The sequence below is a fragment of the Cupriavidus sp. 01L415 genome, assembly GCF_056400065.1.
In genome coordinates this window covers 55459-111727 of record NZ_JBFTSP010000010.1, presented here as the reverse complement: position 1 = coordinate 111727, position 56269 = coordinate 55459, and the positions used below count along the sequence as shown (strand labels likewise).

General features: G+C 63.3%; 55 protein-coding genes and 5 tRNA genes (1 of these 60 cut by a window edge). 42 read left to right on the top strand and 18 right to left on the bottom strand.

Translation table 11 applies throughout. The features are described from left to right. A protein-coding gene (locus AC1DOX_RS17005) for a LysE family translocator (protein WP_441620015.1) crosses the window boundary here: on the top strand, positions 1–370 show its 3' portion. 248 nt of this gene lie to the left of the window's left edge; 370 of the gene's 618 nt are visible here — the last part of the coding sequence; its start codon lies beyond the left edge, outside the window; the stop codon is at positions 368–370. An 82-nt stretch (positions 371–452) separates the two neighbouring features. Here AC1DOX_RS17005 and rpsU read toward each other — a convergent pair whose 3' ends face one another. From rpsU to fdxA, 6 genes are all read right to left on the bottom strand, one after another. Continuing rightward, positions 453–665: a 30S ribosomal protein S21 gene (gene rpsU, locus AC1DOX_RS17000; protein ID WP_029044331.1), complete on the bottom strand. Its 213-nt coding sequence runs from the start codon at positions 663–665 to the stop codon at positions 453–455. A gap of 363 nt (positions 666–1028) precedes the next feature. Next, on the bottom strand, positions 1029–1637 hold the full coding sequence (locus AC1DOX_RS16995; RefSeq protein WP_441620013.1) for a LysE family translocator: 609 nt from the start codon (positions 1635–1637) through the stop codon (positions 1029–1031). Between the two features lie 25 nt (positions 1638–1662). After that, positions 1663–2502 (bottom strand): AraC family ligand binding domain-containing protein, encoded by an 840-nt coding sequence (locus AC1DOX_RS16990; RefSeq protein WP_441620011.1) that lies wholly within the window; start codon positions 2500–2502, stop codon positions 1663–1665. Between the two features lie 180 nt (positions 2503–2682). Then, positions 2683–2758: transfer RNA gene (locus AC1DOX_RS16985), tRNA-Asn, on the bottom strand. A 240-nt stretch (positions 2759–2998) separates the two neighbouring features. Further along, positions 2999–4102, bottom strand: coding sequence for an NAD(P)/FAD-dependent oxidoreductase (locus AC1DOX_RS16980; RefSeq protein WP_441620009.1), 1104 nt, complete (start codon positions 4100–4102; stop codon positions 2999–3001). Positions 4103–4176: 74 nt separating this feature from the next. Further along, positions 4177–4500: a ferredoxin FdxA gene (gene fdxA, locus AC1DOX_RS16975; RefSeq protein ID WP_092134551.1), complete on the bottom strand. Its 324-nt coding sequence runs from the start codon at positions 4498–4500 to the stop codon at positions 4177–4179. 402 nt (positions 4501–4902) lie between these two features. Here fdxA and AC1DOX_RS16970 point away from each other — a divergent pair, with 402 nt between their 5' ends. From AC1DOX_RS16970 to AC1DOX_RS16945, 6 genes are all read left to right on the top strand, one after another. Continuing rightward, a complete protein-coding gene (locus AC1DOX_RS16970; protein WP_441620007.1) occupies positions 4903–5430 on the top strand; it encodes a hypothetical protein in 528 nt (175 codons plus the stop codon). 69 nt (positions 5431–5499) lie between these two features. Continuing rightward, complete coding sequence (pncB, locus tag AC1DOX_RS16965; RefSeq protein WP_441620005.1) at positions 5500–6678, top strand: nicotinate phosphoribosyltransferase; 1179 nt, start codon at positions 5500–5502, stop codon at positions 6676–6678. A gap of 99 nt (positions 6679–6777) precedes the next feature. Continuing rightward, positions 6778–7464 carry a LutC/YkgG family protein gene (locus AC1DOX_RS16960; protein WP_441620003.1) on the top strand — a complete coding sequence of 229 codons (687 nt, stop codon included), beginning with the start codon at positions 6778–6780 and terminating at the stop codon, positions 7462–7464. A gap of 222 nt (positions 7465–7686) precedes the next feature. Then, complete coding sequence (locus tag AC1DOX_RS16955; RefSeq protein WP_441620001.1) at positions 7687–9117, top strand: sodium:proton antiporter; 1431 nt, start codon at positions 7687–7689, stop codon at positions 9115–9117. A 5-nt stretch (positions 9118–9122) separates the two neighbouring features. Next, a complete protein-coding gene (locus AC1DOX_RS16950) occupies positions 9123–10118 on the top strand; it encodes a 2-hydroxyacid dehydrogenase (RefSeq protein WP_441619999.1) in 996 nt (331 codons plus the stop codon). A 70-nt stretch (positions 10119–10188) separates the two neighbouring features. Next, entirely contained in the window at positions 10189–11715 is a 1527-nt protein-coding gene (locus tag AC1DOX_RS16945) for a DNA recombination protein RmuC (RefSeq protein WP_441619997.1), read from the top strand. A 129-nt stretch (positions 11716–11844) separates the two neighbouring features. Here AC1DOX_RS16945 and AC1DOX_RS16940 read toward each other — a convergent pair whose 3' ends face one another. The 5 genes from AC1DOX_RS16940 to AC1DOX_RS16920 form a co-directional block, all read right to left on the bottom strand. Next, on the bottom strand, positions 11845–12126 hold the full coding sequence (locus AC1DOX_RS16940) for a hypothetical protein (protein ID WP_092134541.1): 282 nt from the start codon (positions 12124–12126) through the stop codon (positions 11845–11847). Between the two features lie 274 nt (positions 12127–12400). Further along, positions 12401–13687, bottom strand: a complete 1287-nt coding sequence (gene moeA, locus AC1DOX_RS16935) for a molybdopterin molybdotransferase MoeA (protein ID WP_441619995.1) — start codon at positions 13685–13687, stop codon at positions 12401–12403. A gap of 88 nt (positions 13688–13775) precedes the next feature. Beyond that, positions 13776–14375 carry a molybdenum cofactor guanylyltransferase MobA gene (gene mobA / locus AC1DOX_RS16930; RefSeq protein ID WP_441619993.1) on the bottom strand — a complete coding sequence of 200 codons (600 nt, stop codon included), beginning with the start codon at positions 14373–14375 and terminating at the stop codon, positions 13776–13778. 68 nt (positions 14376–14443) lie between these two features. Further along, positions 14444–15568, bottom strand: coding sequence for a GTP 3',8-cyclase MoaA (moaA, locus tag AC1DOX_RS16925; RefSeq protein ID WP_441619991.1), 1125 nt, complete (start codon positions 15566–15568; stop codon positions 14444–14446). A 270-nt stretch (positions 15569–15838) separates the two neighbouring features. After that, the gene (locus tag AC1DOX_RS16920) at positions 15839–19021 is read right to left on the bottom strand and encodes an Rne/Rng family ribonuclease (RefSeq protein WP_477114044.1); all 3183 of its coding nucleotides are present in this window, start codon (positions 19019–19021) and stop codon (positions 15839–15841) included. Positions 19022–19915: 894 nt separating this feature from the next. Between AC1DOX_RS16920 and AC1DOX_RS16915 the strand changes: the two genes are divergently transcribed. Genes AC1DOX_RS16915 through AC1DOX_RS16900 form a run of 4 tightly spaced genes read left to right on the top strand, consistent with a single transcriptional unit; the run spans position 19916 to position 23235 of the window. After that, positions 19916–20923 carry an RluA family pseudouridine synthase gene (locus AC1DOX_RS16915; RefSeq protein ID WP_441620054.1) on the top strand — a complete coding sequence of 336 codons (1008 nt, stop codon included), beginning with the start codon at positions 19916–19918 and terminating at the stop codon, positions 20921–20923. Between the two features lie 52 nt (positions 20924–20975). Next, positions 20976–21635: an HAD-IA family hydrolase gene (locus tag AC1DOX_RS16910; protein WP_441619987.1), complete on the top strand. Its 660-nt coding sequence runs from the start codon at positions 20976–20978 to the stop codon at positions 21633–21635. Continuing rightward, the gene (locus AC1DOX_RS16905) at positions 21628–22011 is read left to right on the top strand and encodes a Rieske (2Fe-2S) protein (protein ID WP_441619985.1); all 384 of its coding nucleotides are present in this window, start codon (positions 21628–21630) and stop codon (positions 22009–22011) included. The genes AC1DOX_RS16910 and AC1DOX_RS16905 overlap by 8 nt, the downstream gene beginning before the upstream one ends. A gap of 57 nt (positions 22012–22068) precedes the next feature. Continuing rightward, complete coding sequence (locus AC1DOX_RS16900; RefSeq protein WP_441619983.1) at positions 22069–23235, top strand: S49 family peptidase; 1167 nt, start codon at positions 22069–22071, stop codon at positions 23233–23235. A gap of 90 nt (positions 23236–23325) precedes the next feature. On the opposite strand, the gene AC1DOX_RS16895 is transcribed toward AC1DOX_RS16900, so the two are convergent. Then, positions 23326–24057, bottom strand: coding sequence for an SAM-dependent methyltransferase (locus AC1DOX_RS16895; RefSeq protein ID WP_441619981.1), 732 nt, complete (start codon positions 24055–24057; stop codon positions 23326–23328). Between the two features lie 3 nt (positions 24058–24060). Continuing rightward, positions 24061–24663, bottom strand: coding sequence for a Maf-like protein (locus AC1DOX_RS16890; RefSeq protein WP_441620052.1), 603 nt, complete (start codon positions 24661–24663; stop codon positions 24061–24063). 268 nt (positions 24664–24931) lie between these two features. Here AC1DOX_RS16890 and AC1DOX_RS16885 point away from each other — a divergent pair, with 268 nt between their 5' ends. The 21 genes from AC1DOX_RS16885 to nagZ all read left to right on the top strand — a co-directional run bounded on the left by AC1DOX_RS16885 (position 24932) and on the right by nagZ (position 44539). Continuing rightward, the gene (locus tag AC1DOX_RS16885) at positions 24932–25549 is read left to right on the top strand and encodes a DUF177 domain-containing protein (RefSeq protein ID WP_441619979.1); all 618 of its coding nucleotides are present in this window, start codon (positions 24932–24934) and stop codon (positions 25547–25549) included. Between the two features lie 121 nt (positions 25550–25670). Beyond that, on the top strand, positions 25671–25850 hold the full coding sequence (rpmF, locus tag AC1DOX_RS16880; RefSeq protein ID WP_092134523.1) for a 50S ribosomal protein L32: 180 nt from the start codon (positions 25671–25673) through the stop codon (positions 25848–25850). A gap of 192 nt (positions 25851–26042) precedes the next feature. After that, positions 26043–27122 (top strand): phosphate acyltransferase PlsX, encoded by a 1080-nt coding sequence (plsX, locus tag AC1DOX_RS16875; RefSeq protein WP_441619977.1) that lies wholly within the window; start codon positions 26043–26045, stop codon positions 27120–27122. An 84-nt stretch (positions 27123–27206) separates the two neighbouring features. After that, positions 27207–28187 (top strand): beta-ketoacyl-ACP synthase III, encoded by a 981-nt coding sequence (locus AC1DOX_RS16870; RefSeq protein WP_441619975.1) that lies wholly within the window; start codon positions 27207–27209, stop codon positions 28185–28187. A 72-nt stretch (positions 28188–28259) separates the two neighbouring features. Then, on the top strand, positions 28260–29189 hold the full coding sequence (fabD, locus tag AC1DOX_RS16865) for an ACP S-malonyltransferase (protein WP_092134518.1): 930 nt from the start codon (positions 28260–28262) through the stop codon (positions 29187–29189). Positions 29190–29207: 18 nt separating this feature from the next. After that, complete coding sequence (fabG, locus tag AC1DOX_RS16860; protein ID WP_441619972.1) at positions 29208–29957, top strand: 3-oxoacyl-ACP reductase FabG; 750 nt, start codon at positions 29208–29210, stop codon at positions 29955–29957. A gap of 169 nt (positions 29958–30126) precedes the next feature. After that, on the top strand, positions 30127–30366 hold the full coding sequence (gene acpP, locus AC1DOX_RS16855; RefSeq protein ID WP_008644813.1) for an acyl carrier protein: 240 nt from the start codon (positions 30127–30129) through the stop codon (positions 30364–30366). Positions 30367–30563: 197 nt separating this feature from the next. Then, positions 30564–31796 carry a beta-ketoacyl-ACP synthase II gene (fabF, locus tag AC1DOX_RS16850; protein ID WP_092134515.1) on the top strand — a complete coding sequence of 411 codons (1233 nt, stop codon included), beginning with the start codon at positions 30564–30566 and terminating at the stop codon, positions 31794–31796. A 317-nt stretch (positions 31797–32113) separates the two neighbouring features. Continuing rightward, positions 32114–32713: an RNA polymerase sigma factor RpoE gene (gene rpoE, locus AC1DOX_RS16845; RefSeq protein WP_017229336.1), complete on the top strand. Its 600-nt coding sequence runs from the start codon at positions 32114–32116 to the stop codon at positions 32711–32713. A gap of 105 nt (positions 32714–32818) precedes the next feature. Continuing rightward, positions 32819–33448: a sigma-E factor negative regulatory protein gene (locus AC1DOX_RS16840; RefSeq protein WP_441620050.1), complete on the top strand. Its 630-nt coding sequence runs from the start codon at positions 32819–32821 to the stop codon at positions 33446–33448. A gap of 8 nt (positions 33449–33456) precedes the next feature. Continuing rightward, positions 33457–34539, top strand: coding sequence for a MucB/RseB C-terminal domain-containing protein (locus tag AC1DOX_RS16835; RefSeq protein WP_092135407.1), 1083 nt, complete (start codon positions 33457–33459; stop codon positions 34537–34539). Positions 34540–34663: 124 nt separating this feature from the next. After that, the gene (locus AC1DOX_RS16830; protein ID WP_477101466.1) at positions 34664–36145 is read left to right on the top strand and encodes a DegQ family serine endoprotease; all 1482 of its coding nucleotides are present in this window, start codon (positions 34664–34666) and stop codon (positions 36143–36145) included. A gap of 259 nt (positions 36146–36404) precedes the next feature. Further along, positions 36405–38198, top strand: a complete 1794-nt coding sequence (lepA, locus tag AC1DOX_RS16825) for a translation elongation factor 4 (protein ID WP_092134511.1) — start codon at positions 36405–36407, stop codon at positions 38196–38198. 46 nt (positions 38199–38244) lie between these two features. After that, complete coding sequence (lepB, locus tag AC1DOX_RS16820; RefSeq protein ID WP_441619967.1) at positions 38245–39144, top strand: signal peptidase I; 900 nt, start codon at positions 38245–38247, stop codon at positions 39142–39144. A gap of 56 nt (positions 39145–39200) precedes the next feature. Next, positions 39201–39593: a DUF4845 domain-containing protein gene (locus AC1DOX_RS16815; protein WP_441619965.1), complete on the top strand. Its 393-nt coding sequence runs from the start codon at positions 39201–39203 to the stop codon at positions 39591–39593. Positions 39594–39597: 4 nt separating this feature from the next. Then, positions 39598–40368 (top strand): ribonuclease III, encoded by a 771-nt coding sequence (gene rnc / locus AC1DOX_RS16810; protein ID WP_441619963.1) that lies wholly within the window; start codon positions 39598–39600, stop codon positions 40366–40368. Then, positions 40365–41303, top strand: coding sequence for a GTPase Era (gene era, locus AC1DOX_RS16805; RefSeq protein WP_092134505.1), 939 nt, complete (start codon positions 40365–40367; stop codon positions 41301–41303). Before rnc ends, era begins: the two co-directional genes overlap by 4 nt. Further along, positions 41300–42247, top strand: a complete 948-nt coding sequence (gene recO, locus AC1DOX_RS16800) for a DNA repair protein RecO (protein ID WP_441619960.1) — start codon at positions 41300–41302, stop codon at positions 42245–42247. The genes era and recO overlap by 4 nt, the downstream gene beginning before the upstream one ends. 26 nt (positions 42248–42273) lie before the next feature. Further along, positions 42274–43047, top strand: a complete 774-nt coding sequence (gene pdxJ, locus AC1DOX_RS16795) for a pyridoxine 5'-phosphate synthase (RefSeq protein ID WP_441619958.1) — start codon at positions 42274–42276, stop codon at positions 43045–43047. Between the two features lie 5 nt (positions 43048–43052). Next, positions 43053–43484 (top strand): holo-ACP synthase, encoded by a 432-nt coding sequence (acpS, locus tag AC1DOX_RS16790; protein ID WP_092134502.1) that lies wholly within the window; start codon positions 43053–43055, stop codon positions 43482–43484. A 5-nt stretch (positions 43485–43489) separates the two neighbouring features. Beyond that, a complete protein-coding gene (nagZ, locus tag AC1DOX_RS16785) occupies positions 43490–44539 on the top strand; it encodes a beta-N-acetylhexosaminidase (protein WP_441619956.1) in 1050 nt (349 codons plus the stop codon). A gap of 84 nt (positions 44540–44623) precedes the next feature. On the opposite strand, the gene efp is transcribed toward nagZ, so the two are convergent. Then, positions 44624–45184, bottom strand: coding sequence for an elongation factor P (gene efp, locus AC1DOX_RS16780; RefSeq protein ID WP_092134499.1), 561 nt, complete (start codon positions 45182–45184; stop codon positions 44624–44626). 114 nt (positions 45185–45298) lie between these two features. Further along, positions 45299–46456, bottom strand: a complete 1158-nt coding sequence (gene earP, locus AC1DOX_RS16775; RefSeq protein ID WP_441619952.1) for an elongation factor P maturation arginine rhamnosyltransferase EarP — start codon at positions 46454–46456, stop codon at positions 45299–45301. Positions 46457–46643: 187 nt separating this feature from the next. On the opposite strand from earP, the gene uvrC reads away from it, so the two are divergent. From uvrC to AC1DOX_RS16745, 6 genes are all read left to right on the top strand, one after another. Next, positions 46644–48653: an excinuclease ABC subunit UvrC gene (gene uvrC, locus AC1DOX_RS16770; protein WP_441620048.1), complete on the top strand. Its 2010-nt coding sequence runs from the start codon at positions 46644–46646 to the stop codon at positions 48651–48653. Between the two features lie 130 nt (positions 48654–48783). Beyond that, positions 48784–49383, top strand: a complete 600-nt coding sequence (gene pgsA, locus AC1DOX_RS16765; RefSeq protein ID WP_092135404.1) for a CDP-diacylglycerol--glycerol-3-phosphate 3-phosphatidyltransferase — start codon at positions 48784–48786, stop codon at positions 49381–49383. 180 nt (positions 49384–49563) lie between these two features. After that, positions 49564–49639, top strand: a tRNA-Gly gene (locus AC1DOX_RS16760). A gap of 64 nt (positions 49640–49703) precedes the next feature. Beyond that, positions 49704–49779: transfer RNA gene (locus AC1DOX_RS16755), tRNA-Gly, on the top strand. Positions 49780–49893: 114 nt separating this feature from the next. Continuing rightward, positions 49894–49967: transfer RNA gene (locus AC1DOX_RS16750), tRNA-Cys, on the top strand. Between the two features lie 423 nt (positions 49968–50390). Next, positions 50391–51620 (top strand): cation:proton antiporter domain-containing protein, encoded by a 1230-nt coding sequence (locus tag AC1DOX_RS16745; RefSeq protein WP_441619950.1) that lies wholly within the window; start codon positions 50391–50393, stop codon positions 51618–51620. Between the two features lie 15 nt (positions 51621–51635). On the opposite strand, the gene AC1DOX_RS16740 is transcribed toward AC1DOX_RS16745, so the two are convergent. Then, complete coding sequence (locus AC1DOX_RS16740) at positions 51636–52553, bottom strand: LysR family transcriptional regulator (RefSeq protein ID WP_441619948.1); 918 nt, start codon at positions 52551–52553, stop codon at positions 51636–51638. A gap of 106 nt (positions 52554–52659) precedes the next feature. Between AC1DOX_RS16740 and AC1DOX_RS16735 the strand changes: the two genes are divergently transcribed. Then, positions 52660–53760, top strand: a complete 1101-nt coding sequence (locus AC1DOX_RS16735) for a YeiH family protein (protein WP_441619946.1) — start codon at positions 52660–52662, stop codon at positions 53758–53760. A 30-nt stretch (positions 53761–53790) separates the two neighbouring features. Here AC1DOX_RS16735 and AC1DOX_RS16730 read toward each other — a convergent pair. Further along, positions 53791–53877 (bottom strand) — tRNA-Leu (locus AC1DOX_RS16730). A gap of 175 nt (positions 53878–54052) precedes the next feature. Here AC1DOX_RS16730 and AC1DOX_RS16725 point away from each other — a divergent pair. The 3 genes from AC1DOX_RS16725 to AC1DOX_RS16715 all read left to right on the top strand — a co-directional run bounded on the left by AC1DOX_RS16725 (position 54053) and on the right by AC1DOX_RS16715 (position 55557). Next, entirely contained in the window at positions 54053–54403 is a 351-nt protein-coding gene (locus AC1DOX_RS16725; protein WP_441619944.1) for a hypothetical protein, read from the top strand. Between the two features lie 316 nt (positions 54404–54719). After that, complete coding sequence (locus tag AC1DOX_RS16720; protein ID WP_441619942.1) at positions 54720–54986, top strand: hypothetical protein; 267 nt, start codon at positions 54720–54722, stop codon at positions 54984–54986. A 163-nt stretch (positions 54987–55149) separates the two neighbouring features. Beyond that, on the top strand, positions 55150–55557 hold the full coding sequence (locus AC1DOX_RS16715; RefSeq protein WP_092134486.1) for a heme-binding protein: 408 nt from the start codon (positions 55150–55152) through the stop codon (positions 55555–55557). A 239-nt stretch (positions 55558–55796) separates the two neighbouring features. Here the strand turns inward: AC1DOX_RS16715 and AC1DOX_RS16710 are convergent, their stop codons facing one another. Further along, positions 55797–56123, bottom strand: a complete 327-nt coding sequence (locus AC1DOX_RS16710) for a hemin uptake protein HemP (RefSeq protein ID WP_441619940.1) — start codon at positions 56121–56123, stop codon at positions 55797–55799. Between the last annotated feature and the right edge of the window lie 146 nt (positions 56124–56269).

Here is a 56269-nt window from a genome sequence, read left to right as displayed (position 1 = left end):
GGTCTATCTGGGTATCCAGGCCCTGCGGTCGGCCAGTCGTGCCAACGCGCTCGATGTGTCGTCGCAATCCGGTAGCGCGCGTCAGCGCTTTATCAAGGCGTGGCTGGTGACGGCGCTGAACCCCAAGAGCATCGTATTCTTTGTAGCCTTCGTGCCGCAGTTCCTGGACGCCAAACTGGCATTCTGGCCGCAGGCGGTGGTGCTGATCCCGACCTTTGTCGTCCTGGCGAGTGCGAATGCAATGGTTTATGCGCTGCTGGCGCGATCGTTGGCGACGCGCCTGACCACGCGTCGCGCGCAGGCCAATGTTCAGCGAGCCGGTGGCATTACCCTGATCGGCGCGGGCGCGCTGATTGCCGCGCGGAGTTGATTGCGCCGCAGTGAACTGGGTCCGCGAGGACGAAAAAAAACCGCCAGCATGCTGGCGGTTTTTTTGTTGCAGTGCGCGCGAATCAGTAGAGCTTCTTCGGCAGCATTTGCATACGCAGACGCTTACGCAGACGCGACTCGGCAGCCTTCTTCTTGCGCTTGCGCTCGGTCGTCGGCTTTTCGTAGGCGGTGCGGCTCTTCAGTTCCACGATCAGGCCAGTCTGCAGAATGGCGCGACGGAAACGACGCATTGCAACTTCAACGGGTTCACCCGGTTTCAGAACGATCTTAGTCAACTCAGTCCTTTTGGGAATGCCGCGAGCGCGGCGGGTTCATACGGGGGGAAACGTCGTCGCGTTGGGGCTCCGGAGCCTTCTGCGACGGTGGTATTGCACGCTGCGGCGAATGCCGCGGTGCGCCCCCGCGAACCTGAAGCGTAGACCGAGGTCCGTACTGCCAGTGTCAGGGGTGATGGGCCAAATTTTCCTACGTAGTAAAAACTTGGCGACTACCTGTTTCCTTGGATATTGCGCAAGTGATACGCCGGTAAGCTTTTACAGGTATACGAATCGGGAGTCAAGCAAAAGGCGCGAAAGCTGCCTCTGTTGCCGCAAAAAGCGTCGTATCGTGCGCCAATGCATCGTGTTCCTGGCATTGGCTCAACCTAGCAGGCTCAGCCATGCCGAGGTCAGCAGAACCAGCGCCATGAGGCGGTCGAAACACTTCATGAGCCTCGGCGATCGGATAAACCGCGCGGCTCCCGCACCGAGGAAGGCCCACGCACCCATGCATGGCATCGCCACCACAAAGAATATCAGCGACAGCAGCACCACATTCCGCGTCTGAGCGGCGCCATGGCCCGCAAACACGCTGACAACCGCGAGCGCCATCATCCATGTCTTGGGATTGACGAGCTGCAGGCCGGCCGCGCCAAGGAAGCCTAGTGGTCGCTTGCTTTCCGCGCCGATCTCGACGCCGGCAGCCGGACTGCTGAAGATCTGCCACGCGAGCCACGTTAGCCATAGCACGCCGGCCCATGACATGGCGCGCTGCACATCGGGATGGCGCGCCAGCGTATCGCCAATGCCGATCCCGACGGTCAGCACGAGCAATGCGGCACCTCCGCACGCGCCGACGATGATCGGCAATGTGGCGGCCACCCCATGCCGGGCGCTGTTGCTGAGCACTAGCACGTTGGTCGGGCCGGGTGTGATCGATGCCACGATCGCAAACAGCAGAAAGGGGAGGAACGGCAGGGTCTGGTGCATGCGGCCATTGTTGCCGCCGCGTCCTTCACGCGTCTGGAAGATTTGAGCACCGCTTGCGGTAGAGCGCCGGTGTCAGGCCATAGGCCCGGAGGAACCAGCGGCCCAGATGGCTCTGATCGGCAAAGCCAAGCGCGACGGCCACGTCGGCAGGGGTCGCGCCCCGCGCAAGCAGGTGGCGCGCCCGCGCGAGCCGCAACTGCACGAGGTACGCATGCGGGGCGATACCGAACGCGGCCTTGAACGCGCGCGTCAGGCGGAAACGATCGACGCCACTGACCGCGGCGAGGTCGTCGAGTCCGACGTCCTGATCCAGGTGGTCGTGGAGATAATCGCGCGCACGTTGGGCAACCAGAGGCAGGCGGGGATCGAGCCCCTGCCGGGCGCGCCAATGCAGTTGCGTCGTGAGTTGGCCGAGCAGGGTGTCGAGGGCCGTCTGCCTGACGATGCGCAGTTCCGGCTGCTGAAGTACGGCAAACGCGCGCTGGATCGCGACGATCAGGGGTGGGTTCTCGGTTAGCGTCTGCGTGAAGCCTGGCTGGCAATGCGCGGGGGCTTCCTCGAACAATGCGCGCAGTTCGCGCTCGACCCACTGCGCATCGAGATAGAGCATCGAATAGGTGAAGCCATCCGGTGCGACCGCATAGCCATCGTGAATCTCGCCGGGTTCGAGCGTGAACGCCTTGCCCGGCGTGCTGCTGTGGATGGTGCGACGACAATGGAATTTCTGGATGCCTTGTTCGGTGTAGCCGACAAGGTAGCTGTCGTGCCAGTGCGGATCGTAGGCGTGGCCTACGAAATGGGCGCGAATCGTCTCGATGCCGGTTTCGGCATCCTGCTTCAGATCGATCCAGCTTTGGGGGCTCACTGCGTTTCCGGGGGGAGTGGTGGCGGGCGTGGCGCCTAGTTTCCCTATCCTAGCGATGGATACGAGAATTTTCTGGAACGTTTGTGCAGGGAGGGGCGAAGCGAGGGAAGGGAGGCGGAAGGGGAGAGCGGAAAAAGAAAAAGGCCGATGCTTTCGCATCGGCCTTCCTCTTCTATCGGTTGGCTCCCCGACCTGGGCTCGAACCAGGGACCTACGGATTAACAGTCCGGCGCTCTACCGACTGAGCTATCGGGGAACAGCTGAGAAAGAAATTATAACCAGCTTCTCTTCGTTTCGTCAACAACTTTTCAACGTTTTATTTTCGTTGGAAGTCGTTTCCAAAACTCTGGGTCGCCCTGGAACCGGCTTGCAGCGGGCGTTTCCGCCGTTTGCTTCGCGCCGTGTTCAGCAGCGAGGCCGCATTATAGCCAGCTTTTTGATTTGTGCAAACAAAAAAACCGCCCGGAGGCGGTCTTTTTGTATTCGCGTCGACAGATCAGTCGAACACCGGCGAATCCACGCCGAGGATCTTGTGCAGTTTCGGCGACGTCGTCGTGTACTGCATGTGGATCTTCTTCTCCGGGAAGATGTACGGCGCAGCGCCAAAAGCGGCCAGCGCACACTCGTGGAAGCCCGAGAGGATCAGCTTCTTCTTGCCAGGGTAGGTGTTGATGTCGCCCACGGCGAAGATGCCCGGGATGTTCGTTTCGAACTTCTCCGTATCCACCTTGATCTGCTTGCGCTCGAGCTCGAGGCCCCACTCGGCGATCGGGCCGAGCTTGGGCGACAGGCCAAAGAACACCAGCAGGTCGTCCAGCGGCAGTCGGCGCGTCACGCCGTCACCGCCGGTGACCTTGATCTCGGTGAGCAGGCCGTCGCGTTCCTCGTAGCCGCTGATCTGGCCCACCATGAACTGCATCTCCATCTGTTCGCACAGTTCCTTCATCTTGGCGACAGAGGCGGGCGCGGCACGGAAGCCGTCGCGTCGGTGGATCATCACCACGGACTCGGCCTTGCCGACCAGGTCCAGCGTCCAGTCCAGCGCCGAGTCACCGCCACCGACGATGACCAGGTTGCGGCCGTGGAAGCGGTTCGGATCCTTCACGCGGTAGAACAACTGCTTGCCGTCGAACTTGTCGATGCCTTCGACCTTCACCGTGCGCGGCTGGAACGAGCCCACGCCAGCGGCGATGAAGATGGTCTTCGTGATGAAGCGCGTTCCGAGGGACGTCTCGACGAAGAAGCGGCCGTCTTCGCGGCGTTCCACGACGGCGACTTCCTGGCCCAGGTGGAACGTGGGCTCGAACGGCTCGATCTGCTTGAGCAGGTTGTCGGTCAGTTCCTGGCCCGTGCAGATGGGCACCGCCGGGATGTCGTAGATAGGCTTGTCCGGGTAGAGCTCGACGCACTGGCCGCCCACTACCTTGAGCGAGTCGATCACGTGCGCCTTGATTTCGAGCAGCCCCAGTTCAAAGACCTGGAACAGGCCGACGGGGCCTGCGCCCACGATCAGCGCATCGATTTCCAGCGGCTGCCCGCCGGGGTTCCCGCCGGCCTGTTGGGTCGCGTCGGCCACGGGATTTGGAATGCTCAAGTCCATATTCGTCCTGATACGTTGTGGGCACGCGATGTGCCCGGCATTGCGGGAAAGCGCGGGGACGGCTTTCTTTTGTTTTACCGCTGCAGGTATTGCAGCTTGTCAGTGGCGTCCTTCCATTCCTCGGCCTCGGCCAGCGGCGCCTTGGTCTTGGTAATGGACGGCCACGTCCGGGCCAGCTCGGCGTTCAGGTCGATGAACTGCTGCTGGTCGCCCGGAACGTCTTCCTCGGCGTAGATCGCGTTCACCGGGCATTCGGCGACGCACACAGCGCAATCGATGCATTCGTCGGGGTCGATGGCCAGGAAGTTCGGGCCTTCGCGGAAACAATCGACCGGACACACATCAACGCAGTCGGTGTAGCGGCAACGGATGCAGGATTCGGTGACAACGTGAGTCATTTCGGTTCCAGAAAAACGGATCGGTCTTTGATGGGAAACTGTTCAGGCCGCTTCTTGCCTGCCGCTCACCCGGCTGGCCGACAGACACGCGCGCAACGCGCATGTCAATCGGGGTAAGTCGGGGCGAACGGGGGCCGTGGCCTTTCAAAGACCGATATTGTATCCGAGCCTTCCCGCAAGGATAGCCAGTCTATATAGCCGGGTCAGATAGTTTTCTTATTTCTTTATGTACTTTTGTGCCGACACCCCGCTGGAATGGGCCTGCAGGGCAGTTTGGGGTGGGTGCCGAGCGGGATTCGGGTGTCGGATGGGGCACGGAGGGACTACTATTCCCCTGTGTCACCCGGGGCTTTTCCAATGGTTTTCGTGGGAAAAAACCCTTGCCGAACAAGGATATTCACCATGCCGGTATTCGCCCGCCAGCGCCACCTCGCCTGCCTGCTCGCCGCCGCGGCCATGCTCTGTGCGGCGTTGACGCCTGCCGACGCGCAGGGACTGGCCAACGCGCCGACCCAGGGGGAGATGGCCGGCAGCGTGGTCTCCCGGCTGGTGGCATGGCGTGCGCGGACGGACCAGCCGGTGACGCTCTCTGCGCTGACGGCGTTCGACTGGGACAGCTTCAGCGTCGTCCGTGCCCCGGCCGGCGAGGCGCTCGCCAACTGTAATCGTGAGGGCTTCCTGCCGTGCGACCCGGCATTGCAGCCACCGCCCAACACGCTGATCCAGGTGCTGCGCTTCGACCGCGCAGGACGGCCGGTCTACCAGGAGCGCATCATCGTGGCATCAGGCTATTTTGCCGATCCGCTTCCGGCTGCCGTGCCGCGCGACCGGGCCACGCTGGTTTCCTGCCAGGACGCGCAGGGCGAGCCGCTATGGTGCGTGCAGGGGCGGCATGTGAAGCCAGCGCAGCGATATCTCGACGGTGGCTGATGCGCGGCGCCGCCACATCACTTTCGGTTAGCATGTCGGCCTGACCCCGGCATGCCGTCTGGCCTCGTTATGATCATCCGCTCCCTGCTCGACACCGACCTGTACAAGTTCACGATGATGCAGGTGGTGCTGCACCACTTTCCGCAAGCCCAGGTCGAGTATCGCTTCAAGTGCCGCAACGCCGGTGTTGATCTCACGCCGTATGTCGACGAGATCCGTGCCGAGGTGGCTCGCCTGTGCCAGTTGCGCTTCGCCGGGGAAGAGCTCGACTACCTGCGAGGAATGCGCTTTATCAAGAGCGATTTCGTCGACTTCCTCGCGCTGTTCCACCTGAACGAGAAGTACGTTTCGATCTCGCCGTCTGCCGGGGGCAGCGGCGAGATCGACATCACGATCCGCGGGCCGTGGCTGCACACGATCCTGTTCGAGGTGCCGCTGCTGGCCATCGTCAACGAAGTCTATTTCCGTCGGACGCAGCCGGAGCCAGACCTGGCCGAGGGCCGCAAGCGCCTGGAAGCCAAGCTCGCGCTGCTGAAGGCCGCGCCGTATGCGGATTGCGTGATCGCGGACTACGGCACGCGCCGTCGCTTCTCGCGCGACTGGCAGGAGGAGGTCCTGCTGACCGCGCGCCGGGTCCTCGGGCAGCAACTGGCCGGCAGCAGCAACGTACACTTCGCGCGGCTGCACGGCATGACGCCGCTCGGCACGATGGCGCACGAGTACTTGCAGGCCTGCCAGGCGTTAGGGCCGCGCCTGCGCGATTCGCAGGTGTACGCGCTAGAGAACTGGGCACGTGAATATCGCGGGGACCTGGGTATCGCGCTGTCCGATACCTACGGCTTCGATGCCTTCCTGCGCGATTTCGATCTCTACTTTTGCAAGCTGTTCGATGGCGTGCGGCACGACTCCGGCGACCCGCTGGAATGGGGCGAACGCATGCTGGCGCATTACACCGCCAACCGCGTCGATCCGCGCGGCAAGACGCTGATTTTCAGCGACGCGCTGAGCATTCCGAAGGTCATCGAACTGTACGAGCGGTTCCGTGGCCGCTGCAAGCTGGCATTCGGCGTCGGGACCAACCTGACCAACGACCTCGGCTACACGCCGTTGCAGATCGTCATCAAGATGGTGCGCTGCAATGGCCAGCCCGTGGCCAAGCTGTCGGATACCCCGGAGAAAACCATGTGCGACGATCCGGGCTACCTGGCCTACCTGCGCCAGGTGTTCACGGTTCAGCCATCGGCTTAGGAAGATTCACGCCCGGCGCCGTCCGCGCTCCTATAATCGGGCAGTCCCGGATCCTGACTGACCCTGACTGATCCCACCCGAACCCCGATACCGATTGCCATGGAAACCAACGCTGCCCGTGACCGCATCTTTGCCCGCATCCGTGCCGCCCAGGGTCGGGGCCCCAAGGTGACCAGTGGCGAGCGCGAGGCCGTGGCGGACTACCTGACGCGCCATCCGCAAGGGCCGCAGCCGCCCGTGGCCGGGGACCGTGCCGAAGCCTTCAGCCTGCAGGCGCGGAAGTTGGCGTCGACGGTGGATCGCGTGGCCACGCTGGCCGATGTCCCGGCCGCCGTGGCCCGGTATCTCGATGGGCTGAAGCTCGTGCGCCGCGCCGTGGCGTGGGACAGCTTCGGTAGCCTGCCGTGGGACGCGCAGGGGCTGACGGTGGAATGCCGTCCCCCGGTGCGCGAACCGCAGGCCGATCACGATCATGGCGACCTCGTCGGCATCACCGGCTGTTTCGTGGCGATCGCGGAGACCGGGTCGCTGATGCTGTTGTCCGGGCCGGAGACCTTTGCCTCGGCTGCGCTGCTGCCCGAGACGCACATCGCAGTGGTGCCGGTGTCCCGCATCGTGGTCAATCTCGAAGAGGCGTTTGCCCGTATGCGCGCGGAGCATGGTCAGTTGCCGCGCGCCACGAACGTCATCAGCGGGCCCTCCCGCACGGGCGATATCGAGCAGACCATCGTGCTGGGCGCGCATGGTCCGTACCGCGTGCACGTGATCCTCGTCGACCAGGGCTGAAGCCCCGATTCCCCAATGCCCTGACGTCCGGGGCGAGGTCCCCTGTCGCGCATTTTGAGACCTTTCGCAAAGGGGTTTGCTTTACACTGAGCCCTTCGTTGCGTGCTGACGTCCGAGGCCCTGCAACGCCTCGGACGCGTGCGCCTTTTCGCCATTTCATGCGCAAGCCGTAGCCTGACCGCGCGGGCGGCTTTCGTTTCGCGACAAGGAGAATCCTGCTCGATGCGACGTGCCTTCGCGATCCTGCCGCCGGCTTTGCTTGCGGCCATCGCACTCTTTCCCACGCTCGTCCATGCGGCCGATCTCGACGGCGCGGCGCTGTCTCCCATCTGGGGGATGCCGTTCGCCGGCATCCTGCTGTCGATCGCCCTGTTTCCGCTGTTCGCACCTCACTTCTGGCATCACCACTACGGCAAGATTTCCGCGGTGTGGGGCCTGCTGTTCCTGGTGCCGTTCGCCATGCAGTACGGCACCCATGCGGCGGTGGTCAGCACGGTCCATGCCCTGCTTGCCGAATACGTGCCGTTCATCGTCCTGCTGACTTCGCTGTACGTCGTGGCCGGTGGCATCTGCGTGCACGGCAACCTGCATGGGACGCCGCGGCTCAACACCGGCATCCTTGCACTTGGCACCGTGCTGGCCAGCTTCATGGGGACCACGGGCGCGGCCATGTTGCTGATCCGTCCGTTGCTGCGCGCCAATGACAATCGCCGCCATGTGGCGCACGTCGTCGTGTTCTTCATCTTTCTTGTGGCGAATGCGGGCGGGGCCCTGACGCCGCTGGGCGACCCGCCGCTGTTCCTGGGGTTCCTGAAGGGTGTGGATTTCTTCTGGACGATGCGCAATATCCTGCCGGAGACGATCTTCGTCTGGGTGATCCTGCTGGCGCTGTTCTATGTGGTGGACCGCCATTACTTCCTGAACAGGGAGGAGGAATTGCCCGTCGCACGTGATCCGACGCCGGATTCGGCCGGCATTCGCATCGAGGGCAAGGTCAATTTTGTCCTGCTGCTGGCCGTGATTGGCCTGGTGCTGATGAGTGGCCTGTGGAAGCCGGGCATCGCGTTCGACGTGATGGGTACCGAGGTGCCGCTGCCGGCCCTGATGCGCGACGCGCTGCTGATCGTCGTCACCGTGGTGTCGCTGCTGGCCACGCCCCGCACGGCGCGCAGCAGGAACGAGTTCAACTGGGAACCGATCCTGGAAGTCGGCAAGCTGTTCGCCGGCATCTTTCTCACGATCATCCCGGTCATCGCGATGCTGAAGGCCGGGACCGATGGCGCGTTTGCCGGCGTGATCCACGCTGTCAGCGACAGCAAGGGCCAGCCGATCGACAGCATGTACTTCTGGGCAACCGGTATCCTCTCCTCATTCCTCGACAACGCGCCAACATACCTCGTGTTCTTCAACACGGCCGGAGGCGACCCGGCCACGCTGATGACGCGCGAAGCCTCCACGCTGGCGGCCATCTCCGCCGGCGCCGTGTTCATGGGCGCCAATACGTATATCGGCAATGCGCCCAACCTGATGGTCAAGGCAATTGCCGAAAGCCGCGGCGTTCGCATGCCCAGCTTCTTTGGCTACATGGCATGGTCGTGTGCCGTGCTGTTGCCGATTTTCCTGGTGATGACGTTCCTTTTCTTCCACGTATGACTGCCATGAAGCCTTCCGTCCTTGTTACCCGCGCGATCTTTCCCGACGTGATCGACCGGCTCGCGCAGTATTTCGAAGTCGACAGCAACCAGGATGACGTCGTGCTGGATGCCGCCGCGCTGAAAGGCCGCCTGGCCGGCAAGGCCGGTGTGCTGGCCAATGCCGCCGACAAGATCGACGCCGGTGTGGTGGCCGGACTGCCGGCCTTGCGGGCCGTGTGTAACATGGCAGTGGGCTACAACAACCTCGACATACCGGCGCTGACCGCCGCGGGAATCGTTGCGACCAACACGCCCGACGTGCTCACCGAAACCACCGCGGATTTCGGCTGGGCATTGCTGATGGCCACCGCACGGCGCGTGACCGAGTCCGAGCACTACCTGCGTGCCGGCAAGTGGGAGCGCTGGAGTTACGACATGCTGGTCGGCATGGACGTGTACGGCAGCTCGCTGGGCATCCTTGGCATGGGGCGGATCGGCCAGGCGCTGGCGCGACGCGCGGCCGGCTTCGGCATGCAGGTCCTCTATCACAACCGCAGTCGGTTGCCCGCCGATACCGAGCGGGCGCTGAACGCGCGCTACGTCAGTAAGGCCGAGCTGCTGCAACAATCCGATCACCTGGTCCTGGTGTTGCCGTACAGCCCGGAGAGCCATCACGCCATTGGTGCGGCGGAGCTCGCGCTGATGAAGCCCACGGCCACGCTGATCAACCTGGCGCGCGGCGGCATCGTTGACGACGGCGCATTGGCCGCGGCACTGCGCGACCGCCGGATCTTCGCGGCGGGCCTCGACGTGTTCGAGGGCGAACCCCGCGTGCATCCGGACCTGTTGACCGTGCCGAACGTGGTGCTGACGCCGCACATCGCCAGCGCATCGGAAAAGACGCGCCGCGCCATGGCCAACCTGGCTGCGGACAATCTGATCGCGGCCCTCGATGCGGGCCCGCAATCCGGCAAGCCGTCTTCGGTCATCAACCCCGAGGTGATGGCGCGTCGTCGCTGATCGCTGATTGCTGAACGCCGCCGCGATCTGGCATGGATGGCGGCACTCCGATTGTCTAGTTTTCGCTTCCATGACCCTGATTGCCGTACTGACCCTCGCCGCCGTGCTCGTGGCGGTTTTGCTGCTGGTAATGCTCGTCTGGCGTGGGCGGGACGCGTTGTCGCCGTCTGCTGACCTGCTGCGCGTGCTGGCGGAGATGCGCGGCAACGTGCGCGACGACACCACGCGTGGGCTGGAACGACTGGAGCGCGAACTGCGTACCGAAGTCGGCGAGGCCGCGCGCGCCAACCGTGGTGAGGCGGGACAGCAGATGCTGCGCTTCCAGCAGACGTTGTCGTCGCAACTGACCAGCATTGCCACGCTGCAGAACAACCAGATCGACACGTTCGCGCAGCAACTGGCCAAGCTGACGGAGTCGAACACTCAACAACAGGAACACTTCCGCCAGCATCTGGTGCAGCAGGGGCAGCAGGGGCGCGAGGAACAGGCGCTGTCGCTGCGGCGGTTCGGCGATGGCCTTCAGCAGCAACTGGCGCAGATGTCCGAAGCGAACGAGCGGCAACTGGCTCAGGTTCGTGCCACGCTCGAACAGAAGCTTCGCGACATCGAGGCCAACAACGCGGCCAAGCTCGAGGAAATGCGTCGGACCGTGGATGAGAAGCTGCATGCAACGCTGGAGCAGCGACTGGGCGAATCGTTCAAGCTGGTTTCGGACCGGCTCGAGCAAGTACACCGCGGGCTGGGCGAAATGCAGGTGCTGGCGCAGGGCGTAGGCGATCTCAAGCGCGTACTGACGAATGTGAAATCACGCGGTACGTGGGGCGAAGTGCAACTGGAAATGCTGCTCGAGCAGATGTTGACAGCGGAGCAGTACGCCAAGAACGTGGAGACGGTCCGCAACTCCGGCGCGCGCGTGGAGTTTGCCATTCGCCTGCCGGGGCGCGATAGCAATGGTGGGCCGGTGTGGCTGCCGATCGACGCCAAGTTTCCGAAGGAACAATACGAGCGCCTGGTCGATGCGCAGGAGCATGGTGACGTAGAGGGCGTGGCCAGCGCAGGTCGCGAGCTGGAAGTGGCACTGCGCCGCGAAGCGCAGACCATTGCCGAGAAATATCTGTCGCCACCGGCTACGACCGATTTCGCCATTCTCTTCCTGCCAACCGAAGGCCTCTACGCGGAAGTGCTGCGCCGACCCGGCCTGACCGATCTGCTGCAGCGCGATTTCCGCGTGACCGTGGCAGGGCCGACGACACTGACGGCGCTGCTCAACAGCCTGCAGATGGGCTTCCGCACGCTGGCGCTGGAGAAACGTTCCAGCGAAGTCTGGGAGGTGCTCGGCGCGGTGAAGACCGAGTTCGGCAAGTTCGGCGAAATATTAGCCAAGACACGCGATACGCTCGTGCGCGCCGCGCGAAACATCGAGCAAGCCGAGGTACGCACACGCCAGATGGAGCGCAAGCTGAGGACCGTGGAGGCACTGCCCGGAGAGCTGGCGGAGCAGCTATTGGGAACTGCGGGAGCGGTGGGGATGGTGGGGAGTGGGGTGCCCGAACAACCGCTGCAGCCACAGGAAGGTGGCGGCACGGCCCAGCAGTAGGCTGCAGAGATAAAACGAGAGGGATCGGCAATGCGATCCTCGGGGGATGCTCAAGCGGCCGCGCAGGCCGCCTGGTGCTGATCGCTCAGTAGCGACTCAGTAGCGACTCAGTAGCGACGCAGTGACGGCTCAGTGACGATCGTCAGGCGTAAGTTCGCGAACGTGTACCTCGATGCCGCCGAAGCGCGCAGCCACCCAGTTATACGCCTTGCATCCCAGCCACAGCAGCCCGAAACCAATCAGTGCGTTCAGGATCAGTGCAGTGAACACTGTGATCCCGGGCAGGTCGCCGTATCGGACAAAGGCTACGAACAGACCCATGGCCACAATCGGCACCGAAAAGCACAGGTAGACGAGCACAAGTGCGCGTGCGGTCTTGACGGGGTGGAGGTACGCGATCTCCTGATTCATGACGACAGACAAGATATTGGGGGGATTCAGATTTTTCGTGCTGCAAGTGTAGCGACTGGGGCTTGCGACGCATAGTCCACCATTCGCCGAGCCTCGCAATTTGGAAGGTTGGACGTGGCGGCAGGTACAGAATGCGGCGCAAAAACGACACCTGTCACGACACCGTGGCTGCTTGTCATACGACAACTAGCCGTCACCTTATCGGTAATCGATTCGGCTCATCAATGGACCGCATCTATGCCCGCTTGGCGAAACGTACACACATCCACCGGGCTTAGATCAACCCGTCGAACAGCATGACGTCAACGGTGTCACCGGCAGCGACTGTGTCTTGCTCATGTGCCAGCACGATGAAGCAATTTGCCTCGCTCATCGATCGCAGCACGCCGGAGCCTTGTTGACCCGTGACGCGCACCTCCCAGCCACCTGCGGCGGCCGGCGCCAGGATGCCGCGCTGGTATTCGGTGCGGCCCGGCTTCTTGCGGATGGCTGCAACGCTGCGCACGCGCATCATCGGCAGCGGCGGCACATTGGCGCCCATCTGACGATGCAGCGCCGCGCGCACGAAATGGTAGAAGGTCACCATCACGGCTACCGGGTTGCCCGGCAGGCCGAACAGCATGGCCTCGCGGCCATTGGAGGTAATGCGGCCAAAGGCCATGGGCCGGCCGGGACGCATCGCGATCTTCCAGAAGGTCACGTCGCCAAGCTTCGCCATGATCTGCTTGGTGTAGTCGGCTTCGCCCACCGAGACCCCGCCGGAGGTGATGATCGCGTCGGCGTTTTCGCATGCGCTGCGGAATGCCGCTTCCAGCGCGGCCGGATCGTCGCGGACCACGCCCATGTCGATCAGTTCGACATTGAGACGGCGCAGCATGCCATGCAGCGTGTAGCGGTTGGAGTCGTAGACGCAACCCGGGTCGAGCGGATCGCCGATCGAGCGTAGTTCGTCGCCGGTGGAGAAGAACGCCACGCGCAGGCGACGGCGTACCTTGATCTCGGCAACGCCGAGCGAGGCCAGCAGGCCCAGGTCGGCAGGTTGCAGGATGCGGCCCGCGGAGAGTGCGGCCTGGCCGCGCGCCAGGTCTTCGCCACGCAGGCGGCGGTTGTCGCCGGCGCGCACGGCGTTGGCGGCAAAGCGGATCTGGTTACCGCCGGCCTGCACTTCGACGAATTCCTGTGGCACCACCGTATCGCAACTGGCCGGCATGACCGCTCCCGTCATGATGCGCACCGCCTGGCCGGCAGCGGGGGCCACGTCATAGGTATTGCCGGCATAGGCCGTGCCGATGACCTCCAGCACGACATCCGTGGCCTGGCTGGTCAGTGCCGCACTGGCAAACGCATAGCCATCCATCGCCGAGTTGTCGTGCGCCGGCACGTCGATTGGCGAGATCACGTCTTCGGCCAGCACGCGGTCGAGCGCGGCGCGAATGGCCAGTTGCTCCGTGCCGCGCACGGGCTCGACCACGTTTCCAATGATGGCGTTGGCCTGAGCGACGGGCAGCGCGGAGGGATCGTAGTCGGACAGGCAGGAGATGACGGATTGCAGGGAAGGCATGGGGCGGTCTGGTGGAGCGCGGAGGTGGCGCTAATGACGATGCGAATACCGGAGCGAAATACGAAGAAGTCTAACCCGGGCGCGGGGCTCAGCGACTGTCGTGCGTGCGTAGTTCGTCCAGCGTATTGATGTTGGCAAACGCGTCGGCATCGTCGAACAGCACTTCAGCCAGGCGGTGGCTGGCCACCCAGGTTTCGATCTTGCGGCCGCCACCGTTCAGGTAGGCGGTCAGGCTGTCGGCGGCCGTGGTCGGCATCAGGCAGAACACGGGCTGGGTTTGCCGGCGGCCATCGGCATCCACCGTCACGGGGATGGCCATCTCGGCGCCTTGCGCTTCGATGGCGCTCGCCAGGCGCTGGACCAAGTCGGTGGGCAGGAACGGCGTGTCGCATGGCGCGGTGATCATCCAGCCAGTCTGGCATTGCTCGAGTCCGGCCAGCATGCCCGCCAGCGGGCCGGCGAAGTCCGGCACCGAATCCGTGTACACCGGCACGCCGAACGATTCGTACGCGGCCAGGTTCCGGTTGGCGTTGATCATCATTGCGCCGGTTTGCGGGGAGAGGCGTATCAGCGTGTGCATGGCCATCGGCACGCCGCGCAATGGTTGCAGGCCCTTGTCGGTGCCGCCCATGCGGCTGCCCCGGCCGCCAGCCAGGATCAGGCCCGTGATGTCGTCGCGTGCAATCATATTTTCGGAAAGAGGCGATGCATGGAAGGGGGCGGAAAAGGATCCGACCGGCGAACCGTTTGGCGGCATCAGCCGCCGATATAGGACATCTCGATCTTGCGCTCGGCACGCGCCCGGCGCACGGCGGGGTCACTGCGCTGTTCAGAATAGTTGTCGGTGCGGCCCTGCCAAACCTGGGCGATGGCATTGGCAATTTCCAGGTCACTGTGGCTGCCGCGCAGCAGCGCGCGCAGGTCGTAACCCTCGGTGGCGAACAGGCACAGGTACAGCCGGCCCTCCGTGGAGAGGCGGATGCGGCTGCAATCGCCGCAGAAGGCATGCGTGACGCTGGAGATCACGCCAATCTCGCCGCCGCCGTCGCGATAGCGCCAGCGCTCGGCAGTTTCGCCGGAGTAGTTGGCGGATATCGCTTCCAGGGGGAAAACCTCATCGATACGCCGCACGACATCGGCGGACGGAAGCACTTCGTCCATCTGCCAGTGATTGCTGGCGCCCACGTCCATGAATTCGATGTAGCGCACGATGATGCCGCTGCCACGGAAATGGCGCGCCATCGGCACGATCTCGGCGTCGTTGGTGCCATGCTTGACCACCATGTTGACCTTGATCGGCGCCAGCCCCACGGCCTGGGCGACTTCGATGCCGTCGAGCACGTCGCGTACGGCAAAGTCCACATCATTCATCTTGCGGAACGTGACGTCGTCGATCGCGTCCAGGCTCACGGTCACGCGCGACAGGCCGGCATCGCGCAGCGATTGCGCCTTGCGGGCCAGCAGGGAGGCATTGGTCGTCAGCGTCAGGTCCAGCGGCTTGCCGGAGACCGTCTCGATACGCGCGAGCATCTCCACGAGCTTTTCGATGTTCTTGCGCAGCAGCGGCTCACCGCCGGTCAGCCGGATCTTTTCCACGCCCTGCGAGACGAAGATGCGTGCGGTGCGCTCGATCTCCTCGAAGCTCAGCAACTCGGAGTGGGGCAGGAAGGTGTAGTCCTTGTCGAACACTTCCTTTGGCATGCAGTACACGCAGCGGAAGTTGCAGCGGTCGGTGACCGAGATGCGCAGATCATGCAGAGGACGGCCGCGCGTATCCGCCACGAGCCCGGTCGGCGTGACGAGGCTGGACGGAATGCTGGGCACCATCGAGCGATAGAGATGGTCGCGCAGATCAAGGATGGGAATGACGGTATCGGTCATGGCCTGGGGGTGGCGAGACGGTCTGCCAGTGCGCAAGGGCGCGTGGCCGCCGTTCTGCTGCCATTCTAGCCGAGGCGGCCTCGGCACCGTCGACTACCGGGTTCGGCGCAGGGGCACAGTTTCCCGCTGCGCCGGGCAATACAGTCCAAGGCAAGGGGTAAGTCGGGTTGCCGCCACATGAAAAAAGGGACGGCATGGCCGTCCCTTCGTCTTGCGGAATCGCCACGGGACGGCGGCCGTGGAAGCCGCCGTCCCGTGTGTCCGGGCAACTTACTGCTGTTGTTGCTGTGCCGCTTCGCGTTGCTGGCCACCGGTTTCCACCAGGACCATCGGACCCTGGGGCAGCGGCGGCAGCGGCTTGCGCTCGCGCAGCACGCGCGGAGCCGGTGCGATGCGGGCGGCGGCTTCCTGGGCGGCACGGTGCTTGTCGATGTCCGTCTGGACCCACTGGAGGCCTGCGGAGGACAGCATCGGTTCCAGTGCCGCGTCGCTCAGCGCAGCGGCGGCGGGTGCAGCAACCGGGGTGGGGACCGGGGTCACCACCGGGGCCGGCGCGCTGGCCACGGGAGCCGGCGCGACGTCAGGCGTGACAATCACTGGTTCCGGAATCGCCGGTGCAGCGGCCACGGGCGCCGGAGCTTCCACCGCCGGCGCAGCCGGTGCGGTGTAGGCCGGAGCAGGCGGTACCACCGGCGCTGCCGGCGGCTGGCTGACGGCGGCAAAGACCGGCTCGGCTGCCGGGGCCGGTGCGACTGGCTCGGCGTACGACGCCGGCTCCACGCGGGCGACAACCGTTTCGACACGTTCCGCGACCTCGGCAACGGCAACCGTTACCGGCTGTGCGGCTGCGGGCTGCGGAGCCTGAGTCACCGGCGTGGCGGCAGCTTGTGCCACTTCGGATTCGTACTCGGACTCGGTCACGCCGGCGCTGACTTCCGCCAGGTTGGCATCGTTCGCTTCGGGCGTTTCGCCTTCCGTGCCCTGCACGCCATCCTCGCGTTCGCGGCGATAGCGGTTGCGGCCACGGCGATTGCGGCGGCGGCGCTCCTCGCCTTCGCCTGCTTCGCCGGCCATGGCTTCCACGCCTTCCGGCAGTTCACCGGTAGCCGTCACCGCCACTTGCGCGGCCGGAGCGGCCTGTGCAGCCTCGAACGCGGTTTGCGGGGCAACGTCGGCGTTCAGCGTTTCTTCAGTCTCGCGGGATTCGCTACGCTCACGCTGGCGTTCGCGCTGACGCTCGCGACGTTCCTGGTTGCGTTCGCGACGGTTCTCCTGGCGGCCTTCGGTGCGCTCGCCTTGGGCGGCGTCTGCCTGGCGGGCGATGGCCGGGGTGGCCTGAGCGTCGCGCGGGGCACGAGCCGGGCGCTCGCCACGTTCGCCACGCTCACCACGTTGCTCACCGCGCTGATCACCACGCTGCTCGGCGCGTTCGCCGCGTTGCTCGCGCTCACCACGCTCGCCGCGCTGGCCACGTCCCTGGCGTTCGCCGCGCTCTGCACGCTCGCCGCGTTGCTCGCGGTCACCACGCTCGCCGCGTTCACCGCGTTCACCGCGTTCACCGCGTTCACCGCGTTCACCGCGCTCGGCACGATCACCACGGCCCTGGCCGCGGCCATCACCGCGCTGGCCACGCTCGCGGCGGCCTTCGCCGCGGGCTTGCGCCTCGGCGACCGGCTTGGCAGGTTCCGCCACCGGGGCGGCCGGCTTGGCGCCGAACAGGCCCTTCAGCCAGGCGATGAAACCGCCGCTGGCCACAGGTTGCGTGGCCGGGACCGGACGCGGTGCGGATTCCGGACGCGGGGCGCGCTCGGGACGCGGCACCGACACGGGCGCCGGCTGTTCCGGAGTGATGCCCTTGACGGCAGCTTCCTGGCGCGGACGTGCGTCTTCCTTCTTGCGGCTGCTGTAGCTGGTGTCGGCCTCCAGTTCCTTGGCGGCGGCCTCGGCCATGCGGTAGCTCGCGGTGGATTCCTCCAGGCGCGGGTCGTCGTGGCGCAGGCGCTCCAGCTTGTAATGCGGGGTCTCGAGGTGCTTGTTCGGGATCAGCAGTACGTTGACCTTGAAGCGCAGCTCGATCAGGTTGATTTCCTGGCGCTTCTCGTTCAGCAGGAAAGCAGCCACTTCCACCGGCACCTGGCAGTGGATGGCGGCCGTGTTTTCCTTCATCGCCTCTTCCTGGATGATGCGCAGCACCTGCAGGGCGGACGATTCGGTATCGCGGATGTGACCCGTGCCATTGCAGCGCGGGCAGGTGATGTGCGAGCCCTCGGACAGCGACGGACGCAGGCGCTGGCGCGACAGCTCCATCAGGCCGAAGCGGCTGATCTTGCCCATCTGCACGCGGGCGCGGTCGTGGCGCAGGGCGTCTTTCAGACGCGTTTCCACGTCCTTCTGGGCCTTGCCGGACTCCATGTCGATGAAGTCGATCACGATCAGGCCGCCGAGGTCGCGCAGGCGCAGCTGGCGAGCGATTTCGTCTGCCGCTTCCAGGTTCGTGCGCAGCGCCGTTTCCTCGATGTCCGCACCCTTGGTGGCGCGGGCCGAGTTCACGTCGACGGAAACCAGGGCTTCCGTGTGGTCGATCACGATCGCGCCACCGGACGGCAGCATCACCATGCGGGAATAGGCCGATTCGATCTGGTGCTCGATCTGGAACCGCGAGAACAGGGGCACGTCGTCCCGGTACTTCTTCACGCGGCTCATGTTGTCGGGCATGACCACGCTCATGAAGGCGCGGGCCTGCTCGTAGATCTCATCGGTATCGATCAGAATTTCGCCGATATCCGGCTGGAAGTAGTCGCGAATGGCGCGGATGACCAGGCTCGATTCCAGGTAGATCAGCAGCGGGGCTTTGTTGTCGCCGGCGGCGCCGTCGATGGCCTTCCACAGTTGCAGCAGGTAGTTCAGGTCCCACTGCAGTTCCTCGGCCGCGCGGCCGATGCCGGCGGTGCGGGCGATGATGCTCATGCCCTCGGGCACGCTCAGCTGCGCCATGGTTTCGCGCAGTTCCTGGCGGTCTTCACCCTCGATGCGGCGCGACACGCCACCGCCACGCGGGTTGTTGGGCATCAGCACCAGGTAACGGCCGGCCAGCGAGATGAACGTGGTCAGGGCGGCGCCCTTGTTGCCGCGTTCTTCCTTTTCCACCTGGACGATCAGTTCCTGGCCTTCGTGCAGGGCGTCCTGGATGCGTGCATTGCGCACGTCCACGCCGTCCTTGAAGAAGGCGCGGGCAACTTCCTTGAACGGCAGGAAGCCGTGGCGCTCTTCGCCGTAATTGACGAAGCAGGCTTCCAGGGAGGGCTCGATCCGGGTGATGACGCCCTTGTAGATGTTGCCTTTGCGCTGTTCGCGCCCGGCAGTTTCGATATCGATGTCGATCAGTTTCTGACCATCGACGATCGCGACGCGCAATTCCTCCTGTTGCGTCGCGTTGAACAGCATGCGTTTCATCGCAATACCTCACTCCTGTGTCGCGGATGGCACCTATGGGCGGTGCCCGCGACGATCCATGGAGCACGCGAGGAAATAGAGCGAGGGCGGGAGAATTGCCGGAGTCGCCGGCGCGCAAAACGTCGCAGCCGGCAGGGCGCGGGTGAAAGAGAGAGGCTGTCGGCGTCGTGGCGTCCGCTGGGTCGGAGAGAGCGCCGTGGCACTGCTCCTGATACAGCGACTTGCGGCGGATGCCCGGCAGCCGGAGGCGATGCGCCATGAAGTCCAATGCCTGCGGCACTGGCTTTCCGCGCATCGCGGCCGGCCGGGATGGCCAAGACGCGTCAAAGAGCAAGTTTTCGGACGCGGCACACGTGGCCTTTTGCCATCCTGATCTGTCTCCTGGCGGCGCACCGCTGCTTCTTGGAGTTCTGCGACCGGGCGCCGGTAAATACGACAAGCCGATAATGCAGATCAGGTGGCAGGCTCGCCTGCCGGCCGGCACCGATTCCCGGTGCGGGCGGTCTTCTCTCACCGATGCGGATGCCGGTAGGGCATCCACATTGAATTCTGTTCTACCTGAACACTCAGTTTCCACGTGCCCGCCGTCTTTCGCCGAAGCCGCCTATGGGCGACTTCCTGCGCGCCGGCGCGGCGCGTGCGTGCTGCTGATTACCGCTATTTGCCCGTCTGGCGCCTGCGGGGTACGCAAAATGCGGGAGACGGGCCGGGTTGGCGGCAACCCGAAGTGTAAAATGCGAGATCTCGCGCGGATACTGGTGGGAATACCCAAGGGTGCCCGACTGGAAACCTTCCGATTGTCATGCATGTCGGACAGGGCCCGCGCCAAAAAACGCTTACACAGGTCTTGCGCTGCCGGTCTTTGGCCGGAACAGCCGGGAAATTATATTGAAAATGAATGAGTTACGCCATCAAATTGAAAAGGAGCCGCATTCCACCCCGGGCGCGCTCCAGGTGGCGTATGTGACCATCGATGAAAGCGCGGAAGGTCAGCGCATCGACAATTTCCTGCTCAAGGTCGCCAAGGGGGTGCCCAAGAGTCATATTTATCGCGTATTGCGGTCGGGTGAAGTCCGGGTCAACAAGGGCCGGATCGACGCCACCTACCGCCTTCAGTGTGGCGATGTGGTGCGCATTCCACCCATGAGAGTGGCGGAAAAGGCATCTCCGGATGCTGGCGGCGCTTATGTGCCGTCCGCGGAATTTCCGATCCTGTTCGAGGACGCGCATCTCCTGGTGATCGACAAGCCTGCGGGCGTGGCTGTCCACGGCGGTTCGGGCGTGGCATTCGGGGTGATCGAACAGTTACGGCGCGCACGTCCCGATGCAAAGTTCCTGGAACTGGTCCACCGGCTGGACCGGGAAACATCCGGCATCCTGGTGCTCGCCAAGAAGCGATCCGCGCTGGTGCATCTGCATGAGCAGATTCGGGGCAGCGACATGGACAAGCGGTATTTCGCCTGCGTGGCAGGTGAATTCCCCAATGCCCGCCAGCACGTAAAACTCTCGCTATATAAATACAGCACGCCGGACGGCGAGCGCCGGGTCCGGGTGCAGGCGGATGGACTGCCTTCGCACACCGTGTTCAACCGGGTCGAGGCATTCGAGGGCTATACGTTGCTGGAAGCCGAGCTCAAGACCGGTCGTACCCATCAGATCCGCGTGCATTTGCAGGCATCGGGCTTTCCGATTGTCGGTGACGAGAAATATGGCGATTTCGCGCTCAACAAGTCGCTATCGCGCAGCAACGCGCGGCCGGGCATCAAGCGGATGTTCCTGCACGCGCACCGTCTGACGTTCATCCATCCCGCCACGGGCGAGCCGATCACGGTCTCGGCGCCGCTCCCCGCCGATTGTGTTGAATTTCTGCAACAATTGCGGCAGGCCCGTGCCGCGCCCTGAAGCGCGCGCATCGGGCAACCCGCCACACTTTCCGCATCGACCAAGGACCTCAATGGGCAGGCAGCGCTTCGACCTGATCGTCTTCGACTGGGATGGAACCCTCATGGATTCCACCCCGACCATCGCCAAATGCATCCAGCTGGCCAGCCGCGACCTGGGGCTGCCGGTGCCGGACGACAGCGCCGCCAGCCATGTGATCGGACTGGGCTTGAAGGATGCGTTGTCCTATGCCGTGCCGACGCTCGACCCGGCCGACTACCCGCGTCTGGCCGAGCGCTATCGCTTCCACTTCCTGACCCGCGACGCCGATCTGGTGTTGTTCCCCGGCGTGCCGGAGATGCTTGAATCCCTGCACGCGGAGCACTATTTCCTGGGGGTGGCCACCGGCAAGACCCGGGTGGGGCTCGAGCGTGCGTTGGCGGCCACCGGGCTCGGCAAGCTGTTCGATGCCACGCGCTGCGCCGACGAGACGTTTTCCAAACCGCATCCGGCGATGCTGCACGAACTGACGCGCGAACTCGGGCAGGACATTGCCCGAACGGTGATGGTCGGCGATACCACGCACGACCTGCAGATGGCCGTCAACGCGGGCGCCCAGGGCCTCGGCGTGTGCTATGGCGCGCATCCGGCCGATGCGCTGCGCGCGATGGCACCGGTGCATTGCGCGACGTCGATTGCCGATCTGCAGGAGTGGTTACTCACGCATGCCTGAATCCAGCCTGGAGCCGCGGCGCTTGTGCGGCGCTGACGAACTTGCCGATGGTGGCGCGGGAGTGCGATTCACCGTCAAGGTCGAAGCGCGCAAGATCGGTGCCTTTGTGGTGCGTTACGATGGCGCCGCCCATGCCTATCTGAACCAGTGCGCGCATGTGCCGATGGAGCTCGACTGGCAGGAGGGGCATTTTTTCGATAGCACGGGCCTATACTTGATGTGCGCGACACATGGCGCGACGTATGCGCCTGACACCGGCCTTTGCGTGGGCGGCCCTTGCCGGGGCGCCGCGCTGGTCAAGCTCCGGACCGAAGAACGTGAGGGCGCCGTCTATTGGCTCCCCGAACCGCCTTTTTACCCGCCCGAGGCCACCTGAGCCTCGCCGGGCTTCCGTCTGACTTTACCGAGTCCGATTTTCACCGAGTCCAATTGCATGACAGAACAGCAAAAACCGCCGGTCGAACCGGGTTTTCCTAACGATGCGGACGCACCGGGCGCCGGCCCCGGCGACGCCCATCGGCTGGAGACCGCGCGCCAGGCGGACTACCCGCTCGAGCATGAACTCAAGGCGGGCGATGATGCTGCCCGGCGTGAGGGTGACGAACGCCGGGCGCGCATGGCGGGCAAAGGTGGCAAGGCCCCGGTAGGCGGCAGCGCCATTGGCGGCTGGGAGCGCGACGTTCTGGAAAAGGTGCTGATGGCCACGCTGCGCGAGCAGCGTGCCGCGCGGCGCTGGAAGATCTTCTTCCGCTTCCTTGGCCTGGGCATCCTCGCGCTGATCCTGTTGGCGGTGTTCGACTTCAAGGGCGACGGCCTGACCAGCACGTCGGGCCGGCATACCGCCATGGTGTCGCTCGAGGGCGAGATCGCGGCGGGAACGCCGGCGAGTGCGGAATCGATCAATGCCTCGCTGCAGGCGGCATTCGCCGATACCAATGCAGCTGGTGTCATCCTCAAGATCAACTCGCCGGGTGGCTCTCCGGTGCAGGCGGGCATCATCAACGATGAGATCCATCGTCTGCGCACGCTCTATCCGAACAAGCCGTTTTATGTCGTGGTGGAGGAGATCTGTGCATCCGGCGGTTACTACGTGGCGGCCGCGGCGGACAAGATCTACGTCGACAAGGCCAGCATCGTGGGTTCGATCGGTGTACTGATGGATGGATTCGGCTTTACCGGCCTGATGGACAAGATCGGCGTGGAGCGGCGTCTGTACACGTCGGGCGCCAACAAGGGCATGCTCGATCCGTTTTCGCCGCAGGTTCCGCGCCAGAAGGTCTACGCCGAGACCATGCTCAAGGAAATCCATCAGCAGTTCATCAACGTGGTCAAGGAAGGTCGCGGCGACCGCCTGAAGAGCGATCCGGAATTGTTCTCCGGCCTGTTCTGGTCTGGCGAGCGCGCCGTGCAACTTGGACTGGCCGACGGTGTTGGCAGCGCGGACTACGTGGCACGGGACCTGTTCAAGGCCGAGGACATCGTCGACTACACGGTCAAGGAAAACATCGCCGAACGCGTGGCCAAGCGCTTTGGTGCGGCAATGGGCTCGGCGGCGATGAAGACGATGCTGATGGGCACGAGTATCCAGCCAATGCGGTAGAGATCGCCGATGTGACGTGAAAAAGGGGATGCACAGTGCGTCCCCTTTGCATTTCTCTTCCCTTGATGCGGAGCCTGCGGGTGGCGCAGGTCAGCTGGCCAGCAGCGAGAAGATGGCCGGTCGCTTGTGCAGGTCCAGGCGGTCCGGCCGCCACGCCGAGAGCGGCAGCGTGACGATCGTCTCGGTGGGCAGCGTCAGATCGACGGCGATCGACAGCAGGGTCGAACCGGCGCAATGCTGTCGCAGTGCTTCCAGCAGTGCGCCATTGCGGTAGGGGGTTTCGATCCAGACCTGTGTCTGGTGCGCCTTGCGCGAGCGGGATTCCAGTTCGCGTAGCTTTTGCGCGCGTGCGTCGGCATCGACGGGCAGGTAGCCATTGAACGCAAAGCTCTGGCCGTTCAGGCCTGAGCCCATGACCGCCAGCAGGATTGAGCTTGGACCGACCAGCGGGCGCACGGTAACGCCGCGCGCGTGGGCCAGTCGCACGAGGTCCGCGCCCGGGTCTGCCACGGCCGGCACGCCGGCTTCCGACAGCAGGCCGCCATCGCGCCCCTCTGCAATCGGATCGAGCAGGGCGGCCAGCGCTTCGGCTCGCGTATTCACATTCAGTTCGCGGATTTCGATCTGCTGGATCGGGTGCGCCAGCGCGCTGGTTTCATTCAGCTTCTTCAGAAAGGCGCGCGCCGTCTTGGCGTTCTCGGCTACTAGGTAGTCGAGCTGCGCGGCGATCTGCTGGACGCCGGCGGGAATGACATCAGGCAGCGGGTCGAATGCATCGCGCTTGCCCAGCGTGTTCGGGATCAGGAAAAGGGTGCCGGTCATGGCTCAGGCTCCAAATAGCGGATAGCCGGCCGCGCGCAGCATGCCGGTCAGCGCAATCAGCGGCAGGCCGATCAACGCCGTCGGATCGTCGGATTCCACCCGGGCCAGCAGCGCGATGCCCAGGCCCTCGGCCTTGGCGCTCCCGGCACAGTCGTAAGGCGTTTCCAGCCGCAGATAGGTGTCGAGATCCGTATCGGACACGTCGCGGAAAGTGGCGTGGGTTTGCACGTCCGCCACCTGGGCCTGCCCCGTGCGGCCGTCCAGGAGGCACAGGGCGGAATGAAATGTGACGGTACGGCCGCGCATCTGACGCAGTTGCGCCATCGCTTTCTCGTGGTTGCCAGGCTTGCCAATCTGCGTGCCATCGAGTGTGCAGACCTGGTCTGAGCCGATCACCAGTGCGCCCGGGTGTCGCGCGGCGATCGCTTCCGCTTTCAGACGGGACAGTCGGAGAGCGGTCGCCTCGGGGGCTTCGCCGGGAAGTGGTGTTTCGTCAATGTTCGGGGTGGCGACCTCAAAAGGCAGGCGCAGGCGCGCCAGCAGTTCGCGCCGGTAGGGGGAACTTGAGCCCAGGATCAGGGGAGGGCGGGCATCGGGGGAAGACATATCAGTCACTGGGTAAAAAGAACAAAAGATGCGGCGGGCGCTGCATATCTGTGTGGGAATTCGCTGTGCAAGGTCGATGCAGGGTCGGTATACTTTGACCGCTTCAAAGATTTCGTCGTAAAATCGCGCGTTTAGCCGCTCGGGCACGTTCGTGTCTCGCGCCGGGCCGGGTTCCCTCAAGGGGCTGGCCGGCAGGCGAATCCAGCCTCGTCAGCGTGGATCGTCTTCAGATGCGGCAAACAAGGCATATTTCCAGCGTCAGCCCTACATGAGTCAGCCGACCCAGTCTGCGGCGTCCGCCGTGGCATTCGATCTGCGCGAAACGGATCTCTTCGCCTTCTGCCGCAAAGGCGGCAACGTGACGGGAGAGGTCGTGACGCGCGATTTGCCGCGCATCTTAGCCGAGACGGCGGAAGATGCGCCAGCGTCGGCGCCGGAGGAAACCTTCCGCTACATGCTCGCGGGCTTTGTGCGCGAGGAGGCAGTGGAGCCCGGCGAGCCGGTGTCCAAACGGATGTTCCTGGACGTGACGGTCAATGGACGGGTCTGGCTGGATTGCCAGCGGTGCCTCCAGGTGTATCCGGAGCCGATCGCCACGAAGATGCGCTTCGAGGTCATGGCGAGCGAGGAAGCGGCTGACGAGGCGCCGATGGATGATGATGAACTCGACGTGATCGTGGGTTCGAAGAAGTTTTCGGCGCTGGATCTGATTGAAGACGAGGTGCTGTTGGCGTTGCCGTCGGCGCCGAAGCATGCAGTCTGCCCGGCAGTGCACGAGTCGCTCGTGACCGGCACGGACGGCGAGGTGGAGCCCGAGGCGCCACCTGAAGAAGAAAAGCGGCCATCGCCCTTCGCGGCGCTGGCCAGCCTGAAGACGAAGCATTGACGCCACTTATGCGTACGGTGCCAGCGTCTTACTGGTAGCAGGTCAAGTACCCGGCCGGGCCCCGGCTACGCCTTGTGCAGGGTGCGTGTGTTAATATCGCAAAATTCTCGAAGGAGTCATCATGGCAGTTCAACAGAACAAGAAGTCGCCGTCCAAGCGCGGCATGCATCGTTCGCACGACCACCTGACGGTCGCACCCCTGGCCGTCGAGCCGACCACGGGCGAAGCCCACCTGCGTCACCACGTGAGCCCGAACGGCTACTATCGTGGTCGCAAGGTCATCAAGACCAAGAACGACTGACCAGGTCGTCTGGCGTGACCCTGTGTCTCGCTCGCGCACGTTGTCAGGTGTAAAACAGGAAAGCGGCAAGCTCGTTGCCGCTTTTTTGTTGGGCGCTCGGCGCCCGCACGGCAGCGTATCCGCGTGTCCGGCTGGTTGCGTCCCCGCGAACCGATGCGGTGGGTGCCGGCGCGCTTTCCGTATCTGGAAACAATGACGATCAAGCTCGCTATCGACTGCATGGGCGGCGATCACGGTGTATCCGTGACCGTGCCGGCGGCGATCAGTTTTCTTTCCCGTCACGACGATGCCGAGATGATTCTGGTCGGCTTGCCCGACGCCATCGGCGCGCAGCTCAAGAAGCTGCATGCGATGGATCATCCGCGCGTCACCGTTGTGGCGGCGACCGAGGTCATCACCATGGATGACCCGGTGGAAGTGGCGCTGCGCAAGAAGAAGGATTCCTCGATGCGCGTGGCCGTCACGCAAATCAAGGAAGGCAAGGCCGACGCATGTATCTCCGCCGGCAATACCGGTGCGCTGATGGCGGTGTCGCGCTACGTGCTGAAGACGCTCGAGGGCATCGAGCGGCCGGCCATTGCCACCACCATTCCCAATGAGCAAGGCTGGGGCACCACGGTGCTTGACCTGGGCGCCAATGCCGACTGCGAACCCGGGCACCTGTTGCAGTTTGCCCGCATGGCAGAGGCCATGGTGTCAGTTGTGGACCACAAGGACCATCCTTCGGTAGGCCTGCTCAACATCGGCGAGGAAGTCATCAAGGGCAACGAGGTGGTCAAGGCCGCCGGCGAGCTGCTGCGCGCTTCCGAACTCAACTTCTACGGCAACGTGGAAGGCAACGACATCTTCAAGGGCACGACGGATATCGTCGTCTGCGACGGCTTCGTCGGCAATGTGGCGCTCAAGAGCACCGAGGGCCTGGCCAAGATGATCGGCAGCATGATCAAGGAAGAGTTCACGCGTTCCTGGTTCACCAAGCTATTGGCCGGCGTGGCCATGCCCGTGCTGTCGCGCCTGGCGCGCCGGCTGGACCCCGCACGGTACAACGGCGCATCCCTCCTGGGCCTGCGCGGGCTGGTGATCAAGAGCCATGGTTCGGCCGATGCCCACTCTTTTGAATGGGCGATCAAACGCGGGTATGATGCGGCCAGTAATGGCGTCATTGAACGCATAGCAAGGGCCTTTGCCAACAAGTCCGGTGCCGCAGGCGCCGCGACCGGCGGCCCGGAGACAGACGCACCGGACCCACATCCCGACACACGTGCCGCCTGAGGCCCAGATGCCACGCCCGCGTGGCGGGGCCTGCCGATGCGCCCGCGCCCGGGCGACCTGGTGAGCATCTAGATCCGACACTACATGACCAAGTACGCAAAAATCATCGGTACGGGGAGCTTCCTGCCCCCGCGGCGCGTCACCAACCACGAGCTGGCTGCGCAGCTCGCGGAAAAGGGAATCGAAACCAGCGACGAGTGGATCGTGTCGCGTAGCGGCATCTCGGCGCGTCACTGGGCAGAGCCCGATGTCACCGCCAGCGACCTGGCCGTCAAGGCTGCCGAGCAGGCAATTTCCGCGGCCGGCATCAACCGCCAGGATATCGACCTGATCATCGTCGCCACCTCCACGCCGGACTTCGTGTTCCCGAGCACGGCGTGCCTGGTGCAGACCAAGCTTGGTATCACCAACAACTGCGCGGCATTCGACTTGCAGGCTGTGTGTTCCGGCTTTGTCTACGCGCTCGCCACGGCGGACAAGTTCATCCGCAGCGGCTCGCACAAGAACGTGCTGGTGATCGGCACGGAAGTCTTCTCCCGCATTCTCGATTTCAACGACCGCACGACGTGCGTGCTGTTTGGCGATGGCGCCGGAGCCGTGGTCCTGTCGGCGTCAGACGAGCCGGGCATCCTGTCGTCGGCCATGCATTCGGATGGCAGCCACGTCGGCATCCTTTGCGTACCGGGCAACGTGTCCGGTGGCGCCATCACGGGCAATGCGTTCCTGCACATGGATGGCCAGGCGGTGTTCAAGCTCGCCGTGACCGTGCTGGACAAGGTTGCCCGCGAAGCGATGGCGGCTGCGGAGGTGCAGTCGGACGAGATCGATTGGCTGATTCCCCATCAGGCCAACATCCGCATCATGCAGGGCACGGCCAAGAAGCTCGGCCTGCCCAGCGACCGCATGGTGGCCACGGTGCACGAGCACGGCAATACGTCGGCTGCGTCCATCCCGCTGGCGCTGGACGTGGCGGTTCGCGACGGCCGCATCAAGCCGGGTCAGACGGTGCTGATGGAAGGTGTCGGCGGCGGCTTTACCTGGGGCGCGGTGCTGCTGCGCATGTAATATGCGGCCGGCGCGGCGCGCTTCGGTGCGCAGCGCGAGTCGACAGTATGGTTCTCTAGGATTGGATTTCCGATGAAATTCGCATTCGTATTCCCCGGCCAGGGGTCTCAATCGGTCGGCATGCTTAACGCGTTTGCCGACAATCCCGTCGTGCGTGCCACGCTGGAGGAAGCCTCCACCGCGCTCGGCCAGGATATCGGCCGCCTGATCGCGGAAGGCCCGGCGGAAGAACTCAACCTAACCACCAACACCCAGCCCGTGATGCTGACGGCCGCGGTGGCCGTGTACCGCGCCTGGCTTGACGCCGGCGGCCCAGCCCCGGCACTGGTGGCGGGCCACAGCCTGGGCGAATATTCGGCGCTGGTGGCCGCGGGCGTCATCCCGTTTGCCGACGCGGTACCGCTAGTGCGCTTTCGTGCTCAGGCCATGCAGGAAGCCGTGCCGGTAGGTGAGGGTGGCATGGCCGCTATCCTTGGTCTGTCTGACGACGATGTGCGTGCCGCGTGCGCCGAGGCCTCGGCCGCTGGCGTGGTGGAAGCTGTCAACTTCAACGCACCGTCGCAGGTCGTGATTGCCGGCCACAAGGCTGCAGTGGAGCGTGCTTGCGAGATCGCCAAGGCCAAGGGGGCCAAGCGCGCGCTGCCGCTGCCGGTTTCGGCGCCTTTCCACTCGTCTCTTCTCAAGCCTGCATCGGATCGTTTGAAGGAGCGCATGGCTGGTCTGGTGTTCTCGGCGCCGGCCATTCCGCTGGTCAACAACGTTGACGTCGCCATCGCCAACGATCCCGCGCAGATCAAGGATGCGCTGGTCCGCCAGGCCGCCGCGCCGGTGCGCTGGGTGGAAGGCGTGCAGAAGATGGCTGCGGAAGGTGTGACGCACGTCATCGAATGCGGCCCGGGCAAAGTGCTGGCCGGCATGACCAAGCGCATCGACGGCAATCTCGTCGGTGGCGCGATTTTTGATCCCGCATCGCTGCAAGACACGCTGGCGCTGCTGAAGTAAGCGAAGGAATATCGCAACATGAGCAAGACTCTGGAAAATCAGGTTGCGCTGGTGACTGGCGCCTCGCGCGGCATCGGCCGCGCCATCGCGCTGGAACTGGCCCGTCAGGGCGCTACGGTGATCGGTACGGCTACCAGCGAATCGGGTGCGGCCGCCATTGGCGAATACCTGTCGGCGGAAGGCCTGAAGGGTAACGGCGTGGTGCTGAACGTGAACGACGCCGCGCGCTGCGAGGCCGTGGTCGACGAGATCGTGAAGACCCACGGCGGATTGGGCGTGCTGGTGAACAATGCCGGCATCACGCAAGACCAGTTGGCCATGCGCATGAAGGATGATGACTGGATGTCGGTCATCGACACGAACCTGACGGCCGTCTTCCGACTGTCGCGCGCCGTGCTGCGCCCGATGATGAAGGCGCGCGGTGGTCGTATCATCAACATCACCTCGGTGGTCGGCTCGACCGGCAACCCTGGCCAGATGAACTATGCGGCCGCCAAGGCGGGTGTGGAAGGCATGGCCCGTGCGCTGGCGCGCGAGATCGGCAGCCGCAACGTCACTGTGAACAGTGTGGCACCGGGCTTCATCGACACCGACATGACCAAGGTGCTGTCTGAAGAGCAGCATGCGGCACTCAAAACCCAGATTCCGCTGGGTCGCCTGGGCCAGCCGGAAGACATCGCGAATGCGGTGGCGTTTCTGGCGAGTCCGCAGGCCGCCTACATCACGGGCACCACGCTGCATGTGAACGGCGGCATGTACATGAACTGATTGCCTTTCCCGGTTTCGGTTTCGAGGGAGAAGCCGAAAGAAGCCGGGCGAAGTAGTTGTTTTTGAAACCAAACGGGCGCGATTCTTGCAATGGACTGCAGGCGGATGTTTTGTGGTCCAAACCTGCTAAAATGCGCCCACTTTTTGTCGAACTTCCCTGGAGGGTTACATGGACAATATCGAACAACGCGTCAAGAAAATCGTGGCTGAACAGCTTGGCGTGGCCGAGGCAGACATCAAGAACGAATCGTCGTTCGTGAACGATCTCGGCGCAGACTCGCTGGACACGGTTGAACTCGTGATGGCGTTGGAAGATGAATTCGGCATGGAAATTCCCGATGAGGAAGCCGAAAAGATCACGACCGTGCAGCAGGCAATCGACTACGCCACCGCGCACGTCAAGGCCTAAGCCGTCGTCTTCGTATTCCGAGCCACAGAAGGCGCATGGGCGGGGCCGTCACGGTCCTGTCATGCTGTTTTCTGTGGCTTTCGTCTGTTCGAAGAAGCAGAATCGGAATGATCTCAACCCATACCGTTGCCTTACGGCACGATCGGCGAGATCCTGAATCAATCCAATTCCGCTTCACGCACTCGTAGGGAAAAATAGTGAGCCGTCGTCGCGTCGTCGTCACCGGGCTTGGCCTCGTGTCCCCGGTCGGAAACACGGTTACCGAAGGCTGGGCCAACCTGGTCGCCGGGAAGTCCGGTATTGCCACCATCACCAAATTCGATCACTCCGCGCTGGCCGTGCATTTTGCCGGCGAAGTGAAGGGCTTTAACGCCGAGGATTACATTCCGGCGAAGGAAGCCCGCCATATGGATACGTTTATCCATTTCGGCATCGCCGCAGGTTCGCAGGCCCTGAAGGATAGCGGGCTGGAAATCAACGAAACCAACGCCGATCGCATCGGCGTGCTGGTCGGCTCCGGCATCGGCGGCCTGCCGATGATCGAAGATACGCAGATGGAACTGGCCAACCGCGGCCCGCGCCGGATCTCGCCGTTCTTCGTGCCGGGATCGATCATCAATATGATTTCCGGGCACCTGTCGATTATTCACGGCTTGAAGGGCCCGAATCTGGCCGCCGTGACGGCCTGCACGACCGGCCTGCACAGTATTGGCCTGGCTGCTCGCCTGATTCAGGCCGGCGATGCCGACGCCATGCTGGCCGGCGGGGCGGAGTCCACGGTGTCGCCGCTGGGTATTGGCGGGTTTGCCGCCGCCCGTGCGCTGTCCACCCGCAACGACGACCCCGCTGCCGCGTCGCGTCCGTGGGACAAGGATCGCGATGGCTTCGTGCTGGGCGAAGGTGCTGGCGTGATGATGCTGGAAGAGTATGAGTCGGCGAAGGCCCGCGGTGCACGCATCTACGCCGAACTGATTGGCTTCGGCATGAGCGGGGACGCGTTCCACATGACCGCCCCGAGCACGGACGGTCCGCGCCGCTGCATGGTCGCCGCGCTGAAGGACGCAGCCGTCAATCCTGACGAAGTGAGCTACCTGAACGCGCACGGTACGTCTACGCCCCTGGGCGACAAGAACGAATCCGATGCCATCAAGCTCGCGTTTGGCGATAGCGCCTACAAGATGGTGGTCAATTCGACGAAGTCGATGACGGGCCACCTTTTGGGCGGTGCCGGCGGCCTGGAGTCAGTGTTCACGGTGCTGGCGATCCACAACCAAGTGTCGCCACCGACTATCAACATTTTCAACCAGGACCCCGAATGCGACCTGGATTACGTGGCCAATACGGCGCGTGAAATGAAGATTGATGTCGCTGTGAAAAACAACTTCGGTTTTGGCGGCACGAACGGCACGCTTGTCTTCCGTCGCATCTGATTTCGCGCAAGCTGTCGCGCATGGGTGCAGCCTTTTCGGCTCACGCCACCCCGGGGCCCGTCCGATGCGATGGGCCCTGGTTCTGTTTTGCCTCCCCGATTTTCATGCGCCGGTCTCGTATGCGGCATCCGTCCTGCGGACACAAGGCTGGATGGGGTTGCACGCAGGTGCAACCAATATCAATAACCCTGGAACCAAAGGGAGCTCCTGCGGTCACAGAATGCGCTTCGCGATACTCGGTTGCGCCGGAATCGTAGGTAAAATACAACGTTTGTCGTGACGACGAAACCAAGAGATACACTGCAGGTGAACCATTCGTGAGCGAGCGCGAAGCCGATCAGCTTCTAGTTGAACGCGTCCAGCAGGGCGACAAGCGAGCCTTTGAATTGCTGGTGGCCAAGTACCACCGCAAGATCATCCGGCTCATTTCGCGCCTTGTCCGGGACTCCGCCGAAGTGGAGGATGTGGCGCAGGATGCCTTTATCAAGGCATACCGGGCCCTGCCCCAGTTCCGGGGGGAATCCGCGTTCTATACGTGGCTGTACCGGATCGCCGTCAACACCGCAAAGAACTACCTGGCGACCCAGGGCCGCCGGCCGGAAGCGTCCAGCGATATCGATGCCGAAGAGGCTGAAACTTTTGCAGACGGCGAGCAACTAAGGGATATCAATACGCCGGAGTCCATGCTCCACACGCGCCAGGTGGCCGAGACGGTCAACCGTGCGATGGAAGCGCTTCCGGAGGAATTACGCACTGCCATCACGCTGCGCGAGATTGAAGGCCTCAGCTATGAGGAGATCGCGGAGGCGATGGGGTGTCCGATCGGAACAGTGCGCTCGAGAATCTTTCGGGCACGTGAGGCGATCGCGGAAAAATTGCGACCTCTGCTGGGAACGGCAGAGGGTAAGCGGTGGTAGTTCAGAATGTCGTGCGGCCAGCGTTGCAGCCTATTCCTGCATCGATAAACGACAGCGGTAGTGACGGGATTTATCGGTGTTCAATGGAATTTCTTGGGGTTGGAAATGGGTCAGGCTCATAAGCAGTCGGTTCATGTAGTGGAAGCATCGGAGCAAATCTCCGTATTGATGGACGGCGAGCTGGCGCCGAATGAAGTGGACGCGGTGCTGGGTCTCGCCAAGAGCGACACGGGCATGTCCGACTGGACCGTGTATCAACTGATCGGTGACACGCTGCGTTCGGAAGAACTGACGCACGCTGGTTCGACCGACGTTTTCCTTTCCCGTTTTTCCGCTCGCCTCGAGGTTGAACCTCATGTACTGGTGCCCGCCGTCGCTGCGGCCGGCCGTCAGCGCATGCTGGTCCGCCCGTCATGGGTGCGACGCGTGATGCCGGGCACGGCGATCGCTGCTGCTGTCGCTGCGGTGAGCTGGGTCGTGGTGCCGCAAATGCGCGGCCCGAACGATATCGGCGCCCCTGACGCCGTGGTAGCTCGCGTGGAACAACCCGCAGCGCCGGTCAAATCCGGTGCCATCATGGCTGTCGCCGCGGACAGCGCCCAGATGATTCGCGATCCCCGTCTCGACGAATACCTGCGCGCGCACCGCACGTCGGTTGCAACGGACGCCTTTGTGCCGACCATGCGCACGGTGGCCAACGGTGCAAACTTCACTCAGGACAATTCGCAGGAATAATGCCGGACATGCATAAAGGACGGTCGTCCGCCAACGTAGCGGGCGTACACAGAAAGAAGGGCCTGCGCAGGTCCTTTTTTCTGGCCTTATGTCTGACCGCTGCTGCCGCCACTGCGCAGCCGTCTGACAATACGCTGAACCGACGGGACGCCACGGCGTGGCTCAACAAGATCCACCGTGCGGCCCAGCGCGAGAACTATGTCGGCACGCTGATTTACCAGCGCGGCAGTGTCATGCATGCGTCGCGCATCCAGCATTACAGCGATCTCGTACAGAACGAGTACGAGCGCCTGGAAACGCTGGACGGCAAGCCGCGCGAAGTCCTGCGCCAGAACGACGTCGTTCACAGCCTGATCCCCGAAGCCAAGCTGGTGGTGGTGGAAAAGCAGGAGGCCAAGGATCGTTTCCCGGCGCTGCTGGCCACCAACAAGAGCGATGTGCTCGATCTCTACGACATGCGCAAGCTGCCCGCCGAGCGCGTGGCTGGCGTGGAATGCGAAGTCTTTGGCCTGGAGCCGCACGACAATGCCCGCTATGCGGTGCGCCTGTGGGCCGACAAGAATTCCGGGCTACTGATGCGCGCGCAGACGATCGGCGAGGGTGGCAAGGTGCTGGAGCAGGTTGCGTTCTCGCAGGTCGATATCGGCGTGCCATCCGACAAGCAGCGCATCCTTAGCGCTATCAAGGGTGCCAGCTCGTGGAATCACTACGAGGTTACCTATCAGCCGGCCAACATCGCCGACGAGGGATGGACCATTAATTCATCGCTCAAGGGCTTCCAGAAGATCCGCGAAGTTCGCCGGCCACTTGGGGAACTGCGCGCGCCGGCACAAGGTAACAACAAGGGTGGCCAGGTCTTCGAAGTGCTCCAGGTCGTCTATAGCGATGGCCTGACCGGGTTGTCGATCTTCATCGAGCCCGTATCCGAACAACGCGCCCGCCGTGAAGGCGTAGCTTCGCTCGGCGCCACGCAGGTGGTGGTGCGACGCGTGGCCGACTACTGGATCACGGTGGTCGGCGAAGTGCCGGCCGCCACGGTCAGGCAGTTCGCCGCGGGCGTGGAGTATCGCCCTCCCAAGGCGGTACACTGAGGAAACCGCGTGTGGCGGCACGGGGCAGAGCGCGCCGTGCCGAAGCCACCTGGCAGTTCCGCTTCCCAGGCGCCCTGATGCGCCGCGAAGCTTACGTTTCTCGCTGATCTCCCGGGAGTTGTCGATGATTTCCAAATCCCCAGCCCTGGTGCGAGCCGTGGTCATGACCGCCATGCTCGTACTGGGTCCGGCTATGTCCGAACTGGGCCATGCCCAGGCGGCAGCCTCGAACTACAACCTTCCAGACTTCACCGACCTGGTCGAGAAGGCGAGCCCGGCCGTGGTGAACATCCGCACGACCGAGCGGGTGCGCGCACGCGGCAACGGCACGCCGGACGACGATGAGATGGCTGAGTTCTTCCGCCGTTTCTTCGGGGTTCCTATGCCTGGCGCGCCGACACCGCCCCGCCGTGGCCAGCCGCCACAAGGTGAGGAGCAAAGTCGCGGTGTGGGCTCCGGCTTCATCATCAGCCAGGACGGCTATGTGATGACCAACGCTCACGTGGTGGCCGACGCGGAAACCATCTACGTGACCCTGCCGGACAAGCGCGAATTCAAGGCGAAGCTGATTGGCTCGGACAAGCGCACCGATGTGGCGCTGATCAAAATCGAGGCTACCAACCTGCCGCGCCTGCCGCTGGGCGATTCGGACAAGATCCGTCCGGGGGAATGGGTGCTGGCCATCGGCTCGCCGTTCGGGCTCGACAACAGCGTGACCGCGGGGATTGTCTCGGCAAAGGGCCGCGATACCGGCGACTACCTGCCGTTCATCCAGACTGACGTGGCGGTCAACCCCGGCAACTCGGGCGGCCCGCTCATCAATTTGCGCGGCGAAGTCATCGGCATCAACTCGCAGATTTACAGCCGTAGCGGCGGCTATATGGGCATCTCGTTCGCAATACCGATCGACGAGGCCATGCGCGTGTCCGAGCAGTTGAAGACTGCCGGCAAGGTTACACGCGGTCGCATCGCCGTGGCGATTGGCGATGTCACCAAGGAAGTGGCCGATTCGCTCGGCCTGGGCCGTGCGCGCGGCGCCCTGGTGGGCAGCGTGGAGCCGGGCGGGCCGGCGGAGAAGGCCGGGATCGAGGCGGGCGACATCATCCTGAAGTTCAACGGCCGCGATATCGAGAAGGCGTCGGATCTGCCGCGCATGGTGGGCGACACCAAGCCTGGTACGCGAGTGCCGCTGCAGTTGTGGCGCAAGGGCCAGGCGCGCGACGTGTCGATTACGGTCGCCGAGCTGGAGCCGGACGCCAAGGCCGTGGCGCGTCGCGGCGACAAGCGTGGCGGCAGCGCGGATGAGGCAGCACCGGCGGCCAAGCCAAACTCGCTCGGCCTGATCGTCAACGATCTTTCCGAAACACGCCTGAAGGAGCTGAAGGTCAAGTCGGGCGTGGAGGTGGAATCGGCGGATGGCTCGGCGGCACGCGCCGGCATTCGTCCCGGCGACATCATCCTGCGCCTGGGCGATACTGATGTGACGGGTGCCCGGCAGTTCAACGACCTGGTCAAGGGACTGGACAAGAACAAGATGGCTGCGGTTTTTGTCCGTCGTGGCGACGCCACCCAGGTGTTGACGCTGCGCCCGAGTCAGGCTCGCTAAGACAAGGCGCAGGGGCCTTTCGGGAAAATCATCGCGCCGGAGCCATCCGGCGCGATTTGTCTTTCGGGACGGGTGATCCAGGCGGCATCTTCCCCACCATCTGGTCGCCGCCCTCACGCAACGACCGACACCATTTCCCGCGCCGGAAGTCATTGAAAATCCGGTAAAATCGCGGATTGGCACGAGCTTCGCGCCCCACCATTTTTTAGCTCCCGCGCCCCCTGACTCACCCGGCGCGCCGGGCTTCCTTGAGCACTAGATGGACCATATCCGTAATTTCTCGATCATTGCCCACATTGACCATGGGAAATCGACCCTGGCCGACCGAATCATCCAGCGTTGTGGTGGGCTATCCGATCGCGAGATGGAAGCACAGGTGCTCGACTCGATGGACATCGAGAAGGAGCGTGGCATCACCATCAAGGCCCAGACGGCCGCGCTGAGCTACAAGGCCCGCGATGGCCAGGTCTACAACCTGAACCTGATCGACACCCCGGGACACGTGGACTTCAGCTACGAAGTCAGCCGGTCGCTGTCTGCGTGCGAGGGTGCGCTGCTGGTGGTGGATGCATCCCAGGGCGTGGAAGCCCAGACCGTGGCCAACTGCTACACCGCCATCGAGCTTGGCGTGGAAGTGGTGCCCGTGCTGAACAAGATCGACCTGCCGCAGGCGGACCCCGCCAACGCGATCCAGGAGATCGAGGATGTGATTGGCATCGATGCACAGGATGCCACGCCGTGCTCGGCCAAGACCGGGCAAGGCGTGGAAGACGTCATCGAGGCGCTGATCGCGAAGGTGCCGCCGCCCAAGGGCACTCCGGACGCGCCGCTGCAGGCCCTGATCATCGACTCGTGGTTCGACAACTACGTGGGCGTGGTGATGCTCGTACGTGTGGTCAACGGTACCCTGCGCCCGAAGGACAAGATCCTGCTGATGGCCACCGGCGCCCAGCACCTGGTGGAGCAGGTCGGCGTGTTCTCGCCCAAGTCGATCCAGCGCGAGTCGTTGGCGGCAGGAGAGGTGGGCTTCGTCATCGCCGGTATCAAGGAACTGAAGGCCGCCAAGGTGGGCGATACGATCACCACCACCACGCGCAAGGCCGAGGCGCCGCTGCCGGGCTTCAAGGAAGTCAAGCCGCAGGTGTTCGCGGGGCTGTATCCCGTGGAGGCCAACCAGTATGAAGCGCTGCGGGAATCGCTGGAAAAGCTGCGGCTGAACGATGCCGCGCTGCAGTTCGAGCCGGAAGTTTCGCAGGCGCTGGGCTTCGGCTTCCGCTGCGGCTTCCTGGGGCTGCTGCACATGGAAATCGTGCAGGAGCGACTGGAGCGCGAATTCGACATGGACCTGATTACCACCGCTCCGACGGTGGTCTACCAGGTCCAGCTGCGTGACGGGACCGTGATAACCGTGGAAAACCCGGCCAAGATGCCCGATCCGAGCAAGATCGAGGCGATCCTGGAGCCGATCGTCACCGTGAACCTGTACATGCCGCAGGATTATGTTGGCTCGGTGATCACCCTGTGCACGCAAAAGCGTGGCTCGCAGATCAACATGAGCTACCACGGCAAGCAGGTACAGCTCACATATGAAATTCCGATGGCGGAGATCGTGCTCGACTTCTTCGATCGCCTGAAGTCGGTGTCGCGCGGCTACGCGTCGATGGACTACGAGTTCAAGGAGTATCGCCCCTCCGATGTGGTCAAGGTGGACATCCTGATCAACAGCGACAAGGTCGATGCGCTGTCCGTGATCGTGCACCGTTCGAATTCGCAATATCGCGGGCGCGAAGTGGCGGCCAAGATGCGCGAAATCATTCCGCGCCAGATGTATGACGTGGCAATTCAGGCGGCCATCGGCTCGAACATCATCGCGCGGGAGAACGTGAAGGCGCTGCGCAAGAACGTGCTGGCCAAGTGCTACGGCGGCGATATCTCGCGGAAGAAGAAGCTGCTGGAAAAGCAGAAGGCGGGCAAGAAGCGCATGAAGCAGGTGGGCACCGTGGAAATTCCGCAGGAGGCATTCCTGGCCATCCTGCAGGTGGACGACAAGTAAGCGCGGGTCCGGCAATAACAAAACATCGACAACACTCCAAGCCGTCATGAATTTTGCACTGATCCTTTTTGTGCTGGTGGTCATTACGGGCATTGCCTGGGTCGCGGACAAGCTGGTCTTCGAGCGCCAGCGCCGCAGCGTGGCGCAACTGGCGCTGGCCGAGTTCGACGCGCGCCGCGCCGACATGCAGTCGATGCACGGTGCCGCCGAGCTGGACAACTCGCGTGCCCGGTTGGCGGAAGAGAAACTGCGCCAGCCATGGTGGCTCGAGTATTCGGCCAGCTTCTTCCCGGTGATCCTGGCGGTGTTCGTGCTGCGGTCGTTCGTGGTAGAGCCGTTCAAGATCCCGTCCGGCTCGATGATCCCGACGCTGCTGATCGGCGACTTCATCCTTGTGAACAAGTATGACTACGGCATCCGCTTGCCGGTGGTGAACAAGAAGATCATCAACATGGGCGAGCCGCAGCGCGGCGATGTGATGGTCTTCCGTTATCCGAAAGACGAATCGCTGGACTACATCAAGCGCGTGATTGGCGTGCCGGGCGATGTGGTGAGCTACGAGAACAAGAAGCTGACGGTGAACGGCAAGCCGGCGGAATACAGCGCGCTGCCGGATTACCTGGATGAAGAGCGCCTGGCGTACTCGAAGCATTTCACCGAGAAGCTGCCCGGCGGTCCGGAGCATGGCATTCTGAATGACGCCGACCGGCCGGCTTTCGTGGCTGGCGCGGATCCGGATTTTCCGTTCCGCGAGAACTGCACTTACAATCAGCAGGGGCCGACGTGTAAAGTGCCGGAAGGTCACTATTTCGTCATGGGTGACAACCGTGACAACAGCCTCGATTCCCGGTACTGGGGCTTCGTGCCAGACACAAACGTAGTCGGCAGGGCGTTCCTGATCTGGATGAATCTGGGTAACTTCGGACGCGTGGGATCGTTCAAATAACAATCCGGCGGTCTCGCGCGGCGCAAATACACTCTAAAAATTGAGGGAAGCGCAACATGGGTCAATGGTTTTTGGGAAGCAAGGGGAATGTCCGCGTCGATGTGAAGCGTAGATCACGCGGCTTTTCTTTGGGGTCATTGTTGATCGTTATCGTCATCGTCATTGCGGTGGTCTTGCCGGGGCTGAAATCGATTCCGAGTGTGTTGGAGTATTTCTCGGTCAAGCGGGCGATCAACTATGCGAAAGACCGATCGAACAACCGCAATGAAGTGGCCGCCAATTTCAACAGACAAGCCCAGATCGACCGTATCGAGTCAGTCAAGGGCGAGGATCTGAATGTGATCGAAGACGAGAGCGGCAGGATCCGCAATATTGGCTTTGAATACCGGACCGAGATCCCTGTCTATGGTCCACTGAGCTTTTTGATTACCTATTCGGGAACGCAGTAACGACATGACCCTCGACGCCTTGCAGCAACGTCTCGGCTACCGATTCAGCAAGCCCGAATTGCTGCAGCAGGCGCTCACGCATCGCAGCCACAGCGCACAGCACAACGAGCGCCTGGAATTCCTGGGCGACTCCGTACTGAACTGCGCCGTCGCCGACATGCTGTTCAACATGTTCGGCAAGCTGGACGAGGGCGACCTGTCCCGCGTACGCGCCAACCTGGTCAAGCAGCAGGCGCTATACGAAATTGCCCAGATGCTGCAATTGTCCGACGCGCTGCGCCTGGGTGAAGGTGAACTCAAGAGCGGCGGTTTCCGCCGTCCGTCGATTCTGGCGGACGCGCTGGAAGCCATCGTTGGCGCCGTGTTCCTTGACGCCGGCTTCGATGCCGCGCGGGTGCTGATCCGCAAGCTGTATATCCCGATTCTGGAGCAGGTGGACCCGCGCACGCTGGGCAAGGACGCCAAGACGCTGCTCCAGGAGTATCTCCAGGGCCACAAGATTGCCCTGCCGCAGTACAACGTCATCGCCACCCACGGTGCCGCACACAGCCAGCAGTTTGAAGTCGAGTGCACCGTGCCTAAACTGGAAGTGCGCGTGTTCGGCACCGGCGCCTCACGGCGTGCGGCCGAACAGGCGGCAGCCAAGCTCGCGCTCGATGAAGTTCAGAAGCTCGTACCCCAGTTGCTCAAGCGCAGCCGGGCCGAACGCACGGGCAAGACCCGCAAGCAGCCGGTGCCCCCGGATCCCCAGTTGTCTCTCAGGTTGAAGGAATGACCGATTCTCTCCCCCCGCAGCAGGTTGCGGCGGAACCGTCTGATGCCCCGGCTTTTCGCTGCGGCACGGTGGCCATCGTTGGCCGCCCCAATGTCGGCAAGTCCACGCTGATGAACGCGCTGGTCGGCCAGAAGATCAGCATCACCTCCCGCAAGGCGCAGACCACGCGCCACCGGATCGTCGGCATCCAGACCACGGATGACGCGCAGTTCGTGTTTGTCGATACCCCGGGTTTCCAGACCCGCCATGCCAGTGCGCTCAACCGTTCGCTGAACCGGGCGGTCACGTCCACGCTGTCGTCGGTGGATGTTGTACTGTTCGTCGTGGAGGCCGGCTATGTCGGCGCCGATGACGAGCGCGTGCTCTCGCTGCTACCGAAGAATGTGCCGGTGCTGCTGGTGACCAACAAGCTGGATCGCCTCGGCGAGAATCGCTCGGAGGTGATGATGCCTTTTCTGGAGAAGGTGGGGCAGATGTTCCCCTTCCGGGAAGTGGTGCCAATGTCGGCCAAGACGCGCGACCACATCACGCGGCTGCTGGCCATCATCCGTCCCTACTTGCTGGAAGGCGAGCCGATGTACGACGCCGACGCGATGACCGATCGCAGCGAGCGCTTCCTGGCGTCTGAAATCATTCGCGAAAAGGTGTTCCGCTGGACCGGCGACGAGCTGCCATATACGAGCACCGTGGTCATCGACAAGTTCGAGACCGAAGGCCGGCTGCGCCGTGTCTTTGCGACAATTCTGGTGGAACGCGACGCGCACAAGGCGATGATCATCGGCAACAAGGGTAGCAAGCTCAAGCAGATCTCCACCGAGGCACGCCTCGATATGGAGAAGCTGTTCGACGGCAAGGTCTACCTGGAGATGTGGATCAAGGTCAAGAGCGGCTGGGCCGACAACGAAGCCGGACTGCGTGCCTACGGCTACGAGTGAGCAAGATGCCTGACGTGCGTCGCGGCGGGGCCGGTGGTCCTGGCAAGACCGCGCCATCTGTTGCCGTCGCGCGCCGTGCCGACGCACCGCGCGCGCGTAGTGCCGATCCCATTGCGGAAGAGGCCGCGGAGCTCCTCGAATCCCAGTCCGTGCCCGGCCTGAGTCCCGCGGTAGCCGCCGGGCGCGAGATGATGGATCGCGCCATGCGCATTGTTCCAGCCCGTACGGAACTGCGCGTGGCCAACGAGGCCGGTTTTGTCCTGCATGCGTATCCCTATCGCGAAACCAGCCTGATCCTGGACGTCTTCACACGTGATCACGGTCGCATGGCGATGGTGGCGAAAGGCGCCAAGCGTCCGCATTCCGCGCTGCGTGCGGTGCTCCAGCACTTCCACCCGATTTCCCTGTCCTGGACCGGTCGCGGCGAGGTCAAGACGCTGACCAAAGCCGAATACGTCGGCGGTGTGCTGCCGCTGTCCGGCGACGCGCTGCTTTCCGGCTTCTATCTGAACGAGCTGTTACTGCGTTTCTGTCCGCGCGAGGACGCTCATCCCGCCCTGTTCCGGCATTACATGATCACGCTGACCCGGTTGGCCCATGGCGAATCGGCAAGCCTTGTGCTGCGCAGTTTCGAACGCGTGCTGCTGCAGGAGACCGGCTTCGCGGTGGCATTCGACCAGTGCACTGGATCCGGCGAGCGCGTTCAGCCCGGACTCGATTATGTCTATCAGCCTGAGCGCGGCGTGCGCCGGGCTCAGGCGAGCGATCCGTCGAGCTGGCCGGTGATTTCGGGCCAGACGCTGCTGGACATGGGACAGGACGACTATTCGCGCGCGCAGACGGCGGCGCAAAGTCGCGCCCTGATGCGGTTCCTGCTGCATTATTATCTGCAGGGTGCGCCGCTGAAGACGCGGCAGATCCTGATTGACCTGCAGTACCTCTGATTCCTGACGTTTTACGATTCGACAGCATGATTTTCCACGCGAACCCCGGCGTCATCGACCTTGGCGTCAATATCGACCACGTGGCCACGCTGCGTAACGCGCGCGGCACGGTATATCCCGACCCGATCCAGGCGGCCTTGCAGGCGGAAGAGGCGGGCGCGGACCTGATCACGCTGCACCTGCGCGAGGATCGCCGCCACATCCGCGACGCCGATGTGCGCGCGCTGCGGCCGAGACTCGCTACACGCATGAACCTGGAGTGCGCGATCACGCGCGAGATGCTCGATATCGCCTGCGAGATCCAGCCGCAGGATGTCTGCCTGGTGCCCGAGAAGCGCGAGGAGGTGACCACCGAAGGTGGCCTCGACGTGGCGGGCCACTTCGAACAGGTCAGCGCTGCATGCCGCCAGCTGGCCGATGCGGGGATCCGCGTCTCGCTATTCATTGATGCGGACCCTGACCAAATTGCTGCTGCGGCCGCCTGCAAGGCGCCGGTGATCGAAATCCACACCGGCCGCTATGCCGATGCCCACACGCCCGATGAGCAAGCTGCGGAATTCCGGCGTGTGGCGGAGGGCGTGGACGCCGGCCTGAGGCACGGCCTGATCGTCAACGCCGGTCACGGCCTGCACTACACGAACGTGCAGCCGATCGCGGCACTGCCGGGCATCAAGGAGCTCAACATCGGGCATGCGATCGTCGCGCATGCGGTGTTCGTAGGCTGGCAGAACGCCGTGCGCGAGATGAAGGCAATCATGGTAGCTGCGCGCCTTGGCACCCGCTACCCCGTTCCGGGCTAGGCGGCGTGATCTACGGCGTCGGTACCGACATCATCCAGATTGATCGCGTGCAGGGCGTGATGGAGCGCACACGCGGACGATTTGCCGAAAAGGTGCTCGGGCCGCGTGAGCTCAAGGTCTACCATGCGCGCAAGGCCCGCTCCGAAAAGCGCGGGCTCGCGTTCCTGGCCACGCGCTTCGCGGCCAAGGAGGCCTTCTCCAAGGCCATCGGGTTGGGCATGCGCTGGCCGATGACGTGGCGCGCGATGGAACTCTTGAACCTGCCCTCGGGTGAGCCCACGCCGCAGTGCACGGGCGAACTTGCCGAATGGGTGCGGGAACGCGGCCTGACCATCCGTGTCAGTGTCAGTGACGAACACGACTATGCGGTCGCCTTTGCGATCGCGGAGCGGACTGGCCAGCCGGCCGATCCGCTGTCTGAACCTGCCTCGAACTAATTTCTATGAACAAGAAAGTCTCCGGCAAGCAGCCGGGCCCGGTGGTGCTCGATGTGGTGGGCAAGCAGCTCGACGCGGAAGATGCGCGCCGCATCGCCCATCCGCTGACAGGTGGCGTGATCCTGTTTGCGCGCAATTTCGAATCGCGCGCGCAACTGACAGCGCTCACGCGCGCCATTCGCGCTGTGCGCGACGACGTGCTGATCTGCATCGATCATGAAGGTGGTCGCGTGCAGCGCGCGAGGACTGATGGATTCACGCACTTGCCAGCCATGGGCAAGTTGGGCGAACTCTGGGATCGCGATGTGATGGCGGCTACCAAGGTGGCGATCGCCTGCGGTTACGTGCTGGCGGCCGAACTGCGCGCGTGCGACATCGACTTGAGCTTTACGCCTGTGCTGGATCTGGACTACGGGCGCAGCGCCGTGATCGGCGATCGCGCCTTCCACGCCGACCCGCGCGTGGTGACGATGCTGGCCAATCACCTCACGCATGGCCTGTTGCTGGCGGGCATGAGCAACTGCGGCAAGCATTTCCCGGGGCATGGCTTTGTGGCTGCCGATTCGCACGTCGCAGTGCCCGTTGATGAGCGCGAACTCGATGAGATCCTGGGCCAGGATGCACGTCCGTACGACTGGATGGGAGGGGCGCTGGCGTCGGTGATGCCGGCACACGTGATCTACCCGAAGGTGGACCCGAACCCGGCCGGATTCTCGCGATTCTGGCTGCAGGACGTGCTGCGCGCGCGGCTGGGCTTCGAGGGGGTGATCTTCAGCGATGATCTGAGCATGGAGGGCGCAAGCGTGGCAGGTACCGTCACGCAGGGCGCGCGTGCAGCACTCGACGCAGGCTGTGACATGGTGCTGATCTGCAATCATCCGGATCGTGCGGACCAGTTGCTGTCCGAGCTCGATGTTTCGATCGGCAAGGCTTCGCAACGCCGCATCCGCAAGCTGTTCGGCCGCAAGAAGCCGCTGGACTGGAACAAGCTGCAGCAGGAAGGCGAGTATCGCGCTGCGCTGCGCTTGCTGAAGGAGCATCTGCTGATCGCCTGACGTTGCGCGTCGATCAAAGCAAAAGGGCAGCCGAAGCTGCCCTTTTTCGTCTCCCCGCCGCCGGAGCGGGGAGGTGCACACGCCTTAGTTGGCGCGGCTGCGGTATTCGCCGGTACGCGTGTCGATTTCGATCTTGTCGCCGATGTTGCAGAACAGCGGCACTTGCAGTTCGAAACCGGTGTTGATCTTGGCGCCCTTGAGCACCTTGCCCGACGAGGTGTCGCCCTTGACGGCCGGTTCGGTGTAGATGATTTCACGAACCAGCGTCGTCGGCATTTCCACCGAGATAGCCTTGTCGTTGTAGAACACCACTTCGACGTTCATGCCGTCTTCGAGGTAGTTCAGCGAGTCACCCATGCTGTCCTTCTCGACTTCGTACTGGTTGTACTCGGTGTCCATGAACACGTACATCGGGTCGGCGAAGTACGAGTAGGTGCATTCGCGGCGCTCCAGCACCACCACCTCGAACTTGTCGTCGGCCTTGAATACCGACTCGCCCGGGGCCTCCGTCAGCAGGTTCTTGTACTTCATCTTGACGACGGCGGCGTTACGGCCCGACTTGTTGTACTCGGCCTTCTGTACGACCATCGGATCGGAACCGATCATGAACACGTTGCCGACGCGGAGTTCCTGTGCGATTTTCATCTGAACTGTTTTCCTGAAAAAGTAGGTCCGGGAACAATACGACCCCGGGAATCGGTATGGCGAAGGCGCGCTGCCGGCGGTTGCTGTTCTTGGCTCGCCATCAAAATCAACCCTCTATTTTACCCGATTTTCGCAGAAGGCCACGAGATTTGCGGCCAGATCACCCAAGTGCTGCAGCTGCCGCTGCCAACGGTCCATCGCCGACGTCAGCGCGGGCAATTGTGCATGGAGGGACGCCCAGTCAGGCGCCGCGCCGTAGCCATTCCAGGCATGCGAGAACTGCGTCAGCGCATGTGACGCCTGCGGCGCCACGCCGCTGCGACCGAAGCGCTCCAGCCACGCATCGAGCTTGACGTGATGGGCGTCGTCGGATTGCGGGTAGATGTGCCAGATCAATGGCCTGGCGGCCCAATGTCCGCGTACGCAGGAGTCCTCGCCGCGCACGAAGTTGATATCGCAAGCCCAGAGCAACTCGTCGTAGTGCTCCTGCCGCACGAACGGAATGATCTGCGCCGTCAGGTTGCCGGCATGAAATGAGGCGCCAGGTTGCACTGGCGCTGGCGCGCCGAACCATTCCCCGATCTGTCGGGCGGCCAATCCTTGCGGGATCAGGCACTGGATCGGCGTCGCTCCGTCGCGCCATTGCTCGAGCAGGGCAGGCAGCGCGGGGTTGGCATAGGCGAACAGGCTGACGCGCAGTGCACCTGCGATCGGATCCACGCCCAGGCGGTGCCAGAGCGTCGCGTGAGCTGCCGGGCTGGACAGAAACGCATCGCGTTGTGCGCCGAGCAACGATTCGCGCAGCAGGCCACCCGTGCCGTGCGCAAAGCCTGGAAAGAAGAAGTACTTCATCAGCGGCAGGCGGGGATGGGGTGACGACATCGCGTGATGCTCGCTGACCCATGCCTCGGCGCTCAGGTACTCTAGGTTGATCCACGCGGGCTTGCGTTCGGCTGCGGCCATGCCTGCGAGGAAGGGCTCGGGCAGATGGCAGGCAAAGGCCTCAATCACGGCGTCATGCGGCGCTACCGCATCGAACGGCGCGCCTGGGCTGGGGTCCCAGCGGCGGATCTCCACGCCGGCCAGCCTCTGGCGTGGTGCGGCGGGATCGATTTCGGGTGCCAGCCGCGCAAAGCTGACCAGATCATCGACCCAAAGTCGCACGGCATGCCCATGTTCCTGGGCTAGCTGGCGGGCCAGGCGCCAGCAAACGCCGATGTCGCCGTAGTTGTCGATGACGGTGCAGAAAATGTCCCAGGAACGGATGGTCATGGCAGGAATAACCCGCAAAAGCCCTGCAGGCGAATTGCTCTAAACTTGCGATTCTAGAGCGAGTGCCGCCGCCCGCGTGCCACGCCGTCCAACTTTCTCATCTCAGATGCCCGAGCAGGAACCCGCGCCCCCGATTGACAAGCCACAATCCGCGCCCACGTTGCAAGTCGACGCCGTGCAGGCCGATATGCCGCCGGCTGATGCGGCGCCAGCCACAGATCCGGAGTTGCCCGACGCGCCAGCCTTCGACCCCCGGCCGATCCTCGCGCGCTTGCCGGGGCTGCCGGGTGTGTATCGCTATTTCGATGCCGACGGCAACGTGCTCTACGTGGGCAAGGCGCGCGACCTGAAGAAACGCGTTTCAAGCTATTTCAACAAGACCCAGCTCTCGCCGCGCATCGCGATGATGGTCGGCAAGATTGTGCGCATCGAGACCACGGTCGTGCGGACGGAGGCCGAGGCGCTGCTGCTTGAGAACAACCTCATCAAGGCGCTGGCGCCGCGGTACAACATCCTGTTCCGCGATGACAAGTCTTATCCGTTTCTCAAGCTGACGGGGCACAAATTTCCGCGCATGGCGTACTACCGCGGCGCAACGGATCGCAAACACCAGTACTTCGGCCCGTTCCCGAACGCCTACGCGGTGCGCGAAAGCATGCAAATCCTGCAGAGGGTGTTTCAGTTGCGCACGTGCGAGGACACCGTCTTCAACAATCGCACGCGGCCGTGCCTGCTGCATCAGATCCATCGCTGCACGGCGCCCTGTGTGAGCGCGATCAGCGAGGAAGACTACGCGCGCGACGTCAACAACGCGGCGCGCTTCCTCCAGGGCCACGAGACGGAAGTGCTGGAGGGCCTGCAGACCAAGATGGAAGCGCACGCGGAGCAACTGGAATTCGAGCAGGCCGCGGCGGTACGCGACCAGATCTCCGCGTTGTCCACCGTGCTCAAGCGGCAGGCCGTGGAGGAGGTCGGGCAGGCGCGTGACATCGACATCCTGGCCGTCGCCGTGCAGGGAGGGCGCGCGTGCGTGAATCTGGCCATGGTGCGCGGCGGCCGCCATCTGGGCGACAAGGCGTATTTTCCGGCCCATGCCGACGAGGCCGCGATGATCGTGGAGGAGACTGACGACGCGACCGAGGCGGGCGACGAGGGTTCCGAGGCACTGCAGGGCGCAGGGCTGCTGTCCGTTGACCGTATCGCTGCGCGCGTGCTGTCGGCATTCATGGTTCAGCACTACCTCGACCAGGCGGTACCCCCGATCATCGTGTTGAGCCACCGACCCGCGGACGCCGCGCTGGTGGAGGCGCTATCGATGCAGGCGTCACGCAAGATCTCACTGGTGCGCCAGCCTCAGGGGCAGCGCAAGGTCTGGCTGGAGATGGCGGTGCAAGGCGCGGAACTCGCGCTGGCGCGGCGGCTGGCGGAACAGGGCAGCCAGGAGGCCCGCACGCGCGCGCTGGCCGAAACCATCGCCCTGGACATGGAAGATCTGGCGTTGCTGCGCATCGAGTGCTTTGACATCAGCCATACCGCTGGCGAGGCAACGCAGGCCTCGTGCGTGGTGTTCCACCACCACGACATGCAGAACAGCGAATACCGTCGCTACAATATTCAGGACATTACGCCGGGAGACGACTATGCCGCCATGCGGCAAGTGTTGACCCGCCGCTACCAGAAGCTGGTGGAGCAGATCCAGGAAGATGGTGGCGACCTGAGCGGCGAGGCGGCCGGTGGTGATGTCGTGCCGCGCATGCCGCGCGTGGTACTGATCGACGGCGGCAAGGGCCAGGTCGAAGTGGCGCGCCAGGTCTTCGAGGAACTCGGTCTCGATATCGGTCTGCTGGTCGGCGTGGCCAAAGGCGAGGGTCGCAAGGTGGGCCTGGAGACGCTGGTATTCGCCGACGGACGGCCATCGCTCGAGTTGGGGCAGGGCAGCGCGGCACTGATGCTGGTGGCGCAGATCCGCGACGAGGCCCACCGCTTCGCCATCACCGGCATGCGCGCGCGCCGGGCCAAGGCGCGCACGACGTCACGACTCGAGGAAATCGAGGGCGTCGGCGCTCGTCGCCGACAAAAGCTGCTAACGCGTTTTGGCGGGTTGCGGGGCGTCATGGCGGCCAGCATCGACGAACTGGCCAGCGTCGAGGGCATCTCGCGCACACTGGCCGAAGAAATCTATCGCCAGTTGCACTGACCGTCACACATGCCGCTGACGGCATGGCGTGGGCGATTTCGGCCCGAACTGGCGGGTTCGGGCCGAAATCGGCGACAATCGCGGCATTCGCCAATGCCGGCCGGCTCGCTCCTTCCCCAAACGCCCGCTCATGCCACTGAATATCCCCATCCTGCTGACCTGGCTTCGCGTGGCCATGATTCCTCTCGTGGTGGGGGTCTACTACCTGCCCGAGGCCTGGCTGCCGATGCACACCAAGAACGTCACTGCAGCGACGTTCTTTATTGTGGCCGCGGCCACGGACTGGCTCGATGGCTTTCTGGCGCGGCGCTGGAACCAGACCTCGTCGTTCGGCGCCTTTCTCGATCCGGTGGCGGACAAGCTCATGGTGACGGCCGCGTTGCTGTCGCTACTGGCGCTGGGCCGTGTGGCCGACCTGATCGCACTGGTCATCATCGGGCGCGAGATCACGATTTCGGCGCTGCGCGAGTGGATGGCGCAAATCGGCGCCTCAAAGAGCGTGGCAGTGAACTTCCTCGGCAAGCTCAAAACGACCGTGCAGATGATCGCCATCCCGCTGCTGCTGTTTAACGATCCGGTGTTCGGCGTCGATGCATCTGTGCTGGGCGGTTGGATGATTTATGTGGCGGCCGTGCTGACCCTGTGGTCCATGTTCTATTACATGAAGCTCGCCTGGCCGCAGATCCGCGAGCGCAGCAATATGGTCGGCGGGGCCCGCACACAAAAATGAAAACCCCTGCAAAAAGTTGTTGACGGGGCGGTTCGATCTTTGCAATAATCTCGTTCTCGCTGCTGACGACGCAATCGGAGGCAGCAAGATAAGCAGTATTTAGCGCGAAATACCGGCACAAAGCTGCGTGTTTAAAAGAAGTTGCGCAAAAGTCTGCTTTTCAGTATGATGCAGGGCCCTGCGGGAGTAGCTCAGTTGGTAGAGCGCAACCTTGCCAAGGTTGAGGTCGCGAGTTCGAGACTCGTCTCCCGCTCCAGGTTAAATACGTTCGATGAGGTTTTGAAAAGATCATCGAATGCGAAGTAGTAGAAAAGTTGTACGCGGGAGTAGCTCAGTTGGTAGAGCGCAACCTTGCCAAGGTTGAGGTCGCGAGTTCGAGACTCGTCTCCCGCTCCAATCCCAAAGGGAAGCGTCGCTTCCCTTTTTGTTTGGCAGGATTGCTGTCCACGCCGCAGTGATGTCGATTACGACGGCGCAGGCGAATACGGATACAATCCAGCATCGTCACCTGGCGGGGTGGCAGAGTGGTTATGCAGCGGCCTGCAAAGCCGTGTACGCCGGTTCGATTCCGACCTCCGCCTCCAGTCTTAAGCAAACGGCGCCCATTGTGGCGCCGTTTTGTTTTTGCGGCGCTGCTTCGCTTTTCGGCCCGGACGCCCGTCCGCCCCGTTCGCCGAAAAGTCGTCAAATAGCCGCCGCTTTTTGCGACGTTTCTCAGGCTGCCCGGGGTGGCGCGCGTGTTACATTACGCCATGCCGTACGCATCCGGGACGGCGCCTGTCGTGGGTCTGCCCACCTCGCGTAGTCGTATTCCGATGCATTCCCTATGCCGTGACGCGTTGGTCTTCACTTGCGCCCACGGTCTGCGGCCGCTCTTCCCGTACGACCTTCAACCCGCTGCTATGCCTTGTTGTCGATGACGTGTCCTCGTGCGATGTCGACGCCAGGGAGGTGCGTGGTCGCCCGACACCGAGACAACCGAGACACCGGAAAGGAACCCCAGACGCATGCATCACGCCACCCCGCTCATCAGCACAATCGTCGGCGGTATCGTGCTGGCGTTCATCCTGGGTGCGATCGCCAACAAGTTCAAGCTTCCGCCCCTGATTGGTTATCTCTGCGCCGGCATCGTCGTGGGGCCGCACACGCCTGGCTATACGGCCGACCAAGCGCTTGCGCCGGAACTGGCGGAGCTGGGTGTCATCCTGCTGATGTTTGGCGTGGGGCTGCATTTTTCGGTCAAGGACCTGATGGCGGTGAAGACTATCGCCATTCCCGGGGCCATCGTGCAGATCGCCATTGCCACCGCGCTGGGCATGCTTGTGGCATGGGGCTTCGATTGGTCGTGGGGGCAGGGGCTCGTGTTCGGCCTGGCGCTGTCCGTGGCGAGTACCGTCGTGCTGCTGCGTGCCTTGCAGGAGCGTGATCTGGTGGAGTCGCCACAGGGGCGCATTGCGGTGGGCTGGCTGATTGTCGAGGACCTGGCGATGGTGCTGACGCTGGTACTGTTGCCGGCCATGGCCGGGCTGCTCGGCAGCGGGCATGAGGGCGATGCGGTCGTGCCGAGCACCATGGAAGTCCTGATCGAGGTGTTTGCCACGCTCGGCAAGGTCGTCGCGTTCGTGGCCGTGATGCTCGTGATTGGTCGGCGCTTCATTCCATGGATGCTGGAGCGCATTGTCTGGACCGGCAGCCGCGAGCTGTTTCGACTGGGAGTGCTGGCCACCGCGCTGGGCGTTGCCTTTGGGGCTTACTCCTTATTTGGCGTGTCGTTTGCGCTGGGGGCCTTCTTCGCCGGAATGGTGTTGGCGGAATCGGAGTTCAGTCATCGCGCGGCCGAGGAATCACTCCCGCTGCGAGATGCTTTCGCCGTGCTGTTCTTCGTTTCGGTGGGGATGCTGTTCGATCCGATGGTGCTTGTAAATGATCCGTGGGGTGTGCTGGCCACGCTGCTGATCATCGTTGTGGGTAAGTCGCTGGCGGCGCTCGGCATCGTGCGGGCGTTCGGCCACAACAACAAGACCGGCATGACGATTGCCGTGAGCCTGGCGCAGATCGGCGAATTCTCGTTCATCCTGGCCAGTCTGGGCGTCTACCTGAAGATTCTGCCGGAGCGTGGCCAGGCGCTGATCCTCGCTGGCGCGTTGCTGTCGATCCTGCTCAACCCCGTGCTATTCCACATGCTCGACCGCTACAGCGCACGGATGGATCGGGGCGGAGATCCGCAGCCGGTCTGAGGGTGTAGTCTCGGCTCAGGTGCAGAGGGCCGGCGCCGCGCCACGCAGGTATTCGGTGAAGGCCAGCAGGCCTTGGGTTGGAAATTTGTCCTGATGCACGACAAGTTGCAGCGGGCGAATGACGCGCGGCAAGCCGTTGCGCAGCGCCACGAGAGCGCCGCGCTCGATCTCGTCGCGCACCACGTGCAGGGACAGGCAGCTCACGCCGAAGCCGCTCATCACGGCGCGCTTGATGGCCTCTGCGTTGCCGAGCTCCAGTGCAAAGCGCAGCGCCCCGAGATGTGGCACAAGCCGCTCTTCGATAACCTCCCGCGTACCCGAGCCCGGTTCCCGCACGATCCAGTCGGCCTCGCGCAGCATGCTGTGGAGGATTTCTGGTTCCTCTGCGGTCATCGCCAGCGGGTGTGCCGGTCCTACGATCACCACCATCTCGTCGTCGCACCAGTGGACGCTACGCAGGTCGCGTTCGTGACTGGTGCCTTCGATCAGGCCAATGTCGGCCTCGAACTTCATCAGTGCCTGAAGCACATCTTGGGTATTGCCGATACGCAAGTCGAGCGTGCATGGACCAGTCTGTGCATTGCGAAAGCCCGCCAGAAGGGCCGGCAGGATATAGCTGCCGATGGTATTGCTGGCTGCGATTCGCAACTGGACGCCACCCGCCGACGCGAAGCGCTCAAGCTCGTGGGCCTGATCGAGCAATGACAATGCGCGCGGAAAGAACTGCCGGCCAGCTTCGTTGATACTCAGTCGCCGCGCCACCCGATCGAACAGTGGCCCATTCAGAGCGCGCTCCAGTTCTGATAGTGATGCGCTCACGGCAGACTGGGACATCGCAAGTGCGTCTGCCGCGGCAATGGTGCTGCCGTGTTGGGCGACGGCAACGAACACCTGCAGTTGACGCAGGGTCAGGCGAAGCGGGCGCTGGTCCATGGTGTGGCTTTATCGATATAACAGATTATGTATAACGATATTACCCGTTTTGCGGGTTAGGGCGCGACCATTACGCTTCAGGCAGTCCAAGAACATTGTCGCTGCCATGCCCACGACCCCTGCCTCTTCCCCTGCTTCTTCCTCACTGGCGGCCGCCGCTCCGTCGGGGTTGGCATTGTGGCGCGTCCGCGCGCTCACCCTGGCGCCGCTTGGTGCCATCGCCTGGCTGGCACTGGTGCTGGCCGACCATCCCGCGATCTCCAAGTATGGCTTGTCGGCCCTGACGCTGGCGATGTGCGCCGGCATGGTTGCCGCCAATACGATGCCGAAGCACTGGTTGACGCCGCTGGCGCCAGGGATGCAGTTCGCGCGCCATCACCTGCTGCGCCTTGGCGTGGCCTTGTACGGCCTGCGTTTGACGTTCGGCGCGATTGCAGCACTCGGCCTCGGTGGGGTCGTCGTCCCGTTGGCGATGCTGGTGGCGACGCTGCTGTTCGGCATGTGGGTCGGCACATCCTTCTTTGGCCTGAGCCGGCGGGAAGCGATTCTGGTGAGTGCGGGTAGCGCAGTCTGCGGCGCGGCCGCGGCGATTGCTGTGTCATCGGTCGTGCGGACCGATGATCGCCAGACTGCCGTGGCGGTGGCAACGGTGGTGTTGTTTGGCACGGTGGGCATGCTGCTGTATCCGTGGCTCTACGAACTGGCGACGCAGCAATTGCACTTGGCCGTGACTGAGCGCGCGTTCGGCATCTTCACGGGTGCCACGTTGCACGAGGTGGCTCAGGTGATCGCATCGGGCAAGATGGTGAGCGATGCCACGGCCGATGCAGCGGTTGTTGCCAAGATGGTTCGTGTGTTGGCGCTGGGTCCGCTGCTGCTCATCATGGCGCTGTGGCCGCGCACAAGCTGGTCGGACGCTTCAGGTGGCACGCGCAACTGGCGCGGATTGATGAAATCGGTGCCGTGGTTCGCGATTGGATTTGTCGCAGTGATGGCCCTGAATTCGGCGTCGATGGTGCCAGCATTGCTGAAGCCTGGCCTGATCGCACTCGACAACTGGCTGCTGGCATGTGCAATGCTGGCCATTGGTCTGCACACGCGCATTGGCGATTTGCTGCGCGCGGGCCGCAAGCCCTTGGCTTTGGCGGGTGTGCTATTCGTATTCCTGATCGGGGTGGGTGCGCTGCTTTGCGCGCTGTTGACCTGACCCAGCCCCGGGGAAGGGCGGTGCAAGAAGTGGTGCGGCCGACGGGACTCGAACCCGTAAGCCCGGAAAGGCGGCAGATTTTAAGTCTGCTGAGTCTACCAATTTCTCCACGGCCGCACGGCAAGCCCGGTATTGTCGTGGCTTACCCTGCAGGAAGCAAGCCAGAGCACTTCCGGCGAATGTGATCCCGCTGTTACCGCCGGTAACAATGTAGATACCCGCGTTGCACCTGGAGAATTGAGAACCCCTACAATACAGGTATCGAGATTCACTCAACTCTAGAGGCACGATCATGAAACGTTGGTTGTTCGCAGCATTCGGTGTAGCCGCCGCGCTGGCGTCTGGCGCTGCAATGGCACGCGTGAACGTGGACGTGGCGATTGGCGTGCCTGGTGTGGTGGTGGGCGGTCCTGCCTACTATCCGCCTGCGCCGGCTTACTATGCCCCGCCGCCGGTTGTGGTGGCTCCGGCGCCTGTCTACTACGGCCCGCCGCCGGTGGTGGTGCGCCCTGCACCGGTCTACTACGGTCCCCGCTACTACCCTGGTCCCGGCTACTACTATGGACACCCGGGGTGGCGCGGCCACGGTGGGTACTACCGGGATCACGGCCACGGCCATGGTCATGGCCACGGTCGTTGGTGAGATCAAGCCGGTACACAGTGATTGAATTGAAAGGTCGTTGAAAGGCGATTGTTAGAAAAAGCTCCAGGATTGGAGCTTTTTCTGTTTATACGGGCGAATTACCTCCGGGTTAATGGGATTTTTGCGAGAAGAATTGGTGGAAGATTGCGCAAGGTAGTTCCCATCGGAATTCATCAGTCAAAGAATTTGATGCGACCGCTCAAGTGATCTGGACGCTGACTTCAGGGTTTCCCCCTACACTGCCTTCGTGACGTTGCTCCCACAGGATCAGCCTGATGGCGCGGCGCCCGCTGCTAACAGGAACAAGGGGATTCACATGAACATCAAGCAACGCATGGCTGCCATTGCCACACTCGGCGCGCTGTCCGCCATTTCGGTTTCGGCGTTCGCCGCACCCGCCAAATTCGACGTTTACAGTGGTGGTCAGCGCGTGGGCGCTGTCGACACCTATACCGATGGTGCACGCGTCAATGATCGCCGCGATGTCTATACCGATGGTGCACGCGTAAATGACAGGCGTGACGTCTATCTGGACGGTGCGCGAGTGAACGACAAGCGCGACGCGTTCACCGATGGAGCCTGACCGATTCATCCAGCCAGTCGCAATTGAGCAAGGCCCGCAGCAATGCGGGCTTTTTTGCGCAATGTCCGTCAAGGTGAAAGACATTGAACCTCGGTGACGACCTTGGCAGGGACTTTCGCGCGATATACTGCGGCCTCAACCTGACATGAACCTGGAGAGAGGTATGCAGCAAAAAACCGTACTGACGGCTGACGACGTGAAGAAGGTGCTGGTCGCCGCCGAGGCTGAGGCCAAGGCCCACAACTGGGCTGTCACGATTGTGGTCGTCGATGACGGTGGCCATCCGCTCGGCATGCAACGCCTGGATGGCGTAGCGCCGATCTCGGCCTATATCGCCACGGAAAAGGCGCGCACGTCCGCGCTGGGCCGTCGCGAATCGAAGATTTACGAAGACATGATCAACAACGGCCGCTACTCGTTCATGACGGCGCCCGTGCTGCACGGCATGCTCGAAGGCGGTGTACCCATTGTCGTGGGCGATCAGGTAGTGGGCGCCGTGGGTGTGTCGGGCGTGAAGTCGACCGAAGACGCGCAGATCGCTCGCGCAGGCATCGCTGCCCTGGGTATCTGATCTCGCATTGCAAGGGCCGGGCGACTGGCCCCATGCAAAAGCAAAAGCCCCGCAGGCGCAATGCCTGCGGGGCGGTATAAAAAGATGGCATGGCTGGCGTCGGGCAATAGGGCAAGGGGTTTGGAAGCTTGCCGTATTGCGGTCCGACCATCTGGCTACTGCCTAACACCCCTTGAGAGGGTGGTCCCCACAAAAGTCATTGCAGTTGATATTGGCCGCACCGGCTGCGAAGCCGTATTTCACTTGGTCAGGATCAGTTTGCCGTAGCGCGTCACACGCAGAGTGTAGACCTCGCCGTTATGCAAAATCGGCAGCGTCGTGGCGCCGCGCATGATGGCTTCCAGCGGCACGGCCTGGGCGGTGGACTCGTTGGACGAACTGTCGGGGCGCATCAGGGCTTCCAGCCGCGCGGGCAGTGCGGCCACGGCCGACTTGACCGATTCGATCGCCGACGAAGCGGTAGACGTCTCACGGCGCGCCTGCGGGGCAACATCGACACGACGCAGGGACAAGCGGCGGCGCGTGACTTCACGCGGTTGCGACAGCGGCAGGCTCAGGGTGCTCATGATCTTCTCCGTACCAAGCATTCGATGTGTGATTCACAGTGACATCGATCTTAAATGAGAATTGTTATCATTACAAGGGTCTTCACGAACCTTTACACCTGCAATAACCACGCGACAATTCTTGCTAAGAACGCCAGGGCGGAGGG

Bases quoted from the DNA above. Each gene is read 5' to 3' on its own strand.
- AC1DOX_RS16995 (WP_441620013.1), bottom strand. From the start codon at position 1,637: ATGCACCAGACCCTGCCGTTCCTCCCCTTTCTGCTGTTTGCGATCGTG.
- AC1DOX_RS16980 (WP_441620009.1), bottom strand. From the start codon at position 4,102: ATGGACTTGAGCATTCCAAATCCCGTGGCCGACGCGACCCAACAGGCC.
- fdxA (WP_092134551.1), bottom strand. From the start codon at position 4,500: ATGACTCACGTTGTCACCGAATCCTGCATCCGTTGCCGCTACACCGAC.
- AC1DOX_RS16970 (WP_441620007.1), top strand. From the start codon at position 4,903: ATGCCGGTATTCGCCCGCCAGCGCCACCTCGCCTGCCTGCTCGCCGCC.
- pncB (WP_441620005.1), top strand. From the start codon at position 5,500: ATGATCATCCGCTCCCTGCTCGACACCGACCTGTACAAGTTCACGATG.
- AC1DOX_RS16960 (WP_441620003.1), top strand. From the start codon at position 6,778: ATGGAAACCAACGCTGCCCGTGACCGCATCTTTGCCCGCATCCGTGCC.
- AC1DOX_RS16955 (WP_441620001.1), top strand. From the start codon at position 7,687: ATGCGACGTGCCTTCGCGATCCTGCCGCCGGCTTTGCTTGCGGCCATC.
- AC1DOX_RS16950 (WP_441619999.1), top strand. From the start codon at position 9,123: ATGAAGCCTTCCGTCCTTGTTACCCGCGCGATCTTTCCCGACGTGATC.
- AC1DOX_RS16945 (WP_441619997.1), top strand. From the start codon at position 10,189: ATGACCCTGATTGCCGTACTGACCCTCGCCGCCGTGCTCGTGGCGGTT.
- AC1DOX_RS16940 (WP_092134541.1), bottom strand. From the start codon at position 12,126: ATGAATCAGGAGATCGCGTACCTCCACCCCGTCAAGACCGCACGCGCA.
- moeA (WP_441619995.1), bottom strand. From the start codon at position 13,687: ATGCCTTCCCTGCAATCCGTCATCTCCTGCCTGTCCGACTACGATCCC.
- mobA (WP_441619993.1), bottom strand. From the start codon at position 14,375: ATGATTGCACGCGACGACATCACGGGCCTGATCCTGGCTGGCGGCCGG.
- moaA (WP_441619991.1), bottom strand. From the start codon at position 15,568: ATGACCGATACCGTCATTCCCATCCTTGATCTGCGCGACCATCTCTAT.
- AC1DOX_RS16920 (WP_477114044.1), bottom strand. From the start codon at position 19,021: ATGAAACGCATGCTGTTCAACGCGACGCAACAGGAGGAATTGCGCGTC.
- AC1DOX_RS16915 (WP_441620054.1), top strand. From the start codon at position 19,916: ATGAATGAGTTACGCCATCAAATTGAAAAGGAGCCGCATTCCACCCCG.
- AC1DOX_RS16910 (WP_441619987.1), top strand. From the start codon at position 20,976: ATGGGCAGGCAGCGCTTCGACCTGATCGTCTTCGACTGGGATGGAACC.
- AC1DOX_RS16905 (WP_441619985.1), top strand. From the start codon at position 21,628: ATGCCTGAATCCAGCCTGGAGCCGCGGCGCTTGTGCGGCGCTGACGAA.
- AC1DOX_RS16900 (WP_441619983.1), top strand. From the start codon at position 22,069: ATGACAGAACAGCAAAAACCGCCGGTCGAACCGGGTTTTCCTAACGAT.
- AC1DOX_RS16895 (WP_441619981.1), bottom strand. From the start codon at position 24,057: ATGACCGGCACCCTTTTCCTGATCCCGAACACGCTGGGCAAGCGCGAT.
- AC1DOX_RS16890 (WP_441620052.1), bottom strand. From the start codon at position 24,663: ATGTCTTCCCCCGATGCCCGCCCTCCCCTGATCCTGGGCTCAAGTTCC.
- AC1DOX_RS16885 (WP_441619979.1), top strand. From the start codon at position 24,932: ATGAGTCAGCCGACCCAGTCTGCGGCGTCCGCCGTGGCATTCGATCTG.
- rpmF (WP_092134523.1), top strand. From the start codon at position 25,671: ATGGCAGTTCAACAGAACAAGAAGTCGCCGTCCAAGCGCGGCATGCAT.
- plsX (WP_441619977.1), top strand. From the start codon at position 26,043: ATGACGATCAAGCTCGCTATCGACTGCATGGGCGGCGATCACGGTGTA.
- AC1DOX_RS16870 (WP_441619975.1), top strand. From the start codon at position 27,207: ATGACCAAGTACGCAAAAATCATCGGTACGGGGAGCTTCCTGCCCCCG.
- fabD (WP_092134518.1), top strand. From the start codon at position 28,260: ATGAAATTCGCATTCGTATTCCCCGGCCAGGGGTCTCAATCGGTCGGC.
- fabG (WP_441619972.1), top strand. From the start codon at position 29,208: ATGAGCAAGACTCTGGAAAATCAGGTTGCGCTGGTGACTGGCGCCTCG.
- acpP (WP_008644813.1), top strand. From the start codon at position 30,127: ATGGACAATATCGAACAACGCGTCAAGAAAATCGTGGCTGAACAGCTT.
- AC1DOX_RS16840 (WP_441620050.1), top strand. From the start codon at position 32,819: ATGGGTCAGGCTCATAAGCAGTCGGTTCATGTAGTGGAAGCATCGGAG.
- AC1DOX_RS16835 (WP_092135407.1), top strand. From the start codon at position 33,457: ATGCATAAAGGACGGTCGTCCGCCAACGTAGCGGGCGTACACAGAAAG.
- AC1DOX_RS16830 (WP_477101466.1), top strand. From the start codon at position 34,664: ATGATTTCCAAATCCCCAGCCCTGGTGCGAGCCGTGGTCATGACCGCC.
- lepA (WP_092134511.1), top strand. From the start codon at position 36,405: ATGGACCATATCCGTAATTTCTCGATCATTGCCCACATTGACCATGGG.
- lepB (WP_441619967.1), top strand. From the start codon at position 38,245: ATGAATTTTGCACTGATCCTTTTTGTGCTGGTGGTCATTACGGGCATT.
- AC1DOX_RS16815 (WP_441619965.1), top strand. From the start codon at position 39,201: ATGGGTCAATGGTTTTTGGGAAGCAAGGGGAATGTCCGCGTCGATGTG.
- rnc (WP_441619963.1), top strand. From the start codon at position 39,598: ATGACCCTCGACGCCTTGCAGCAACGTCTCGGCTACCGATTCAGCAAG.
- era (WP_092134505.1), top strand. From the start codon at position 40,365: ATGACCGATTCTCTCCCCCCGCAGCAGGTTGCGGCGGAACCGTCTGAT.
- pdxJ (WP_441619958.1), top strand. From the start codon at position 42,274: ATGATTTTCCACGCGAACCCCGGCGTCATCGACCTTGGCGTCAATATC.
- nagZ (WP_441619956.1), top strand. From the start codon at position 43,490: ATGAACAAGAAAGTCTCCGGCAAGCAGCCGGGCCCGGTGGTGCTCGAT.
- efp (WP_092134499.1), bottom strand. From the start codon at position 45,184: ATGAAAATCGCACAGGAACTCCGCGTCGGCAACGTGTTCATGATCGGT.
- earP (WP_441619952.1), bottom strand. From the start codon at position 46,456: ATGACCATCCGTTCCTGGGACATTTTCTGCACCGTCATCGACAACTAC.
- uvrC (WP_441620048.1), top strand. From the start codon at position 46,644: ATGCCGCCGGCTGATGCGGCGCCAGCCACAGATCCGGAGTTGCCCGAC.
- pgsA (WP_092135404.1), top strand. From the start codon at position 48,784: ATGCCACTGAATATCCCCATCCTGCTGACCTGGCTTCGCGTGGCCATG.
- AC1DOX_RS16745 (WP_441619950.1), top strand. From the start codon at position 50,391: ATGCATCACGCCACCCCGCTCATCAGCACAATCGTCGGCGGTATCGTG.
- AC1DOX_RS16740 (WP_441619948.1), bottom strand. From the start codon at position 52,553: ATGGACCAGCGCCCGCTTCGCCTGACCCTGCGTCAACTGCAGGTGTTC.
- AC1DOX_RS16735 (WP_441619946.1), top strand. From the start codon at position 52,660: ATGCCCACGACCCCTGCCTCTTCCCCTGCTTCTTCCTCACTGGCGGCC.
- AC1DOX_RS16725 (WP_441619944.1), top strand. From the start codon at position 54,053: ATGAAACGTTGGTTGTTCGCAGCATTCGGTGTAGCCGCCGCGCTGGCG.
- AC1DOX_RS16720 (WP_441619942.1), top strand. From the start codon at position 54,720: ATGAACATCAAGCAACGCATGGCTGCCATTGCCACACTCGGCGCGCTG.
- AC1DOX_RS16715 (WP_092134486.1), top strand. From the start codon at position 55,150: ATGCAGCAAAAAACCGTACTGACGGCTGACGACGTGAAGAAGGTGCTG.
- AC1DOX_RS16710 (WP_441619940.1), bottom strand. From the start codon at position 56,123: ATGAGCACCCTGAGCCTGCCGCTGTCGCAACCGCGTGAAGTCACGCGC.